The organism is Bradyrhizobium agreste, assembly GCF_016031625.1.
Lineage (GTDB): Bacteria > Pseudomonadota > Alphaproteobacteria > Rhizobiales > Xanthobacteraceae > Bradyrhizobium > Bradyrhizobium agreste.
The window spans coordinates 1-56,511 of sequence record NZ_JACCHP010000007.1 but is presented as its reverse complement, the minus strand read 5'-3'; the positions used below and the strand labels follow the sequence as shown (position 1 = coordinate 56,511).

General features: G+C 63.8%; 47 protein-coding genes, 2 tRNA genes and 4 pseudogenes (1 of these 53 only partly in view). 27 read left to right on the top strand and 26 right to left on the bottom strand.

Annotated features, from left to right (window positions below; translation table 11 throughout):
- Both carB and HZZ13_RS11785 read right to left on the bottom strand, forming a co-directional pair.
- Positions 1–2,715, bottom strand: partial view of a carbamoyl-phosphate synthase large subunit gene (gene carB, locus HZZ13_RS11790; protein ID WP_197959775.1) — the 5' portion only. The gene continues 750 nt to the left of window position 1, outside the view; 2,715 of the gene's 3,465 nt are visible here — the first part of the coding sequence; it begins with the start codon at positions 2,713–2,715; its stop codon lies off the left edge, out of view.
- 142 nt (positions 2,716–2,857) lie between these two features.
- Complete coding sequence (locus tag HZZ13_RS11785) at positions 2,858–4,027, bottom strand: MFS transporter (protein ID WP_197959774.1); 1,170 nt, start codon at positions 4,025–4,027, stop codon at positions 2,858–2,860.
- 113 nt (positions 4,028–4,140) lie between these two features.
- Between HZZ13_RS11785 and HZZ13_RS11780 the strand changes: the two genes are divergently transcribed.
- The gene (locus HZZ13_RS11780) at positions 4,141–4,518 is read left to right on the top strand and encodes an ArsR/SmtB family transcription factor (RefSeq protein ID WP_197959773.1); all 378 of its coding nucleotides are present in this window, start codon (positions 4,141–4,143) and stop codon (positions 4,516–4,518) included.
- A 216-nt stretch (positions 4,519–4,734) separates the two neighbouring features.
- Here HZZ13_RS11780 and HZZ13_RS11775 read toward each other — a convergent pair.
- A tRNA-OTHER gene (locus HZZ13_RS11775) sits at positions 4,735–4,810 on the bottom strand.
- A 54-nt stretch (positions 4,811–4,864) separates the two neighbouring features.
- Positions 4,865–5,566: a class I SAM-dependent methyltransferase gene (locus HZZ13_RS11770; RefSeq protein WP_197959772.1), complete on the bottom strand. Its 702-nt coding sequence runs from the start codon at positions 5,564–5,566 to the stop codon at positions 4,865–4,867.
- Positions 5,567–5,679: 113 nt separating this feature from the next.
- Here HZZ13_RS11770 and HZZ13_RS11765 point away from each other — a divergent pair, with 113 nt between their 5' ends.
- The gene (locus tag HZZ13_RS11765; protein WP_197959771.1) at positions 5,680–6,204 is read left to right on the top strand and encodes a Dps family protein; all 525 of its coding nucleotides are present in this window, start codon (positions 5,680–5,682) and stop codon (positions 6,202–6,204) included.
- A 139-nt stretch (positions 6,205–6,343) separates the two neighbouring features.
- Here the strand turns inward: HZZ13_RS11765 and HZZ13_RS11760 are convergent.
- Positions 6,344–6,701: pseudogene (locus HZZ13_RS11760) on the bottom strand (hypothetical protein).
- Between the two features lie 201 nt (positions 6,702–6,902).
- On the bottom strand, positions 6,903–8,093 hold the full coding sequence (gene carA / locus HZZ13_RS11755) for a glutamine-hydrolyzing carbamoyl-phosphate synthase small subunit (protein ID WP_197959770.1): 1,191 nt from the start codon (positions 8,091–8,093) through the stop codon (positions 6,903–6,905).
- Between the two features lie 146 nt (positions 8,094–8,239).
- Here carA and HZZ13_RS11750 point away from each other — a divergent pair, with 146 nt between their 5' ends.
- From HZZ13_RS11750 to HZZ13_RS11720, 6 genes and pseudogenes are all read left to right on the top strand, one after another.
- On the top strand, positions 8,240–8,941 hold the full coding sequence (locus HZZ13_RS11750) for an alpha/beta fold hydrolase (protein WP_197959769.1): 702 nt from the start codon (positions 8,240–8,242) through the stop codon (positions 8,939–8,941).
- Between the two features lie 58 nt (positions 8,942–8,999).
- The gene (locus HZZ13_RS11745) at positions 9,000–9,455 is read left to right on the top strand and encodes a GatB/YqeY domain-containing protein (RefSeq protein WP_197959768.1); all 456 of its coding nucleotides are present in this window, start codon (positions 9,000–9,002) and stop codon (positions 9,453–9,455) included.
- 98 nt (positions 9,456–9,553) lie between these two features.
- A pseudogene (locus HZZ13_RS11740) lies at positions 9,554–9,826 on the top strand (alpha/beta fold hydrolase); the annotation flags it as partial.
- A 189-nt stretch (positions 9,827–10,015) separates the two neighbouring features.
- Positions 10,016–11,626, top strand: a complete 1,611-nt coding sequence (locus HZZ13_RS11735) for an acyl-CoA synthetase (protein ID WP_197959767.1) — start codon at positions 10,016–10,018, stop codon at positions 11,624–11,626.
- Between the two features lie 26 nt (positions 11,627–11,652).
- On the top strand, positions 11,653–12,120 hold the full coding sequence (locus tag HZZ13_RS11730; RefSeq protein WP_197959766.1) for a MarR family winged helix-turn-helix transcriptional regulator: 468 nt from the start codon (positions 11,653–11,655) through the stop codon (positions 12,118–12,120).
- A gap of 453 nt (positions 12,121–12,573) precedes the next feature.
- Complete coding sequence (locus HZZ13_RS11720) at positions 12,574–13,017, top strand: hypothetical protein (RefSeq protein WP_197959765.1); 444 nt, start codon at positions 12,574–12,576, stop codon at positions 13,015–13,017.
- Between the two features lies 1 nt (position 13,018).
- On the opposite strand, the pseudogene HZZ13_RS11715 reads toward HZZ13_RS11720, so the two are convergent.
- Positions 13,019–13,672, bottom strand: a pseudogene (locus HZZ13_RS11715) (ATP-binding protein); the annotation flags it as partial.
- Positions 13,673–14,150: 478 nt separating this feature from the next.
- Between HZZ13_RS11715 and HZZ13_RS11710 the strand changes: the two are divergent.
- Positions 14,151–14,927, top strand: coding sequence for a DUF2189 domain-containing protein (locus HZZ13_RS11710; protein WP_197959763.1), 777 nt, complete (start codon positions 14,151–14,153; stop codon positions 14,925–14,927).
- Between the two features lie 110 nt (positions 14,928–15,037).
- On the opposite strand, the gene HZZ13_RS11705 is transcribed toward HZZ13_RS11710, so the two are convergent.
- The 3 genes from HZZ13_RS11705 to HZZ13_RS11695 are packed head-to-tail and all read right to left on the bottom strand — an operon-like array spanning position 15,038 to position 16,324.
- On the bottom strand, positions 15,038–15,550 hold the full coding sequence (locus HZZ13_RS11705) for an SRPBCC family protein (protein ID WP_197959762.1): 513 nt from the start codon (positions 15,548–15,550) through the stop codon (positions 15,038–15,040).
- A complete protein-coding gene (locus tag HZZ13_RS11700; RefSeq protein ID WP_197959761.1) occupies positions 15,547–16,017 on the bottom strand; it encodes an SRPBCC family protein in 471 nt (156 codons plus the stop codon). The genes HZZ13_RS11705 and HZZ13_RS11700 overlap by 4 nt, the downstream gene beginning before the upstream one ends.
- Positions 16,010–16,324, bottom strand: a complete 315-nt coding sequence (locus HZZ13_RS11695; RefSeq protein WP_124160593.1) for an ArsR/SmtB family transcription factor — start codon at positions 16,322–16,324, stop codon at positions 16,010–16,012. The genes HZZ13_RS11700 and HZZ13_RS11695 overlap by 8 nt, the downstream gene beginning before the upstream one ends.
- 126 nt (positions 16,325–16,450) lie before the next feature.
- On the opposite strand from HZZ13_RS11695, the gene HZZ13_RS11690 reads away from it, so the two are divergent.
- Complete coding sequence (locus tag HZZ13_RS11690; RefSeq protein ID WP_197959760.1) at positions 16,451–17,071, top strand: LysE family translocator; 621 nt, start codon at positions 16,451–16,453, stop codon at positions 17,069–17,071.
- A gap of 4 nt (positions 17,072–17,075) precedes the next feature.
- Here the strand turns inward: HZZ13_RS11690 and HZZ13_RS11685 are convergent, their stop codons facing one another.
- Positions 17,076–17,879 carry an N-formylglutamate amidohydrolase gene (locus HZZ13_RS11685; protein ID WP_197959759.1) on the bottom strand — a complete coding sequence of 268 codons (804 nt, stop codon included), beginning with the start codon at positions 17,877–17,879 and terminating at the stop codon, positions 17,076–17,078.
- A gap of 76 nt (positions 17,880–17,955) precedes the next feature.
- Between HZZ13_RS11685 and HZZ13_RS11680 the strand changes: the two genes are divergently transcribed.
- Positions 17,956–18,354, top strand: coding sequence for a gamma-glutamylcyclotransferase family protein (locus tag HZZ13_RS11680; protein WP_197959758.1), 399 nt, complete (start codon positions 17,956–17,958; stop codon positions 18,352–18,354).
- Between the two features lie 56 nt (positions 18,355–18,410).
- On the opposite strand, the gene HZZ13_RS11675 is transcribed toward HZZ13_RS11680, so the two are convergent.
- Positions 18,411–18,974 (bottom strand): chlorite dismutase family protein, encoded by a 564-nt coding sequence (locus HZZ13_RS11675; protein ID WP_197959757.1) that lies wholly within the window; start codon positions 18,972–18,974, stop codon positions 18,411–18,413.
- A 265-nt stretch (positions 18,975–19,239) separates the two neighbouring features.
- Here HZZ13_RS11675 and dnaG point away from each other — a divergent pair, with 265 nt between their 5' ends.
- The 5 genes from dnaG (at position 19,240) to HZZ13_RS11650 (ending at position 26,652) form a co-directional block, all read left to right on the top strand.
- Positions 19,240–21,246: a DNA primase gene (dnaG, locus tag HZZ13_RS11670; RefSeq protein ID WP_197959756.1), complete on the top strand. Its 2,007-nt coding sequence runs from the start codon at positions 19,240–19,242 to the stop codon at positions 21,244–21,246.
- A 376-nt stretch (positions 21,247–21,622) separates the two neighbouring features.
- Positions 21,623–23,755 (top strand): RNA polymerase sigma factor RpoD, encoded by a 2,133-nt coding sequence (rpoD, locus tag HZZ13_RS11665; RefSeq protein ID WP_197959755.1) that lies wholly within the window; start codon positions 21,623–21,625, stop codon positions 23,753–23,755.
- A gap of 2 nt (positions 23,756–23,757) precedes the next feature.
- On the top strand, positions 23,758–24,921 hold the full coding sequence (locus tag HZZ13_RS11660) for a DNA methyltransferase (RefSeq protein WP_197959754.1): 1,164 nt from the start codon (positions 23,758–23,760) through the stop codon (positions 24,919–24,921).
- Positions 24,922–24,940: 19 nt separating this feature from the next.
- A complete protein-coding gene (locus HZZ13_RS11655) occupies positions 24,941–25,990 on the top strand; it encodes a DUF262 domain-containing protein (protein WP_197959753.1) in 1,050 nt (349 codons plus the stop codon).
- A gap of 47 nt (positions 25,991–26,037) precedes the next feature.
- Complete coding sequence (locus HZZ13_RS11650; RefSeq protein WP_197959752.1) at positions 26,038–26,652, top strand: hypothetical protein; 615 nt, start codon at positions 26,038–26,040, stop codon at positions 26,650–26,652.
- A 138-nt stretch (positions 26,653–26,790) separates the two neighbouring features.
- Here HZZ13_RS11650 and HZZ13_RS11645 read toward each other — a convergent pair whose 3' ends face one another.
- From HZZ13_RS11645 to HZZ13_RS11630, 4 genes and pseudogenes are all read right to left on the bottom strand, one after another.
- The gene (locus HZZ13_RS11645) at positions 26,791–27,027 is read right to left on the bottom strand and encodes a hypothetical protein (protein WP_197959751.1); all 237 of its coding nucleotides are present in this window, start codon (positions 27,025–27,027) and stop codon (positions 26,791–26,793) included.
- A 435-nt stretch (positions 27,028–27,462) separates the two neighbouring features.
- Positions 27,463–27,783: pseudogene (locus HZZ13_RS11640) on the bottom strand (hypothetical protein); the annotation flags it as partial.
- Positions 27,784–27,799: 16 nt separating this feature from the next.
- Entirely contained in the window at positions 27,800–28,306 is a 507-nt protein-coding gene (locus HZZ13_RS11635; RefSeq protein WP_197959750.1) for a hypothetical protein, read from the bottom strand.
- 228 nt (positions 28,307–28,534) lie between these two features.
- Complete coding sequence (locus HZZ13_RS11630) at positions 28,535–31,762, bottom strand: KAP family P-loop NTPase fold protein (protein ID WP_197959749.1); 3,228 nt, start codon at positions 31,760–31,762, stop codon at positions 28,535–28,537.
- A 210-nt stretch (positions 31,763–31,972) separates the two neighbouring features.
- On the opposite strand from HZZ13_RS11630, the gene HZZ13_RS11625 reads away from it, so the two are divergent.
- Entirely contained in the window at positions 31,973–32,779 is an 807-nt protein-coding gene (locus HZZ13_RS11625; RefSeq protein ID WP_197959748.1) for a lytic murein transglycosylase, read from the top strand.
- Positions 32,780–32,956: 177 nt separating this feature from the next.
- Here HZZ13_RS11625 and HZZ13_RS11620 read toward each other — a convergent pair whose 3' ends face one another.
- A complete protein-coding gene (locus HZZ13_RS11620) occupies positions 32,957–33,787 on the bottom strand; it encodes an SDR family NAD(P)-dependent oxidoreductase (protein ID WP_197959747.1) in 831 nt (276 codons plus the stop codon).
- Between the two features lie 120 nt (positions 33,788–33,907).
- Here HZZ13_RS11620 and HZZ13_RS11615 point away from each other — a divergent pair, with 120 nt between their 5' ends.
- From HZZ13_RS11615 to HZZ13_RS11600, 4 genes are all read left to right on the top strand, one after another.
- Positions 33,908–34,282 (top strand): response regulator, encoded by a 375-nt coding sequence (locus tag HZZ13_RS11615; RefSeq protein ID WP_036044151.1) that lies wholly within the window; start codon positions 33,908–33,910, stop codon positions 34,280–34,282.
- Positions 34,283–34,326: 44 nt separating this feature from the next.
- A complete protein-coding gene (locus tag HZZ13_RS11610) occupies positions 34,327–34,938 on the top strand; it encodes a LysE family translocator (RefSeq protein WP_197959746.1) in 612 nt (203 codons plus the stop codon).
- A gap of 614 nt (positions 34,939–35,552) precedes the next feature.
- A complete protein-coding gene (locus HZZ13_RS11605) occupies positions 35,553–36,755 on the top strand; it encodes a GGDEF domain-containing protein (protein WP_197959745.1) in 1,203 nt (400 codons plus the stop codon).
- Between the two features lie 34 nt (positions 36,756–36,789).
- Positions 36,790–37,416 (top strand): peptidoglycan recognition protein family protein, encoded by a 627-nt coding sequence (locus HZZ13_RS11600; RefSeq protein ID WP_197959744.1) that lies wholly within the window; start codon positions 36,790–36,792, stop codon positions 37,414–37,416.
- Between the two features lie 234 nt (positions 37,417–37,650).
- Here HZZ13_RS11600 and rpoH read toward each other — a convergent pair whose 3' ends face one another.
- Positions 37,651–38,550 carry an RNA polymerase sigma factor RpoH gene (gene rpoH, locus HZZ13_RS11595; protein WP_157285013.1) on the bottom strand — a complete coding sequence of 300 codons (900 nt, stop codon included), beginning with the start codon at positions 38,548–38,550 and terminating at the stop codon, positions 37,651–37,653.
- Positions 38,551–38,766: 216 nt separating this feature from the next.
- A complete protein-coding gene (locus HZZ13_RS11590) occupies positions 38,767–39,774 on the bottom strand; it encodes an RluA family pseudouridine synthase (RefSeq protein WP_197959743.1) in 1,008 nt (335 codons plus the stop codon).
- On the opposite strand from HZZ13_RS11590, the gene HZZ13_RS11585 reads away from it, so the two are divergent.
- Positions 39,773–40,117: a hypothetical protein gene (locus tag HZZ13_RS11585; RefSeq protein WP_197959742.1), complete on the top strand. Its 345-nt coding sequence runs from the start codon at positions 39,773–39,775 to the stop codon at positions 40,115–40,117. The two genes, HZZ13_RS11590 and HZZ13_RS11585, sit on opposite strands and share 2 nt — an antisense overlap.
- 57 nt (positions 40,118–40,174) lie before the next feature.
- Positions 40,175–40,249, top strand: a tRNA-Glu gene (locus tag HZZ13_RS11580).
- A 469-nt stretch (positions 40,250–40,718) separates the two neighbouring features.
- On the opposite strand, the gene HZZ13_RS11575 is transcribed toward HZZ13_RS11580, so the two are convergent.
- Positions 40,719–41,081, bottom strand: a complete 363-nt coding sequence (locus tag HZZ13_RS11575) for a hypothetical protein (RefSeq protein ID WP_246504393.1) — start codon at positions 41,079–41,081, stop codon at positions 40,719–40,721.
- Between the two features lie 240 nt (positions 41,082–41,321).
- Between HZZ13_RS11575 and HZZ13_RS11570 the strand changes: the two genes are divergently transcribed.
- Positions 41,322–41,561 carry a hypothetical protein gene (locus tag HZZ13_RS11570; protein ID WP_197959741.1) on the top strand — a complete coding sequence of 80 codons (240 nt, stop codon included), beginning with the start codon at positions 41,322–41,324 and terminating at the stop codon, positions 41,559–41,561.
- A gap of 117 nt (positions 41,562–41,678) precedes the next feature.
- Here HZZ13_RS11570 and HZZ13_RS11565 read toward each other — a convergent pair whose 3' ends face one another.
- From HZZ13_RS11565 to HZZ13_RS11555, 3 genes are all read right to left on the bottom strand, one after another.
- Positions 41,679–46,493: an NAD-glutamate dehydrogenase gene (locus tag HZZ13_RS11565; protein WP_197959740.1), complete on the bottom strand. Its 4,815-nt coding sequence runs from the start codon at positions 46,491–46,493 to the stop codon at positions 41,679–41,681.
- A 332-nt stretch (positions 46,494–46,825) separates the two neighbouring features.
- Complete coding sequence (locus HZZ13_RS37620; RefSeq protein WP_376707032.1) at positions 46,826–47,404, bottom strand: SEC-C metal-binding domain-containing protein; 579 nt, start codon at positions 47,402–47,404, stop codon at positions 46,826–46,828.
- Between the two features lie 120 nt (positions 47,405–47,524).
- On the bottom strand, positions 47,525–48,952 hold the full coding sequence (locus HZZ13_RS11555) for a DUF7986 domain-containing protein (RefSeq protein WP_197959739.1): 1,428 nt from the start codon (positions 48,950–48,952) through the stop codon (positions 47,525–47,527).
- Between the two features lie 340 nt (positions 48,953–49,292).
- Here HZZ13_RS11555 and HZZ13_RS11550 point away from each other — a divergent pair, with 340 nt between their 5' ends.
- Positions 49,293–51,110 carry a DEAD/DEAH box helicase gene (locus HZZ13_RS11550; RefSeq protein ID WP_197959738.1) on the top strand — a complete coding sequence of 606 codons (1,818 nt, stop codon included), beginning with the start codon at positions 49,293–49,295 and terminating at the stop codon, positions 51,108–51,110.
- Between the two features lie 18 nt (positions 51,111–51,128).
- Here the strand turns inward: HZZ13_RS11550 and HZZ13_RS11545 are convergent, their stop codons facing one another.
- From HZZ13_RS11545 to HZZ13_RS36755, 3 genes are all read right to left on the bottom strand, one after another.
- Positions 51,129–52,154 carry an alpha/beta hydrolase gene (locus HZZ13_RS11545; protein WP_197959737.1) on the bottom strand — a complete coding sequence of 342 codons (1,026 nt, stop codon included), beginning with the start codon at positions 52,152–52,154 and terminating at the stop codon, positions 51,129–51,131.
- A 324-nt stretch (positions 52,155–52,478) separates the two neighbouring features.
- The gene (locus HZZ13_RS36760) at positions 52,479–53,111 is read right to left on the bottom strand and encodes a PcfJ domain-containing protein (protein ID WP_246504392.1); all 633 of its coding nucleotides are present in this window, start codon (positions 53,109–53,111) and stop codon (positions 52,479–52,481) included.
- 64 nt (positions 53,112–53,175) lie between these two features.
- Complete coding sequence (locus HZZ13_RS36755) at positions 53,176–53,610, bottom strand: hypothetical protein (protein ID WP_246504391.1); 435 nt, start codon at positions 53,608–53,610, stop codon at positions 53,176–53,178.
- Positions 53,611–53,993: 383 nt separating this feature from the next.
- Between HZZ13_RS36755 and HZZ13_RS11535 the strand changes: the two genes are divergently transcribed.
- Together HZZ13_RS11535 and HZZ13_RS11530 are read left to right on the top strand one after the other, a co-directional pair.
- Positions 53,994–55,484 (top strand): amidohydrolase family protein, encoded by a 1,491-nt coding sequence (locus HZZ13_RS11535; protein WP_197959736.1) that lies wholly within the window; start codon positions 53,994–53,996, stop codon positions 55,482–55,484.
- Positions 55,485–55,487: 3 nt separating this feature from the next.
- A complete protein-coding gene (locus tag HZZ13_RS11530; RefSeq protein ID WP_197959735.1) occupies positions 55,488–56,417 on the top strand; it encodes a CobW family GTP-binding protein in 930 nt (309 codons plus the stop codon).
- The last annotated feature ends 94 nt before the right edge of the window (positions 56,418–56,511 follow it).

The window sequence follows — 56,511 nt, the reverse complement described above, 5'->3', positions numbered from 1 at the left end:
GCCGATGACGTCGAGGCCGAGCGCGAGCTCGCGGGTCTGCCGCTCCAGCTCCTCGATCATTTTCGCATCGAGCGAGTGCGGCGGCAACGAGCAGGCGCTGTCGCCGGAATGGATGCCGGCTTCCTCGATGTGCTCCATGATGCCGACGATGAAGGTGTCCTTGCCGTCGCAGAGGCAGTCGACGTCGATCTCGGTGGCGTCAGACAGATAGCGGTCGAACAGCAGCGGGTTCTTGCCGAGCACGGTGTTGATCTGCCCGGTCTTGTCGTTCGGATAGCGCGCCTTGACGTCGGCCGGCACCAGCTCCGGCAGCGTGCCGAGCAGATAATCGTTGAGCTGGTTCTCTTCGCGGATGATCTGCATCGCGCGGCCGCCGAGCACGTAGGACGGGCGCACCACCAGCGGCAGGCCGAGATCGGCGGAGACGAGGCGGGCCTGCTCGACCGAATAGGCGATGCCGTTCTTCGGCTGCTTGAGGCGCAGCTTGTCGAGCACGCGCTTGAAGCGGTCGCGGTCCTCGGCGAGGTCGATGGCGTCTGGCGAGGTGCCGAGGATCGGCACTTCGGCGGCTTCCAGCGCCCGCGCGAGCTTCAGCGGCGTCTGGCCGCCGAACTGCACGATCACGCCGTGCAGCGTGCCATTGCTGCGTTCCTTGGCGATGATCTCCAGCACGTCCTCGGCGGTGAGCGGCTCGAAATAGAGCCGGTCGGCGGTGTCGTAGTCGGTCGACACCGTCTCCGGATTGCAGTTGACCATGATGGATTCGTAGCCGGCGTCGTGCAGCGCGAAGCAGGCGTGACAGCAGCAATAGTCGAACTCGATGCCCTGGCCGATGCGATTGGGACCGCCGCCGAGAATGATGACCTTCTTCTTGTCGGACGGCGTGCTCTCGTCCGCGGGCAGGCCGGCAAACGGCGCCTCATAGGTCGAATACATGTAGGCGGTGGGCGAGGCGAATTCGGCCGCGCAGGTGTCGATGCGCTTGTACACCGGGTGAACGCCGAGCGCGTGGCGCTTCGCCTTGACCTCGGCCTCCGTCGTCCCGGCGAGCACGGCGAGCCGCGCGTCGGAGAAGCCCATGGCTTTCAGCGTGCGCATGCCGAAGGCGTTGCCAGGCAGGCGGTTCTTCCTGACCTTCTCCTCCATCTCGACGATGCCGCGCATCTCGGCGAGGAACCACGGATCGATCTTGCAGGAGTTGAAGATGTCTTCGTTCGACCAGCCGAGGCGCATGGCCTGGGCGACCTGGAGAATGCGGCTCGGCGTCGGCGTGCCAAGCGCGGCGCGGATCGCGTTCTTGTCGTCGTCGCGGCCGAGGCCCTCGATCTCGATCTCGTCGAGGCCTGTCAATCCGGTCTCGAGACCGCGCAGGGCCTTTTGCAGGCTTTCCTGGAAGGTGCGGCCGATCGCCATGACCTCGCCGACCGACTTCATCGAGGTGGTCAGCGTGGCCGAGGCGCCCGGGAATTTCTCGAAGGCAAACCGCGGCACCTTGGTGACCACGTAGTCGATGGTCGGCTCGAACGAGGCCGGCGTCGCACCGCCCGTGATGTCGTTGGCAATCTCGTCCAGCGTGTAGCCGACCGCGAGCTTGGCGGCGACTTTGGCGATCGGAAAGCCGGTGGCTTTCGAGGCCAGCGCGGAGGAGCGCGACACGCGCGGATTCATCTCGATCACGACCATGCGGCCGTCCTCGGGATTGACGCCGAACTGCACGTTGGAGCCGCCGGTCTCGACCCCGATCTCACGCAGCACCGCCAGCGAGGCGTCGCGCATGATCTGGTATTCCTTGTCCGTCAGCGTCAGCGCCGGCGCCACCGTGATGGAATCGCCGGTGTGCACGCCCATCGGATCGAGGTTCTCGATCGAGCAGACGATGATGCAATTGTCGTTCTTGTCGCGCACCACCTCCATCTCGTACTCCTTCCAGCCGAGTACGGATTCTTCGATCAGCACTTCGTTGGTCGGAGACGCGTCGAGGCCGCGCTCGATGATGTCGAGGAACTCTTCCTTGTTGTAGGCGATGCCACCGCCGGTGCCGCCCATGGTGAAGGAGGGACGGATGATCGCGGGCAGGCCGATCTCGGACAGCGCCATCATCGCCTGTCCCAGCGCATATTCCTGATAGCGCTTGCGGCGGTCGCCTTCGCCGAGGGTCCATTGCCGGTCGAGCTCTTCGAGCGCTGCGCCCGACAGCTTCTCGCGTTCGGCGAGATATTTGTCGCGGAACGACTTCTTCAGCTCGGAGGCGTTGGCAAGCCGCGACTTCGGGGTCTGCAGCCCGATCTTCTGCATGGCGTTGCGGAATAGCTGGCGGTCTTCGGCCTTGTCGATGGCATCGGCGGTGGCGCCGATCATCTCGACGTCGAATTTCTCCAGCGTGCCCTGCCGGCGCAGCGACAGCGCGCAGTTCAGCGCGGTCTGGCCGCCCATGGTCGGCAGCAGCGCGAAGCCGCCGGGAACGACGTGACGTTCCTTCTCGATGATCTTGGCAACGATCTCGGGCGTGATCGGCTCGATATAGGTCGCATCGGCCAATTCCGGGTCGGTCATGATGGTGGCCGGGTTGGAATTGACGAGGACGATGCGGTAGCCCTCTTCCTTCAGCGTCTTGACCGCCTGCGTGCCCGAATAGTCGAACTCGCAGGCCTGGCCGATCACGATGGGGCCGGCGCCGATGATCAGGATGGTGGTGATGTCTGTACGTTTGGGCATCAACTCTCGCCGAAGTGGAATTTGGGCACAAAAAAAGGGCGCGCCTGCCGCGCGTCCCTTTTGCGAGAGCGCGGGGTCTTCCCTCGCGCGCGGGTGGGTCTTAGACCAGTTTTCGGAGCGGCGAAACCCCGAAAAACGCCCATCAACCGGCAATTTTGACGGGTTTTGGCCGCCCCTGCCAGCCGCGGGCAAGGTGCACCAGAAGCGAGGCCGCAACGCTCGTTCCGCCGATCCAGCCGAGGTCGTTCGGCGACACGGTGGCCAGCACCGCGCCTCCGAGCGCGCCACCGATGGCGAAGCCGAGATACATCGACGAGGCGTTGAGCGAGAGCGCGATCATCGACGCCTGCGGCTCGATCCGGATGATGCTGGCGATCTGGGCCGGATAGAACGCCCAGCCCGAGAGGCCCCAGAGGAAGATGGCGCCGAGCACTGCGTAATGCGCCTGTGCGGGCATCAGCTTCAGGACCAGCGAATGCAGGATCAGGGCGCCCGCCATGCCGGCGAGCCCGAGGCCTGCGGTCGCGAGCGTGCCGAGCCGGTCGGCCAGCACGCCGCCCAGCATGTTCCCGATTGCCGCCGCGCCGCCAAACACCAGCAGAGCAAGGCTGATCTGCGAGGCGTCGAAGCCGAGGCCGCGCAGCGGGACTGCGAAATAGGTGAAGACCGTGAAGCCGCCCAGTGCCCACAACATCGTGATCAGCAGTGCGACCACGACGTTGCGATGGCGCGCCACCGCCAGCCTTTCGCCGAGCGAGGCCGTATTGCGCGGCAGGCCGCGTGGCAGGCCGAGCAGCAGGCCGGCGAGCGCGACAGCGCCGATCAGGGCGACCATGGCAAAGGTTGCACGCCAACCGAACAGGCTGCCGACGAGATTGCCGAAGGGAACGCCGATTACGGTCGCAACCGTGAGGCCCGCGGTCACGAGTGCCACCGCGCGGCCGCGCCGCTCCGGCGCGGCGACCGCCACGGACACGGCAAGCGCCGTCGGCATGCACAGCCCCGAGCCCAGGGCCATCAGCATCCGCGAGGCCAGCAGCAGGGCATAGTTGGATGCGACCATCGCGGCGAGGTTGCCGGCGATGAAGGTCGATAGCGCCAGGGCCAGCACGGTGCGGCGGTCGATATTGTTCAGCGCCACTGCGAGGATGGGCGAGCCCACCGCATAGGTGAGGGCGTAGGCCGTAACCAATTGGCCCGCGGCCGAGATGGAAATCGAAAGGTCGGTGGCGATCGCCGGCAAAAGCCCTGCGATGACAAAGCCTTCGGTGCCGATCGCGAAGGCCGCCAGGGCTAGCCAGAACACGCTCATTGGAAAGGACCCCTATGTTCAAGATTCATTGAACTATCGAACGAAGCGATTTCGCTGTCAATCGGTTCAAGAACTATTGAACATCGCCGTCGCATCGCTATGATTCCCGGAGCATGAGCCGCACGCCGCACCATCCCACCCGCGAGCAGATCGAGCTGCCGATGGTCCTGGATTGCCTGAGCGATCCGATCCGTCTGGCGATCGTCTATCAGCTCGCCCAGCAGGAACGTGTCAGCAGCGAACTCCGCTGCAGCGACTTCAGCGCGCTGAGCGGCAAGTCCAACCTCGCCTATCACTTCGCCAAGCTGCGGGAATGCGGCTTGATGCAGACGCGCGTCGCCGGCACCAACCGTTTCATGCGGCTGCGCCGCGAGGATCTGGAGGCGCGCTTCCCGGGCTTGCTCGATGCGGTGCTCAGCTCCGCAGCCAAGGATGCGGAGCGGCTTCCGCTCGTCTCCGGCTGCGACTTGATCGAAGTTGACCGAAAATAAGACGGTTGCGCATGGGTCGCTGATTTGCCCGGCGCATCAATGTCTTCGCAAGGTTCAGCGAGCATCCAAGTGCCCATCCCGTCTACTGTGCATGGGGTTGTTTTCGATGTTTTTGTTTGGGGCCGCCGAAGCGTGCCCGTCTTCGCCCTTCGGACTTCGCCGAGGCAGCCTTCAGAAAGGGCTTGCCGAGCCGAAGCTGGCGGAGCCAGCGAAGGCTGGAGACCCGGCCTGGATTTGAACCAGGATGTAGAGCGTTGCACCGCCCTCGCGTAGACGCTTCCGCCACCGGGCCGCGGCGATCATTACCGATTGCAGTGCGACAAGCCACAACGGCTAATTGTTATGCTTAACGGACCAGAGGCGGCCGCGCGATGAAGGTCATGCGCCAGCTGTTGTGGCCGATATTGCTGTGGGCGCGCTGGACGGCGAAACCCGCCGCCTTCAGCTTGGCCGTGATCTCGTCCTCGCTGTAGCGCTGCAGCCCGATGCGCGAGCGCAACTGGCGATAATCCGACAGCGCGGTGCTGATCAGCCCGATCAGCGCGTCCTTCAGGAAGCCGTGGCGCAGGCCGAAGCCGAGCAGCGCCATCACATCCCTGACCATGCCGACATTGGGCTGTAGAATATCGCCCAGCACCAGCTTGCCGGAGGGTTTCAGGATGCGGCGGATGTTGAGCAGCGCGGCATCGAGCTCGTCAGGCGTCATGTATTGCGCGACCGAGTTCATGACGACGAGATCGATCGTCTGATCCTGCATCTTGCGGACGTCCTCGAGCGAGCGGACGCGGATCTTGGTGTTTGGGGCAAACCGCGCGATCAGCCGGCCGCGCACGCCCGGCGCGGGCTCGGCCAGGATCAGCTTGCCGCAGGCGGCTGCCACCTGGCTCGCCGACAGCGCCTCGCCGCAGGCATAGTCCAGCACCGTCGCGTCGGGCGAGGGGATGTAGGCGATGATGTCCCGCGCAATGATCTGGAAGTGCAAGTCGCGATGCAGCTTGCTGACATAGATCGTATGCGTCGAGTCGTAATAATCGATCCAATCGTCCATGGTATTCGAAGGTCCCGGCCAGCGGTTCCCAAAGAGGAGCCGGCGCTGCCCGCCTTGCGTTAGGGGTGCGACGGCGCGCCGTCAATGTCCGCGTCCTAACAGGAAGGTCTCCCGTGAGCAAAACCAACAACAAGGTCTCGCCCGAACTCGACACCCCCACCGATCTGTCGCCCGATGGGGTCAAGAAAGTCTCTGAGGCGCTCAACGTGCTTCTGGCCGACGCGTTCGCGCTTTATCTCAAGACCAAGAATTTCCACTGGCACATCAGCGGGCGCCATTTCCGGGATTACCACCTGCTGCTCGACGAGCAGTCCGACCAGATCTTCGCCACCACCGATCAGCTCGCCGAGCGCGTCCGCAAGATCGGCGGCACCACGCTGAAGTCGATCGGCCAGGTCGCAAAGCTCCAGACCATCAAGGACAATAACGAGGACTTCGTCCCGCCGCGCGAAATGCTGCGCGAGCTGATGCAGGACAACAAGCACGTCGCAGCCGCGATGCGCAAGGCCCACGACGTCTGCGACGAGGCCGGCGACGTCGCCAGCGCCAGCATTCTGGAAAATTTCATCGACGAGACCGAGCGGCGGACCTGGTTCCTGTTCGAAGCAACCCGGCAGGAAGGCGCCAACGAGGCGTAACGGGATGCGCAGGGTGGGTTAGCCTTGCAGAAGCGCGAAGCGCATCTGCCAGGCGTAACCCACCACTGTCTCTGTCCGCGGAAACAGAAGAGGTGGGTTACGCCTTCGGCTAACTCACCCTCCTGCACCATGCTTGTGGCTACCGCCACAACCGCATCAGCGCCCCGTCCTTCCCCGTTACGGGATCAGCCGGCGGCAGCGCCACTTGCGGAATCGTCTTCAGCGCTTTCGCAGAAGCGAACCCGCGCGCTGCCGCGCGCGACGCCGAGCACTTCATGCACCGTCGCATGATAGTGCAGATAGTCGTAAATGCCGTTGCGCCACGTCCCGCCCCAGTCGTTCGCTTCGAATAGATTCTCGATGGTCTCTTCCGGGCGCCTGGGATCGAGCTTCACCACGCCCTGGTAGACCAGGAACGGAAGGATGTTGTTCGGCACGAGCCCGTCATCCTCGAACACGATGGCGAGCGGCTCGGCCTTGTCGCGGACGACGGACATGGCTGTGCTCCTGCAAGAGGGTGCAGGGATCAACTGGCATTGCCTGCAGTGCGTTCCTGGCGTGTCCCGGACGCGATGCAGCGTGCAACGCTGCGTCGCAGAGCCGGGACCCAGAGTGCCGAGGTGTGGGCCCCGGTTCAGCAGCGCATCACGCCGCGAAGAGCGGCGTGCTGCGCTGCGCCCGGGGCACGAGACCGTGGCTTACGCGCTCTTCCTCTGCCGCATCAGGTCGGCGAAGCGCTGGAACAGATAATGCGAGTCGCGCGGGCCGGGTGAGGCCTCGGGATGATATTGCACGGAGAACACCGGCTTGCCGTCGAGCTGGATGCCGCAATTGGAGCCGTCGAACAGCGAGATGTGAGTCTGCGTCGCGCCCTTCGGCAGGGTCGTCTCGTCCACGGCAAAGCCATGGTTCATCGAGGTGATCTCGACCTTGCCGGTGGTCTCGTCCTTCACCGGGTGATTGGCGCCGTGATGGCCCTGATGCATCTTCTTGGTTCTGGCGCCGACGGCGAGCCCGAGCATCTGGTGGCCCAGACAAATCCCGAAGGTCGGCGTGCCCGACTTGATCACGTCGCGGATCACGGGCACCGCATATTTGCCGGTCGCGGCCGGATCGCCCGGACCGTTCGACAGGAACACGCCGTCCGGCTTCATCGCGAGGATGTCTTCGGACGAGGTCGTTGCCGGCACCACCGTCACCTTGCAGCCGACGCCGGCGAGCAGGCGCAGGATGTTGCGCTTGATGCCGTAGTCGATGGCGACGACATTGAACTCCGGCTTGTCCTGCCGGCCAAAGCCCTTGTCCCAGGCCCAAGGCGTCTCGTCCCAGGTGAAGCGCTGACCGCTCGTGACCATCGGCACGAGGTCCATGCCTTCGAGGCCCGGCCATTCGCGCGCTTCTTCCTTCAGGCCATGCAGGTCGAACTCGCCGGTCCTGGAATGCGCGATCACGGCGTTGGGCATGCCCTTGCTGCGGATCAGCGCGGTCAGCGCGCGGGTATCGATGCCGGAGAGGCCGATGATGCCGCGGGCCCTGAGCCATTGGTCGAGATGCTTGGTGGCGCGATAATTCGAGGGATCGGTGATCGCGGTGCGCAGGATCACGCCGCGAGCGCCGGGCGTTGCCGCCATGTTCACCGTCTCGATGTCTTCGTCGTTGGTACCGACATTGCCGATATGCGGGAAGGTGAAGGTGATGAGCTGGCCGGCATAGGAGGGATCGGTCAGGATCTCCTCATAGCCGGTCATCGCGGTGTTGAAGCAGACCTCGCCGACGGCGTGGCCCTCGGCGCCGAGACCAAAGCCCTCGAGCACCGTGCCGTCGGCAAGCACGAGGAGCGCGGTCGGTTTGTGGTCCGGCCAGGCGGGATCATTGTCATGTTGTGTCATGAGCGCGTTTCATAGTCTCCCCGCGCACGCCCGTCAAAGCGGGAGAGGCCGGATTCACATGCGTTTTTGCATATTTGACAGGCCTTCTCCCGCCCTTAAGCTCGGCCGCACAATTTCCGGCAATTTCCTGGGCTTGCGAGGCAATAATGGACCAGACCACCCCCATTGTGCTGGTTCCGGGGCTGGCGTCCTCGGCCCGGATCTATGCGCCCGTGATCCCTGCGCTCTGGCGTTTCGGGCCGGTGACGGTCGCCAACCACATCCGCGACGACAGCATGGCTGCGATCGCAGGCCGCATCCTCGCCGAGGCGCCGCCGCGCTTCGCCCTCGCCGGCCATTCCATGGGTGGCTACATCGCCTTCGAGATCATGCGCCAGGCGAGCCAGCGCGTGACAAAGCTCGCGCTGATCAACACGCAGGCGCGGCCCGACACGCCGGAGGCAACCGGACGCCGTCTTGGCCAGATGGAGCGCGCCAGACGCGGCGAGCTGCGCGCCCTGCGCGAGGAGAGTTTTCCGGAGCTCGTGCATCCGTCGCGGCGCGTTGACGCTGAGATTCTCAAGCTCGTGCATGCGCAGGACGAGGACGTCGGCGTCGAAGGCTATCTGCGGCAGCAGACCGCAATCATCGCACGGGTGGATTCGCGGCCGACCCTGGCGACGATCACATGCCCGACGCTGGTGCTGACGGGCGATGCCGACAACACCATCCCAAACGCCTTCTCGAAGGAAATGGCCGAGGGGATCGCCGGCGCCAGGCTCGTGATCCTCGATCGCTGCGGGCACCTGCCGCAAGCCGAACAGCCGCAGGCGACGGTGCAGGCGCTCACCGAATGGCTCGCGAGCTAGGTTGTGCGACGGCCGCAAAGGGCCTAGATCAGGCGTCCATATCGAAGGGATCACGATCATGCTGCGCGACGATATCAACAATGCGGTCAAGGAGGCCATGAAGGCCAAGGACGAGCGCAAGCTGTCTACGCTGCGCATGGTCAACTCGACCATCAAGAACGCCGACATCGACGCGCGGGGCAGTGGCAAGCCGCCGCTGTCGGACGCCGACATCCTCGCGGTGCTGCAGAAGATGATCAAGCAGCGCCAGGAGGCGGTCGAGCTCTACGACAAGGGGGGCCGCGCCGAGCTTGCCGCGCAGGAGCGCGAGGAGATCGCGGTGATCTCGGCGTATCTGCCGAAGCAGATGTCCGAGGACGACGTGAGGAAGGCGATCGCGGATGCGATCGCCGAGACGGGCGCGGGCGGCATGAAGGACATGGGCAAGGTGATTGCCGTGCTGCGCGCGAAATACGCGGGGCAGATGGATTTCGGCAAGGCGTCTGGTCTCGTGAAGGCTGCGCTGTCCAGTTGAGCTGTCATTCCGCGGCGACGCGAAGCGTCGAGCCCGGAATCCATCGCTCTGCTGAGTCCGTTGCCTAAATGGATTCCGGGTTCGCGCTTCGCGCGCCCATGCTCTATTGGGCGACGCAGACGGCGACCTCGTCGGCGCGGCTCTATTGGGAGAGCTTTGGCAAGCGCCGCACCACGCCGGTGGTGAAGGTGCCGACGGGCGTCGCGGTGTTTCCGAAGGAGATCATCACGCCGGTGCGGCGCTGGATGGAGCCGAACTTCCATGCCATCACGCATTGGAGCGAGATGGAGAAAGGCGGTCACTTCGCCGCCTTCGAGCAGCCGGAGCCGTTCGTGCAGGATGTCAGAAAGTTTTTTGCGACTGTGCGATGAACCCCGCTGTCATTCCGGGGCGCCCGTAGGGCGAACCCGGAATCCATCGGGCCGCAGCGAACGTTGCTCAATGGATTCCGGGCTCGACGCTGACGCGTCGCCCCGGAATGACGTCGCGGGCTCTTGTTCCGAGCATTCACAGCTCTAGACTGGGCCATAACAACGAGACACCGGGAAACGACCAAGCCCATGCTGACCGAAGCCGCAACCTACGACGAGCTCGTCCGCAATTTCCGTTGGGATATCCCCGCGCGCTTCAACATCGCGGAGGTGTGCTGCGATCGCCATGCCGACGGCACCGGCCGGCTCGCGCTGATCTATGTCGACGAGACCGGCGCCACCAGCCGCACCACCTTCGATGAGGTCGCCGAGATGTCGCGCCGCTTCGCCAATGTGCTGAAGGCGGACGGGCTTGTCCGCGGCGACCGCGTCGCGGTGTTCCTGTCGCAGTCGCTGGAATTGCCGATCGTGCATATGGCGGCGTTTCGCTCCGGCATGATCTCGGTCCCGCTGTTCGCCCTGTTCGGCGAGGACGCGCTGGAATTCCGCCTGTCGAATTCGCAAGCAAGAGCCATCATCACCGATGAGGCTGGCTGGGAGAAGCTGACGAATATCCGCGATCGGCTGCCCTATCTGCAGGATATCTATGTCACAAGCGGCGCCGTCCACGCCGGCGCAAAGCCATTCTGGCCAGCGATCGAAACTGCGTCCGAGGATTTTGCAAACGTCGACACCTCGGCCGACGATCCCGCGCTGATCATCTACACCTCGGGCACGACGGGCAATCCCAAGGGCGCGCTGCATGCGCATCGTGTCGTGCTCGGCCATCTGCCGAATGTGGAGATGTGCCACAACTTCTTGCCCAGGCCCGGCGATCTCATGTGGACGCCGGCCGATTGGGCCTGGATCGGCGGGCTCATCAACGGCCTGCTCGCGTTCTGGTACCACGGCATTCCCCTGGTCGGCCATCGCGCGCGAAAATTCGAGCCGCAGGCGGCGATGCAGATGATGGCCGATCTTTCCGTCCGCAACGTCTTCCTGCCGCCGACGGCGCTCAAGCTGATGCGGCAGGCCGGCGTCAAGCATTCCGGCGTGAAGCTGCGCAGCATCTTCACCGGAGGCGAATCGCTCGGCGGTGAATTGCTCGGCTGGGTGCGCGAGACCTTTGGCATCGACGCACACGAGGTGTTCGGCCAGACCGAATGCAACCTCGTGATCGGCAGCAACTCCAACCTGTTTCCGATCCGTCCCGGTGCGATGGGCAAGGCGACGCCGGGCTTCGATGTCCGCATCGTCAACGACAAGGGCGAGGAATTGCCGCGTGGTCAGCGCGGCATCATCGGCGTGCGCCAGCCATGCCCCGTCACCATGCTCGAATATTGGCGCAATCCGGAAGCGACGGCGAAGAAATATGCCGGCGACTTCCTGCTCACCGGCGATCTCGGCGTGCAGGACGAGGACGGCTATTTCTGGTACGTCAGTCGCGAGGACGACGTCATCACCACGGCCGGCTACCGCGTCGGCCCCTCCGAGATCGAGCACACGCTGATGAAACATCCGTCGGTGGCAATGGCTGCGGTGGTCGGCATTCCCGATCCGATCCGCACCGAATCGATCAAGGCCTGGATCGTGCTGCGTCCAGGCTTTACCGGCAGTGATGCGCTCGCGCGCGAGATTCAGGAGTTCGTCAAGGTGCAGCTCGCCGCGCACGAATATCCGCGCTTCGTCGAATTCGCCGAGACGCTGCCGATGACGGCGACCGGCAAGGTGCTGCGCCGCGAGCTGCGGGCCAAAGGCTGACTTCCTACAAGGGCTAGCTTCCGACGATGGCAAAACCGTCTCAAGCCGCGGGGCTTCACCGCGCCTCGCTTGCAAAGCTGCACGAGCTCGATGCGGCGCTGGAGCTCATGTACTACGGCTGGCGCGGCATGACATTGGAGGCCGATGCATATCTTGCCAAGCAGGGCCTGTCGCGTCCGCACCATCGCATCCTCTACGTGGTGGCGCGCCGGCCCGACATCGCCATCGGCGCGCTGATCGAGATCCTCGGCATTTCCAAGCAGGCCCTCAACCGGCCGCTCAATCTGCTCGTGGAGCGCAAGCTGCTGACCTCGAAGCGCTCGCCGGAGCAGCACCGCTCGAAATTGCTGCGCCTGACGGAAGCGGGGCGGCGCATCGAGCAACGGGCCTCGGACCACGAGCGCCAGGTCCTACGCGAGGCGTTCGCGCGCGTCGGAGCGAGCGGTGCGGCGGGATGGATGGGCGTGATGGAGGCGATCGCCGACAACAATTGATGGAAATCTCAAGTCAACATAGTTGACATGAGGGGCGCGCTTTGCCACCTTCCCGGCCACAAGCCAAGGGGAGGATCCGTGTCGTGAGCGGACTGGCAATGGACCGCGCGGCCGCCGCAAGCTTTGTCGCGGCATGGTGCGCAAATTGGTGCAGGGTGGATATCGACGCGGTCATCGCCCATTTCGCCGACGATGCGCAGATGCGCAGCCCTCTCGCTCTCACCCTGACGGGGTCTCCGACCGTTACCGGCGCCGAGAACATCCGCGCCTACTGGCGGAAAGCCTATGGCCACATCAGAAGTGCCGATCTGAAGATCCTGGCCTGGAGCTGGGACGAGGCGATCGCGCGCCTGACGGTGTGGTGGCAATTGGACGACACGCGCGCCAGCGAATTCATGGACTTCGACGATGCGGGCCGCGTGGTGCGCAGTGAAGCCTTTTACGGGAATAGCCATGCGATTTTCGGATATCGTCCTGCTCCTCAACACGCTCTGGTTCGTCGGGGCGTTCATCCAGTTCAGCATAGCGCAGACCAACACGTTGAAGATCCTGCTGCCGCGAGAGGAGCGCAGCAATCCGATCGCGCCGACCCTTGCGGCGAGCGTCGCGTTCCTTGGCGGGATGAATCTGCCGATCGGGCTCCTGTCGCTCTATCTTCTGGCCGTCCGTCCTTCCTTCTTCCAACCGGTCGAAGCGCAGCTCGCGCTGTTCCTGTTCTTCGCCGCCTGCCATTTCAGCCAGTTCGCCTATAACGTCCCGGTGCTGATGCGGGGCGGCCGCGTCGGGGTCGCCTATTGGCCGGTGTTGAAGGGCCCGATGCTCCGGATCTTTGTCATCGATGCGGCTCTGTTCGCGGCCAATCTCGCAGTGGCGCTGCAGCTCGCGATCGCCTCCTGATCTACCGCGGCTCCGAGAGGGCCGCGCGCAGCATCGCGGCGAGATCCTTGCGCCGGAACGGCTTGGTCAGAATGCGGGCGTCGATCCCATCGGGCGTCTTGACCGGATCCTGGCTGTAGCCGGACGTGAAGAGCACCTTGAGACCAGGCCGTAGCTGAATGGCCTGCCGCGCCAGCTCCGGTCCGAACATGCCGCCGGGCATCACGACGTCGGTGAACAGAAGCTGGATGTCCCCGGACCGGCGCAGCACGTCCAGCGCCGCGGGTCCGTTCGATGTCGTGATGACGCGGTAGCCGAGCGCCTTCAGCTCGTTCTCGACGTAGGCGCGCACCATGTCATCGTCCTCGACGACGAGAATCGTCTCGCGTCCCTCCGGTGCGGCGACCCGCTCTGCCGCCGCCGGCTCTTCGTTCGGCGACGTCGCGAGGCGAGGAAAGAACAGCCTGACAACGCTGCCTTGACCCGGTTCGGACTGCGTCTGCACAAGTCCGCCGGATTGTTGCGCAAACCCGTAGACCATGCTGAGGCCAAGACCGGTGCCCTTGCCGACCTCCTTGGTGGTGAAGAACGGCTCGAATGCGCGCGCCAGCACCTCGCGGCTCATGCCGGACCCGGTATCCTTCACAGCCAGCATGACGTAATCGCCGGGCCGCGGCGCCGCCTTGTCGCGCGTGTCGAGGTCGCGGGCACGGGCGAGCCCGTAATGAAGCTGGGCAGTGCCCTGGATCTTCTCGCCGAGGTCGTTCGCGATGTCGTTGGCCGATGCGGCGAGATTAGCCAGCGCCGCGTCGATCTCGTTGGCCCGGTTTTGCAGGAAGCGCAGCCCGACCAGAATGGCCGGCACGAGCATGGCCGCAATGACGAGGATCAGTAACCTGGTACGCAGGCTCATCGGTGGGTGATCCGCTCTCGGGCGAGGATGCTCGGAGGTATAATTTGCGGCACGATCATCTGCCCCGTCCATAGCCGTCGGTGCGAAAATTGCGCGAAAGGCTTAAAGCTTTCGAAGTGCGCGCGGTGTTGCGTCGCTCCTCCCGATCGCGCCGGCCGGCCTCGAGTTGCGCCGCCACGGAGCGGCGCTAATATCGCGGCATGTGCGCGACGAAGATCGCGCCGATGTACGGAGGAAGCTGATGTCCATCTCGGGCAAGGTCGATCCGGTGGTGCGTCCGGTGGCGGCGGCCGACATCGCCGAGGCGCTGGTCGAGGGCCTGCGCGATTTCCAGGCGCTGCCTCTCTATGGTCTCTGCTTCGGCGCGCTCTACGCCGCCGGCGGCATCCTCATCATGCTCTGTCTCACCGCCTTCGGCATGGTCTATCTGGTCTATCCGCTCGCTGCCGGCTTTGCGCTGATCGGACCGTTCGTTGCGATCGGCCTCTACGAAGTCAGTCGGCGCCGCGAGCGCGGCGAGCCGGTCTCGTTCGGTGCGATCTGGTCCACGATCCGCTCGCGCAGCGAGATCGGCTGGATGGCCTTTGTGACGTTGTTCGTGTTCGTGGTTTGGATGTACCAGGTGCGGCTCCTGATCGCGCTGCTGCTCGGCCTCAAGGCTTCGTTCTCGAGCTTGCAGGAATTCATGACGGTGGTGCTGACGACCAGCGAGGGCTTGCTGTTCCTGGCCATCGGCAATGCGGTCGGTGCCGTGCTGTCGCTGATCCTGTTCTCGCTGACCGTGGTGTCGTTCCCGCTGCTGCTCGAGCGCGAGGTTGATTTCGTCACGGCCATGGTGACGAGCGTGCGCGCGGTGGTGACGAGCCCGCTGCCGATGATCGGTTGGGCCGCCGTGATCGTGATGCTGCTGATCGTCTCGGCGCTGCCGTACTTTCTCGGCTTGATCGTCACGCTGCCGGTGCTAGGGCATGCGACGTGGCATCTCTATCGGCGATTGGTGGCGCCGGTGCCCGCCTAGTCGTCATTCCGGGGCGCCCGAAGGGCGAGCCCGGAATCCATTGATCCATCAACTCTGCCGCTTGATGGATTCCGGGCTCGCGCTCTGCGCGCCCCGGAATGACACTGCACTTACGGCGTCTTGATCCCCATCGCCTTCAGCGCTTCCAACATCTTCGCTGGCGGAGACATCTTGATCTGCGGCGCCTTGCCCGTTTCCAGCAGACTCTTCAATCCGGAGAGGATCACGGGCCAGCCGGTGCGGCCGCCTTCAAGGATATCATCGCTGAGCGGCCGATCGTGGCCTTCGCTCATGGTGAGGCGGACCGCATCGCCGACCTGTTCGATCTCGTAGGTCACGAGTGTCGGCCCTAACTTCTCGATCAGCTCGGGCCAGTTCACATTGAACGTCACCGAGAGCTTGCGCGGCGGATCGTAGGCGAGAACCTCGCCGCTGATGTGCAGCCCACCGTCAGGCGTGCGCACGGTGAAGGCGCCGCCGAGTCGCGGCTCGACCTCCACGGTGTTGCCGAAGAAATACTGCTTGCTGAACTCGGCCGAGGTCAGCGCCTCCCAAACCTTTTCCGGCGTGGAAGCGATGTAGATGGTGTAGACCGTGAGCGGCTTGAATTGATCGATGTTCATTTTGCGTCGAATCCCTTGTTCAGGGCTGCGCGCGGAATGCCGAGCAGCTTGCCGGTCTCCAGCAGGCTCTTGAGCTGGGACAGGATCGCCGGCCAGCCGTTGGAGACGGCGCCAAGATATTTGCCACCCTCGACGAAACCATCGTGCAGCACGGTCAAACGCACGAGCGGTCCAAAGGGTTCGAGCGTGAAGACGACCCGCGAGGCCGGCTCGCCGCGCAGCTCTTCGAACTTATGGTGCTTGAAACTGTAGGACAGACGCTTCGGCGGATCGGATTCCAGGATCTCGCCGGAATCGGTGACCTCGCCGTCGAGCGTGAGCGCGAAGGGAGAGCCGACCTTCCAGTCGGACCTGACCTCGGCGCCGAACCAATATTGCCTGGTGAACTCGCTCGACGTCAGCGCCTGCCACAGCTTCTCGGGCGTGGTCTCGATGTAGGTCACGTAGACGAACTCCGGCTTACTCATCGCGTTTCTCCAACTGACGTTTCAACTCGCTGAGCGCAGCTAACTTGCTGCGCTCGAACTTCTTGATCCAGCGTTCGCCGATCTGATGGATCGGCACCGGGTTGAGATAGTGCAGCTTCTCGCGGCCCTGCCTGATGGTCGTCACCAGGTTGGCCTCTTCGAGAATGACGAGGTGTTTTGTGACGGCCTGCCGCGTCATGGCGAGGCCCTCGCAAAGTTCGTTCAACGTCTGGCCGTTCCTGGCGTGAAGCCTGTCGAGCAGCGACCGTCGTGACGCATCGGCGAGCGCTTTGAAGACTTCATCCATAGTCGAGATATTATGCAACCAAATGGTTGCATGTCAAGTCGCGAAGGCGGGGAGAGAGGGAACGTCTTCCGTTCCAGCCCTCGCCGTGCATTAATGCGGCAAAACCGCTGTCAGCGAGTCCCTCCCATGATGTCCATGCAAGCCTACCTCGCCTTCGTCGCCGCCTGCATTGCGCTGGCGCTGCTGCCGGGGCCGATCGTCACCCTCGTCATCGCCAATGGCTTGCGCCACGGCACGCGTGCGGCGCTCGTCAACGTGGCCGGCGCGCAGGCCGGGCTTGCCATCGTCATCGGTATCGTCGCGATCGGCCTGACCTCGTTGATGGCGACCATGGGCTATTGGTTCGACTGGGTGCGCTTTGCCGGCGCCGCATATCTCGTCTGGCTCGGCATCAGGCTGATCTGGATGCCGGTCGAAGGCGTCGATATCGATGCGCCGCCACCGCCGCCGCGCGGCGGCTTTTTCCTGCAGGGATTCCTGGTGCTGCTGTCGAACCCCAAGGTGCTGGTGTTCTTCGGCGCTTTCATCCCGCAGTTCATGGACATGAACCAGCCGCATTTCCCGCAGGTCGCGCTGCTGGGCGCCACCTTCATGGTGACGGCGGTGATGACCGATGCGCTCTACGCGATTGCCGCCGGTCGGGCGCGAAAATTCTTCTCGGCGCGGCGCACGCGAATGATGTCGCGCATCTCGGGCGGCTTCATGATCGGCGGTGGCATTTGGCTGGCGCTGACCCGGGCGAAGTGACCGCTTACGCCATTCCCTGCTCGCGCAGCGTGATCTCGATCTCGCGCAGGATCCGCGCCAGCCGCTCGGCCCATTGCTGCTGGCCGCTCTCGTTGGCGATCAGGTCTTGGCGGATTTCAATGCCGGTGTTGACCAGCCCGCGCGCCTCGCCGTGGACGGGGATGGTGTAGTCGGTGATGTCGCTCACCGCATAAGGCTGATTGTCGCCGACCACGAGTTCGCTCTCGGCCCGCAAATGCTGCAGCATCAGCCGCGGCAGCACGGTATCGCGGTGATAGAGCGTGCCGATGTGCCAGGGCCGCGGATCGCCGTAATAGACCGGCGTGAAGCTATGCAACGCCACCAGCACCGTCGGCTTGCGCGCCTTGACACGCGCATCGATCGCGGCGCCAATCCGGCCGTGATAGGGATTGAAGATCTCGCGCCGGCGCATCTCCTTGGCCGCGGCCGATAGATCCTCGTTGCCGGGTATGGCGGTCGCCTCGGAGATCACGGGGATCGAGCTTGCGACGCCGGGCGGGCGGTTGCAGTCGATCACGAGCCGCGAATAGCGCTGCGCGATCAGATGCGCATCGAGCATCTCGGCGAGCCGCTCGGCGACGCCGGCGATGCCGATGTCCCAGGCGATGTGCCTGACGAGATCGCTGTCGGCGACGCCGAGATCGCCGAGCGCGCGCGGCAGCACCCGTCCGTAATGATCCGCGGTGAGCAGGAACGGCGATGTCCCCGCCGCATTCACCTCATGCACCGGCGGAATGTCGCCCTTTCCGAGCAATTGATCTGATACGTCGGCTATTTCCAAATCCATCCTGATTTGCCTATGGAATGACAAACTGTGTAAACGGAGTAGCGGTATCGCAGCGACGCCGCAACGTTGGAACAGCATGAGCTCGGATCGACTTTTCGTTTACGGCACCCTGATGCGCGGGTTCGACCACCCGATGGCGCGGCTGCTCGCGGGACATGCCGAATTCCTCGGCGAAGCCACCTGCCGCGGCCGGCTCGTTCTGGTGAAGCACTATCCGGGATTGCTGCTCTCCGAGGCGCCGACGGACATCGTCCACGGCGAGCTCTTTCGCCTGCGCGTGCCGGACGAGCTGTTGCGCGAGCTCGACATGTACGAGGCCTGCGGCGAGGGCTTTCCGGAGCCGACCGAATATCTGCGGCAGATGATCGAGGTGACGCGCTCCGACGGCAGTGTCGAGAAGGCCTGGACCTACGTTTACAACTGGCCGGTCACCGATCTGCCGCGCATCGAATCCGGGCGATTCCTGGAGCATTGATCGTTCTTGAGCATGATCTTCTCGGAAAACTGCCGCGCACTTTTCCGGATCATGCTCTAAGCCGACAGCACTTCCTTCACCACGCGCACGTCGACCTCGCGCTCGACATAGGCCCACTCCTCGGTCCGCCGCAGCATCGCCACCAGCTCCTCGAACAGCGAGGCGTGGGCGGGGGCGAATTCGAACCAGGTCAGGAAGTCGAAGGGGCCGCCGAGGTCGCGGCAATGATAGAGCTGGCGCGCGATCGCGGGCAGAAAACGAAGACTGCTGGCAATGTGGTGCGACTTGTCCTCAAAAATCTTGCGGCGCTCTTCCTGGGTCAGCTCCCACCAGGCCTGCGACTTGCGGATCGGGATCAGCGCCGCGCTGGTCGCCTCGAGCCGGCCGAGGCCGGCCTGCACGGCGACGAGCTGCTGCTTCTCGGGCCGCTCGGTATAGCGCAGGCTGCTGGCCACGCCGACGAGGCGCCAGGCATTGCGCGAGGGCACCAGCGGCAACGAAACGGCCTCGCTGTCGGTCACCGACAGCGCCGGCACGAAGGGCAGGGGCTCGCCCGTCACAGGCGAAATCGAGGTCACCCGCCAGCCCCCGCTCTGGCCGCCTCGAAAGGTCCTGAACATGGCGGTATGGAAGCGTGGAACCGGGCGCGGTTCAAGCTTTCTGTCATTCCGGGGCGCGCGAAGCGCGAGCCCGGAATCCATTTCTCCCAGCATTCTGGCGGCTCAATGGATTCCGGGCTCGCCCCTTTGGGGGCGCCCCGGAATGACGGGCCTGTGCATAGGTCGAATAACCCGGATAACCCTCCCAAACCTGACTTTTGGCCGCGCCGCACCTATATCCCTCATCCTTCGCCCGACTCACCCCGGTTCGCGCTACACAGAGCCCATGCGCTTCACACCCCAGTTCCTCGACGAGCTTCGTGCCCGGCTTTCGGTCTCCGAAGTCGTGGGCAAGCGCGTCAAGCTGAAGAAGGCAGGAAGGGAGTGGAGAGGGCTGTCGCCGTTCCAGCAGGAGAAGACGCCGTCCTTTTACGTCAACGACCAGAAGGGTTTTTACCACGACTTCTCCTCCGGCAAGCACGGCGACATCATCAGCTTCGTGATGGAGACCGACGGCCTGCCGTTCGCCGAGGCGGTGGAGCGGCTTGCCAACATGGCGGGCCTGCCGCTGCCGGCGGTGACGCCCAACGCGGCGCGCGAGGAGCAGCGGCGGCGCTCGCTGCATGACGTGATGGAGCTTGCGGCGAAATTCTTCGCCGAGACGCTGGCCTCGCGCGTGGGCGCGAAAGCGCGCGGCTATCTCGCCGACCGTGCCATCTCGCCGGCGACGCAATTGCAGTTCCGCCTCGGCTATGCGCCGCCGCCGCCCGATCGGTTCGCGCTGAAGGAGCATCTCGGCAAGCTCGGTGTCTCCATCGAGGACATGATCGAGACCGGGCTGCTGGTGGCCGGCAACGACATTCCCGTGCCTTACGACCGCTTCCGCGATCGCGTGATGTTTCCGATCACCGATCTGCGCGGCCGCGTCATCGCCTTCGGCGGGCGCGCGCTGGAGAAGGACGTTCCGGCCAAGTATCTGAATTCGCCGGAGACGCCGCTCTTCCACAAGGGCGACAATCTCTACAACCACCAGACCGCGCGCAAAGCCACCCATGACGGCAGCCCGCTGATCGTGGTTGAAGGCTATGTCGACGTCATCGCCATGGTCACCGCGGGCTTTGCCGGCAGCGTCGCGCCGCTCGGCACCGCGCTCACCGAGAGCCAGCTCGCGCTGCTCTGGAAGATGGCGGACGAGCCGATCCTCTGCTTCGACGGCGACCGCGCCGGACAGAAGGCGGCCTATCGCGCCGCGGATCTCGCGCTGCCATTCCTAGCACCCGGCAAGAGTCTTCGCTTTGCGCTGCTGCCGGAAGGGCAGGATCCCGATGATCTCGTGCGCTCGGGCGGGCGCGGCGCGATCGAGGAGGTGATCGGCGCCGCCCGTCCGCTCGCCGACATGATCTGGTCGCGCGAGTTAGAGGCCGGCAATTTCGCCACGCCCGAGCGGCGCGCCGCGCTGGAGGCCCGCATCAGGGAGCTCACGAACGGCATCCGCGACGAGGTGGTGCGGCGCTATTATCGCGACGACTTCGTCGAGCGGCTGCAGCGCACCTTCGCGCCCGAAGGCGGCCGCGGCTTTGGCGGCCGGGGCAATTTCCGCCCAGGTGGCGGCCGGCCGTTCCAGCCGTGGGGCGGGGCGAATCGATTCGGCGGACAGGGGTTCGGCGGCGCCCGCCGCGGGCCCCCGGGTCCGACCCTGCTGCCCTCCGGCCCCTACCAGGCGGCGAGCCCGCAGCTGGCGGCAAGCCCGATCCTGCGGGGCCAGCGCAGCGCCATCTCCCGCCGGGAGGCGCTGATCCTGCAATGCCTGATCAACCACCCCTGGCTGCTGCACGAGCATTTGGAGGAGGTCGCCGCCCTGGAGCTGGCCCATCCCGAGGCCCACAAGCTCAGGGCGGGCATCATCGCCGCCTTCGCCAACGACCATCACCACTCGCCGGACCCTGGCGAACTGGCCGAAAAGATGCGCGGCGACCTCGAAAAAGGCGGATTTTCTCAAACTCTTCAAAGGGTTGAGAATGTCATCACGACCCAGGCGGTGTGGGCCGCCCGCGAGGGCGCGGCCCGGGACGACGTTCTTGCCACCTGGCACCAGCTGGTTGCCTTGCATCGGCAATGGCATTCACTACTTAGAGAGCTGAAAGATGCCGAGCTGGCCTTGGGGAGGGATCCCAGCGAGGCCAATTTGGCATGGCTGCGTGACGTCAAGGCTCGGATAGGGGAAGTCGACGGTACCGAGGCCCTGATCGAGGGTTTTGGCGAGCTGTCGGGCCGGCTCCAGAAGAGCATGTGATGAAAGAATCATGCGGACGGCCGCAGCTGGTACCGCTAAAAGACTCGCCAAATCCTGGGTTTGGCGGCAAAAACAGGGTTAATCGAGGCTTAACGGTCTTGTAGCACTTTGGCCCGGAGGCGGCCGCAGGCATAACAGACGCGTCAGGAATGAATCCGCGCAATCGCTGTTGGCACTACACCTGCATCCGCCGCGACAAAGAGGCTGACGAAGCGTTAGGCAATTCCGGCGAGAGAAAGTTGGGGGTGGCGAGAGGTTTGTGCGCCGCCCTTTCCGTGTCGAGAGCTGCCGAAGCGAGAGCGTCGAGCAACAGGTTCATGTGAATTCACGCAAGGCGCGGCGGGCGCCTCGCATGAAGCGCGTTTAGGAGCAATGGATGGCCACCAAGGCAAAGACGCTGCAGGCGAAGGACAAGGAAAAAGACGACAAGGCAGCGGATGCGCCGGAGAAGGATTCCCAGGACGCGCCCTCGCCCTTGCTCGACCTGTCCGACGCCGCCGTGAAGAAGATGATCAAGCAGGCCAAGAAGCGCGGCTTCGTGACCTTCGATCAGCTCAACGAAGTCTTGCCATCCGACCAGACCTCGCCCGAACAGATCGAGGATATCATGTCGATGCTCTCGGACATGGGCATCAACGTCACCGAAGCCGACGACACCGAAGGCGAGGAGGAGAAGGACGAGGGCGACGACGAGACCGATAACGAGCTCGTCGAGGTCACCCAGAAGGCCGTCACCGAGGTCAAGAAGAGCGAGCCGGGCGAACGCACCGACGATCCCGTGCGCATGTATCTGCGCGAGATGGGCACGGTCGAGCTGCTCTCCCGCGAAGGCGAAATTGCCATCGCCAAGCGCATCGAGGCCGGCCGCGAGGCGATGATCGCGGGCCTGTGCGAAAGCCCGCTGACCTTCCAGGCCATCATCATCTGGCGCGACGAGCTCAACGAGGGCAAGATCTTCCTCCGCGACATCATCGATCTCGAAGCGACCTATGCCGGCCCGGACGCCAAGGGCGGCATGAACGCTGCGATGATCGCAGGTCCCAGTGGCGAGAACGGCGAAGCGTCCGCCGAGGGCGGCGAAGCCGCGGCCGCCGCTGCGCCCGCGCATGTCGCGCCGCCCGCCGCGCCGCCTGCGCCGACCCCGTTCCGCGCCGCGCCTGCGGCCGCCCCCGAGGGCGAGGAGAAGGATCCGGGCGAGGCTGCGGCCGAAGCCGACATGGACGACGACGAGTTCGAGAACCAGATGTCGCTCGCGGCGATCGAGGCCGAGCTCAAGCCGAAGGTGGTCGAGATCTTCGATCGCATCGCCGACAGCTACAAGAAGCTGCGCAAGCTTCAGGAGCAGGACATCCAGAACCAGCTCCAGAACGAGTCGCTCTCGCCGCACCAGGAGCGCAAGTACAAGAAGCTGAAGGACGAGATCATCGTCGAGGTGAAGTCGCTGCGCCTCAACCAGGCCCGCATCGACAGCCTCGTCGAGCAGCTCTACGACATCAACAAGCGCCTCGTCTCGCATGAGGGCCGTCTGATGCGGCTTGCCGACAGCCACGGCGTCGCGCGCGAGGACTTCCTGCGCAACTACACCGGCTCGGAGCTCGATCCGCGCTGGCTCAACCGCGTCTCGAAGCTCTCGGCCAAGGGCTGGAAGAACTTCGTCCACCACGAGAAGGACCGCATCAAGGACCTCCGCCACGAGGTGCATCAGCTCGCCGCGCTGACCGGCCTCGAGATCGTCGAGTTCCGCAAGATCGTGCACTCCGTGCAGAAGGGCGAGCGCGAGGCCCGCCAGGCCAAGAAGGAGATGGTGGAAGCCAACCTCCGTCTCGTGATCTCGATCGCCAAGAAGTACACCAACCGCGGCCTCCAGTTCCTCGACCTGATCCAGGAAGGCAACATCGGCCTGATGAAGGCGGTCGACAAGTTCGAGTACCGCCGCGGCTACAAGTTCTCGACCTACGCCACCTGGTGGATCCGGCAGGCGATCACCCGCAGCATTGCGGACCAGGCCCGCACCATCCGCATCCCCGTGCACATGATCGAGACGATCAACAAGATCGTGCGCACGTCGCGCCAGATGCTCAACGAGATCGGCCGCGAGCCGACCCCGGAAGAGCTGGCCGAAAAGCTCGGCATGCCGCTGGAGAAGGTGCGCAAGGTCCTCAAGATCGCCAAGGAGCCGCTGTCGCTGGAGACGCCCGTCGGTGACGAAGAGGATTCACATCTCGGCGATTTCATCGAGGACAAGAACGCGATCCTGCCGATCGATGCCGCGATCCAGTCCAACCTGCGCGAGACCACCACGCGCGTCCTGGCCTCGCTCACCCCACGCGAAGAGCGCGTCCTGCGCATGCGCTTCGGCATCGGCATGAACACCGATCACACGCTGGAAGAAGTCGGCCAGCAGTTCTCGGTGACGCGCGAGCGTATTCGTCAGATCGAGGCGAAGGCGCTAAGGAAGCTGAAGCATCCGTCGCGGAGCCGGAAGTTGCGGTCGTTCTTGGATAACTGACGATGCTGGCGCTCGGGGGGGCGCCGCTTTCGTCTCCAAAGCAGACGACGACTGAGCGGCAATCTTCGCTTTTCCCCTATTACGCAGGCTTCTCAGAAGCCTTCGTAAGGGATGTTTTGGATGCGTTGCAAGCGTCTTCCGACCAGGTGGTGCTGGACCCGTGGAACGGCTCGGGGACGACGACCAGCATTGCTGGACAGAGCGGACTTCAGTCAATCGGCATAGACATAAATCCCGCTATGGCCGTTGTCGCAATGGCGCGCCTCGCATCTCAAAAGCACTTGACGGAAGCACGTGGAATCCTAACGAACTCCGGGCGCACGCTTTCACAGAGATTCTTGATCGAGAATTGTAGTTCGCCCTACGACTGCTCTACGCGTTCGTTGCTGCTTCTGGCCGTGTTTCGAATTGCACGGAGGAAGCTGAGAGATCGAGATCGACTAGCCACGAATCCGACTTGGTGGCAGGTCGATCAAGCCGAGGTGCGCAGGGCCCTCGCATCGATCACCAAAATACAGATCGATCGTGAATTGAATGAACTCGGATCGAAACTCTCGGGGGGCAGAACGTCAGCCCCGGTTTCCTTGGTTCGAGGCAATCTGCTTGGTCCGGCTTTGCCGCAAATCGCGGCTGATATCATTATTACTTCGCCACCGTATCTGACGCGAATTGATTATGTGAAGGCAACGTTGCCAGAGTTACTAGTTCTTTCATTGGTCGAAGATTTTTCCATCGAAGAACTGCGCCGATCGATGATCGGCACTCCAGTGATCGGTCGAGGGCCTGATTCAATGCCCGTACATATCGGCGATTATGGGAAGTCTCTTTTAGCAAAGATCGCTGCGCATACTTCGAAAGCGTCGGCAACTTATTACCTTGCTTTCTTTAGTTCCTATATCTCTAGGATGGTTGCTTCTTTTGAGAAGCTTAGGGGTCTCGCTCGACCAGGAGCGCAGATGGTCATTGTTGTGCAGGGCTCCCACTACAAGGAGATCTTTGTCGACTTGGCTAGACTATCGACCGATTTCGCAGGCGCAGCGGGATTCAAGTTGGTGAGCCGCGCAGATTTCAACTTTAAGCAGAGTTTTGCACAACTAAATCCGAAAGCCAACGGCTATGGTATGGATACTGCCCAGGAGACTGCATTACTTTTCAAGCTGGTCTAATCTGATCGAGTAATAATCAATGCTTGCTAACGCCTCACCAATGTCGGTCGGAGATTTTTGCAACGACCTCAAGGCCAATAAGATCACGATCAACGATGACTATCAGCGCAATTCGGGGCTTTGGTCCTCTCTGGCGAAGTCATACTTTATCGAGTCTATTCTTCTCGAATTTCCGATTCCGAAGCTTTTTGTTTATGCTCGAATTGATCTAAAGACGAAGGGGACCATCAAGGAGATTGTTGACGGGCAGCAGCGTAGCGGCGCGCTCCGAGATTTCTTCAATAATAAGCTTCGATTGTCGCAGAAGATCGATACGGATCGCTTTCGGGGAAAACGTTACTCAGATCTAGAAGACGACGACAAGTCAAAATTTCTTGGCTATTCCCTTCCTATCGATCAGTTCTCAGGTGTTCAAGAGGCGGAAGTCCGAGAGGCGTTCACCCGGATGAATGCCAACAACGTGCCTTTGAACGAAGAGGAGCAACGCAATGCTCGGTTCCAAGGCCCCTTTAAGTGGTTCGTGAATAGCTTGTGTAAGGAAAAAAGAGAGAGATTTCTGAAGATTGGATTGTTCTCGAAGCGAGATTTGATCCGAATGGGTGACTTTAAGCTGGTCGCTGATCTTGCATACTTAGTCGACAATGGCATCCACACGACGAAGAGTGCGCAACTGGATGCGATCTATAAGAAGTACAACACCTCCTTCGATCGTGAAGGAGAGTTTCAAGAGCGACTTGGCTGGGGCATAGACACTTACCTCAGCATGGATGCATTTCATGATCCCCGCCTGGCCAAGCCTTATATGGCTTATTCGATCATATCTGCACTCATTGATAGAAAATATCAGCTCGCTATTCTGGAGCAGGCTCGCAACTTGGTGCCTGAGATTGCTGCCAAAGTTGATGCGGCGCCCGTAAGCCTCGATGACTTGATCGTGGCATTAGGTAGTCCGGAGGATTCTCCGCAACTTGCGGATTTCGTGCAGACCACGACAAAGACCAACGTGGACACTTCTCGCGCCGCGCGGATGTTATATTTCGATTCAGCGCTCCAAAATCTAGATGCTTGATTGATATGCGCGCATCTCGTCGATTTGACACGACGCAGAATATCCTCATGCGACGGATTTCCTTTTTTCGATCGTGTCAAAATTATTTCGTTGCCGGGAATGATCGTGCCGCCGCGACTTGGGGAGCGCACGTAATTATTGAACTCGACAACCTCATCATTTCAACATTCAGAGAGTTTCTGGTCTCATCGAATTTCGGCGTAAAGGGCCTATCGGGACGGTGGGCGCGAACGCAGGTCCCACCATTTCCTACTGATGCTCACTTAGGCGCACAGGCTTTATCGATCGTGAATTCAGTCAAATATCAGCGGATGGGCTCTCCTCAGACGATCGATCGTCGCGACGAGCACAAGTTTCGCAACCCAAGAGAGGTCCGTAACGTCTTGGCTTCCCTTGGTGGGAATAACTTAGCGGAGTTCGATGCTGCGCTTGCGTTAAACACCACGCTCTTCTCGGACATTGCAGTAGTCAGGAATTTCTACGCACATCGAAATCGCGATACGTGGCGCAAAGTTAGCAATCATTTCGCTAGCCAACGTGGCTTTCCCCAGTTCCGAAAGGCTGCCGATCTGCTTACCTATCAACGGGCAGGGGTCGCAGGCACCCTGCTGGACGAATGGTTGGCGGATGCGGAATTGTTCTTTGATTTTGCTTTGCAATAATTGTCCGTTTGTCGCCGCCACGCCATCAAATCCGGTCTAGAAACAATGGACGTTTCGCAAGCGGAGTGAAGTTGGCGGAAAATGATTGATTTTCGCAGTATTTGCGTCGCTTTGGGCCTCTAAGTATCTCTGCGGCACTTACTTCTTCTTCGCCCCCACCCGTTCGATCCGCTTGATCTCCAGCGGTGGTCTCCCGCTCTTCTCCGCGATCTCGCGGTCCTGTTCCATAATGAAGGCGCGCGCGGGTTCGTCGCCGTCGAGGCCGCCGAGCAGTTCGGCCGGCACGCGGCGGTTGGAGCGTTGGGAATCGTCGGCATAGACGACGTTGAAGAAGGCGAATTCGCCTTTGGGGTTGGTTCCGGGTTTTTTGGCCATGGCGGCTTGTCCTCGATCAGGACGCCGCAGTCAAATGACTTTCGGGATCGTCGCCACGCCCTTCAAGAAACGGCGGGCCGGAGCCCGCCGTTTATCTCTTCAGCGTCGCCCGGGGCTGGCAGGGCGACAACCTAAAATAGAACGCTATAGAAGTCGCGCCGCGATGGCAAGGCAAATCGTGGTGGCGTCGATGTCGCAGCCAGCGGACCATAAGCGCTGGTGCGATGTGTGATGCAGCTTCCGCATCGAAACAATTGTTTGGATTGCCAAATCAATTTGTTCATCTCACTTGCTCTCGCAACGCAGCGATGCGTGAGACGTTTTGTCCGAAAGTGCGTTCGTCTGCACCTCTTCCCGCGGACGTGCAAACGGTGGCATCCCAGATTGAGGCGCAGGGTCGGATCGTCCGTTGTTCAACCGTGCGCGCGGGCGTTGCGTCACCTCCTGTACGGCGAGGTGAGACCCGTGTCCGCCGCCTTTGTCGCCAGGCTCCTTGCGTCCCTGCGCCATGATCGCGCTGCCCATCGCGGCCGAGCCGAAGGTGATGAGGAATGAAGCAAGCAACAGCACAAGCGCAGTGCCGGGTGCGCGGTCGGCGAAGATCAGCTCGCGCAGATGCCCGGGGTTGAGCCAGAGCAGGCCGCCGACCAATAGCACGGCGGCGCAGGCGCCGATCGCGAGGTTGATGGCGAGCAGGCGGAATAGCGGGATGCGCAGGAGGGAGCGGGTTGATTGCGGCTGCTGGCGGTTGGGCATGGCGACACGATTCACCTCACGCCGCCGGCGCAGCGCGCGCGGCCTGCTGTCGTTCCATCATGGTCTGCCACAGCGTCGCAATGCTCTGTTGCGTCTGCGGCGCGATCAGGCAATGGCCCTCATTGTCGAAGCCGCAGAACCGCACGGAAGCGTCCTTCTTCACCTCGGTCAGCGCCTGGTTGATCATGTCGAGACACGTCATGACCTCGCCGATGTCCTGCAGGCGCGTGTGATGCAGGATGTCCATCAGCCGGAACGTCATCACCGCAGGGCGGCCGAAGCTGATGCCGGGGCGGCCGAGCTCGAACAGCACGTTCACGGCAGGAAGCTCGCCGCGGATGTGCTCAAGCACGCCGGCCATGTCCTCCACACTGCAGGCGACGAGATGGGCGACCTGCGGCGGCGCGGCCGTCGGCGTCCGCGGCGCAAGGCCGAGCGCGGCGATCACCTCCTGCTCGATCCATTGCCGCACCAAGGCGGGCGCATTGCGAATCTGCTCGGCGGTCAAGGTAATTCCGGTCATGTGCGGTTCTCCTGCTCGGCCCAGTCTAGAAAGCACGGCCTGAGACGGTTTGATGCGGATCAAGCCTTGTGCTTCGAGCCTTGTCCTTCGAGCTGTGCGCTAAACCAGGATGGCGAGAACGGGCGGTCCGAACACGCTTCGCGGGGGTATCGGCAATCTCTGTCGGTTTGGGGAAGACGGCCTCGCCGTTGCTCGCACGCCGGCCGCCGCGGGTTCTGAATCGGTTGCCTAAAGCGAGCGCCGGAGAGCCCTGAAGGCCGCAATGGCCTCCGGGGTCGGCGGCCAATCTGACGGGAACTTCGCCTCGAAGGCGCCGGCACATTGCGCGATGGTGGTTTGATTGGGCGAGGGGTGCCCAATGGTGATCACGGAAGAGGGCTGCACCGACCAATCCGGGATGTCGTCGCACAGTGCGACGATGCCGCCCAGTGCAACCAGCGTCGGCTCGCTGATGTCGGCGCCGCTGGATCTCGCCGGTTTGACGCCGAACCATCGGTCGAGGATATCGGGTGTCTCGTGCGCCGGCCGCAGCCGCATTGCCTGGAGACGCAGCCGGTTCTGATGACGTTTGACGCCGCGCGGCGTCGGATCGGCCTCGAACACGGCGGGGTGCCAGATCGCCAGGGCTGTGCGGAAATGCTGGGAGTCTTCTACCTTGTCCTCACGCACCATGGTGATGCGCCGGGCGGCCAGCATCACGATGAGCAGCATCGCAACGGCGAGGCCGAGATAGGGCGGCACGCGCCGGGACAGAATGAGCTGATCGGCGGAGGCCACCGGCATTGCTTTCGTGATGACATCATTGCGCTCCGGCGCCTGGCTCGGCGCGGCCGGTGCGGCGTTCCCGGTGGCGGCGGCCGTGGACGTTGCCGCGGTTTGCGGCGGCTTCGCCGGGGGTGGTGACACCACGATCTGCAAATTGTTCACCCATGAGGCCAGCAACCAGATCATCAGGAGCAGGGTTATGGCCGGGATCCCGACATCCGGCACATAGCGCAGCGTCCTTCGAATGCGGTCCGGCCATGGCGAAATGCCCTCGGGCCGCTCATCGTGGCCGAACGACAGCCCGACGCTGTTGCGGACGTCCACGTCGGGGACGGGAATGGTGAGGTTGAGCAGCTTCTTCAGATATTGCCGGGCGCGCCCCTGATCGTTGCCATACTGCTTGGCGATGATCTCGACCACCTTGGGCTCGTCCATGCCGAGGAAGATGAAGCACGGCCCCGCGGTGGTCAGGAAGTTGATGGATTCCAGCACCGCCATGAGGTTTTCCGGCGTGCAGCGATCGAGATCGTCGATGAAGATGACGAGGCCCGGGCTGGTCGAGGTCCGCAAGGCCCGGCCGGCGGCCTCGAACTCCTTGGCGAATTTGTAGCGGAAGCCGAGCTGCGCGCTGAAATCGGCGAGCTTGGAGTTGCTGCGCAAGGTTGCCATCAGCTCGGACGGCTTCAGGTCCATCGTGGCATAGATCTTGACGATCACGAGCAGCAACGTGCCGGCCCCGACGAAGAGAGCGTGATCGAGCCAGCTGCTCGCGGACTCCGTCAATTGCGCGAGCTTCGGCCACTCGGCGTCGGGCTTGAGCCAGACGGCGGCCAGCGAGTTGCCGATGGCTGCCCATTTGAACGCGAAGGCCATGCTGAGGATCACGGCAAGTATCAGCAGCAGCGGGACGATGTCTCGTCCGGCGCGCACGTACAGAAGCCGCGCCCTGAACCACAGGCCCGACAGCCGCCAGACCGACGGAATGGCCTGGCCGCGGATGTTCTCGAGCAGGGCCGCGAGGATGTTCTCTTCCTTCTGGTGATGCCAGGCGTTGAACCAGACCGGGCTCGACCCGCGCTGGCGCAAATCTTCCGCCACGAGGTTCATCAGCGAGCTCTTGCCCGTGCCCCACGGACCGGTGATCGCGATCGTCAGGGGCGGCGAGGTGCTGGTGTTGCGCACGAACCGCGACAGTGCGAGCGCCAGCGGCTTCATGCCGAGCACGTCGAAATCGTTCCACCCGATCGGCGTATCGGATGTGCCGGTCTCCGAGATGCCCTGGTCGACCTTGCTGCCGGGCAGGTCGTGCCACGCCAGTCCGGTGAAGAAGAACGCCAGCGCCAATCCCGGAATCGCGCCGAACAGCACCCACGGCGCGAATTGCCATCGATACGATAGGCGCTCCCACGTCTTGCCGCCGTCCGAAGTCTGGAAGACCGCCGGAAGCGGGCCTTCCTCGTTGCCGTCCTCCCATCCCGACGAGATCCAGCCGAAGCGCCGGTCGGGCTGGAAGTGAAGCGAGCGGAGATTGGCTTTGGTCGGAAGGCTGATGAATTGCGTGTCGTGCTCGACTTGGCCTTCCGGCGTGAACAGCTTGAACGTCGTGGAGGCGAGGCGGCCTTGCGCGAACAGCGTGAACATCTTGGTGGTGCGCTGGGGCAGATCCACGTTTTCGTCAGGAGGCAGGAGACCGAAGAAGTTCATGCGCGATGACGTCGCGCGCAGAAATTGTGCCACACCCTGTTCCAGCTTCGCCGACACGCTAGGCTTGTAATATCCCCGAATCTGGTCATCGACGGCGTATCCCGACAACGCAAAAGGAACTGGCGTATCGATGACCGCCAGCAGCATTGGATCGACCGATCCTGCGCTATCCAGCGCATTGTGGGCCGGGACCAGCGATGGTCGCTCGCCACCGATCGCGACGAATGGCGCGGGGTTGAGGTCGGTCGGAAACCCTTTCCAGATTTGTCCGCCATCCTGGCTGGCGGAGCCGTCTATTCCTGCCAGCCGCAGGCACCATTTGCCGTCCATGTCGCACCCGGCCCAATACGCCCCTTCCGATAGTGGCTTGCGCGCAGGCAGGCTCGCAAAATTCGGATCGTCGTTCGGGTCGGGCACCAGCCTGATTGCCGTCGGCCGAGCCGCCCGTTTTGAAACTTCCGGATCGAGCAATGGCTGCTGCTGGATGGGCGGTATCGGCGGCCGAGACTGCTGGGCCTGGTTGGGGATTTTCGACAGCTCGGCGAGATCGAGCGGAGCCTGCTTTGGCGTCGGTGCAATCTTCAGATCGGGGGCGTCGAAGGCATGGGCGGCGTCGAGTCCCAGCCAATGAAACGCCGCGCGCTGCGGTGCTGCCTCCGGCAGCCCCACAGGCCGTTCGGTGAGCCAGGCGGTCGATGATTTCGGCCGCCATGACAGTACGCCCGCTGCGCCCATTGGCACCACCGGCATGGCGGCCAGACGTGGATCGGGTTGCGGCTTGAAGAGATATTGAATCCAGGTCGGATCGGGCGTGAACGGATCGGTGCGGATCGAGCGATCGTTGAGGCCGACGACGCAGAGGATGAGCAAGGCGAATGTGATGGTCGCCTTCAGGTACAGACGGCGCAGCATCATGCGCCGGTCGGTCCGGGACCTCCCCGCGAACAGATCGCCGGTGGAAATTGGCGTCGGCGCTGAAGCATCCATGACGCGCCCTCCGGAACGAAACGGCAACTCAACCCGCGCGCGCATCTGTGCGCTGCACTTCCTGGGCTTGATCATTGGTCGGGGCGAAAAGCTTCAGGTTCATCTGCTTCGCAAGGCGTGAGGCGCACGCCTTGCGCGCTTTGACCCGACCGGTGTTCCCGGGCATGATCCCGCGCCGCTTTCCGCGCTCATTTTTCAGAGGAATTTTCGATGCTGAGATACGCCCTGGCCGCCACCTTCACCGTTTGTCTGGCCGGCGGATCGGCGCAGGCCGCCCGCTGCGGTGGCGACTTCAACGGCTTCGTCGGCAGCATGGCGCAGGAGGCGCAGGCCGCCGGCGTCTCGGCGAGCGTGACCTATGCGGCGCTCAACGGCGTGACGCCCGATGGCGCCGTCCTCGCCTTCGACCGGCGGCAGCGTTACACCTTCAACAAGAGCTTCGAGCAGTACGTCTCGACCCGCGTCGGCCCCGGCCGCATCAATGGTGGGCGCGCGCTGCTGCAGCGCCATGCCGCGCTGTTGTCGCGCATCGAGCAGCAATTCGGCGTGCCGCGCACTATCCTGGTCGCGATCTGGGGGCTGGAGAGCGATTTCGGCAAGGGAGACACCGGCAAGCTGCCGGTGATCCGCACGCTCGCAACGCTCGCGCATGATTGCCGCCGCACCGATCTGTTCCAGGGCGAGCTGCTAGCCGCGCTCAAGATCGTGCAGCGCGGCGACCTGCCGCTGCGCGACCTCATCGGCGCCTATGCCGGCGAGATCGGCCAGACCCAGTTCCTGCCGTCGTCCTACATCAAGTACGGCGTCGATTTCGACGGCGACAGCCATGTCGACCTCCGCCACAGCATCCCCGACGTGCTCGCCTCGACTGCGAACCTCTTGAAAACGAGCGGCTTCAAGATGGGCCAGCCCTATGGCGAGGGAACGCCGAACTTCGAGGCGATGCGCGAATGGAACAGGGCGGTGGTCTATCGCAAGACCATCGGCTATTTCGCCGATCGGCTGATGGGGCAGTGACACCCTCCCCTGGAGGGGAAGGGTCGATCGCGCGTAGCGCGAGCGGGGTGGGGTGATCTCTCCATACGGGCAGTGTTGGATGTGGAGAGACCGTCACCCCACCCCGTCTCACATTTCGCTGCGCTCCATGTGAGCCGACCTCCCCCTCCAGGGGAGGGTGAAAAGAGCGGGGAACAATCACGTCCCCTTCGCCATCTTTTCCAGCTTTCGCTGCAACGGCGCCCAATAGGTCCCCGGGCGGAAGCGCTGCAACAGGTCCATGAAGCGGGCGTCGTTGCCGATCAGGATGCGCGGCTCGTTGCGCTCGATGCCCCTGATGATGCGCAGTGCCGCGTCCTTGGGCGAGGTCTTCGCCGCGTTCTCGAACCGCTCGATCGATTGCGCGCGGCGGGCATTGTCGGTGACGCCGGCGCCGGTGCGGGCGTTGCGCGCGATCGCGGTGGCGACGCCGCCGGGATGCACGACCGACAGTCTGACCGGGCTGCCCGCGACGCCGAGCTCGTGCCGCACGCTCTCCGAGAAGCCGCGCACCGCGAACTTCGCCGCGGCATAAGCCGATTGGCCCGGCGGGGCGATGATGCCGAAGATCGAGGAGAGGTTGACGATGTGCGCCTCGTCCATCGTCTTCAGGTGCGGCAGGAAGGCGCGCGTGCCGTGCACCACGCCCCAGAAATTGATGTCGAACAACCAGTCCATCTGCACCTGGTCGATCTCCTCGAAGGTGCCCATCAGCGCAACGCCGGCATTGTTGACGACGATGCCGAGGGCCGGATGCGCGGCGATGGCCTCACTTGCGAACTGCGCGATATCGCCGGCCTCGCCGACATCGACGCGATGCAGGCTGACCTTGCGCGTCGTTCCGATCTCCGTCGCGAGCGCCTTCAATCCGCCCTCGTCGCGATCGGCCAGCGCGAGATCGCAGCCGCGCTGCGCGAGCTCGATCGCCAGCGCCCGGCCGATCCCGCTCGCAGCTCCCGTGATGGCCGCGGCGCCCCGAATCGTCGTCATGAGTTCCCCCGTAAGTCCCCGATGATGGAACTATGGATTACATTTTTTTGAAATGAAACCGAACCCACGTCCGCCTGGGTTTTTAACATGCGTTATGAGGGCATGCATTGGGAGCCGCCGATGGGACAAGCGACGCCATTACGCGCGACAGCGCTGATCGTTGAAGACGACGCCATGCAGCGGGAGATGCTTTGTGTCCTGCTGGAGGAGAGCGGCTACCAGGTCATCCAGTGCGAAAGCGCGGAGGCAGCCGAGCGCGTCCTCGACAAGAACGCCGGCGCGCTCTGCCTGATGCTGACGGATGTCCAGCTTGCCGGCCGCATGAATGGTGTCGAACTCGCGCATGTCGCCAAGCACCGCAATCCCAAGCTCGACGTCGTCGTCACTTCGGGGCGCCCTTTGAAGCAGGCCCTGCCCGACGGCGCCAAGTTCTGGGCCAAGCCCTGGGCGCCGCTCGACGTGCTGCGCGAGGCCGAGATCGCTCAGCTGTCCTGACCCGCTCGCTTTCTCGAAGCGCGCTGCGGTGATAGGGTCGGCCCATGACCTGGTCCTTCCTGCTCACCTCGCTCATCGTCGTCGCTTCCCCCGGCACCGGCGTGCTCTACACGCTGGCCGCGGCGCTGACCCGCGGTTCGCGCGCCAGCGTGGCGGCCGCCTTCGGCTGCACGCTCGGCATCGTGCCGCACATGGCGGCGGCGATGCTCGGCCTTGCCGCCGTGCTCCACACCAGCGCGCTCGCCTTCACCGCGCTGAAATGGTGCGGCGTCGCCTATCTGCTCTACATGTCCTGGCAGGCGCTGCGTGAGACGGGGGCACTGGCGGTTGGCGGCGCCATCCGCGAAGGGTCGAGCAGCCGCGTCATCGTCACCGGCTTCCTGATCAACATTCTCAATCCGAAGCTGTCGATCTTCTTCCTCGCCTTCCTGCCGCAATTCATCGCGGCGGACGACGCCCATGTGCTGGCGCGCATGCTGGAATTGAGCGGCGCCTTCATGGCGATGACCTTCGCGGTGTTCGTCCTCTACGGCTTCTGCGCTGCCGCGGTGCGCGAGCGCGTCATCTCCCGCCCGGCCGTCATGGCCTGGCTGCGCCGCAGCTTTGCCGCCGGCTTCGCCGCACTCGGCGCCAAGCTGGCTTTGTCGGAGCGGTAGGCCTTCTTCAGCTCTCCCCGCGAGGAGCGGGGAGGAGGAATTCCACGCAATAAAAAAAGCGGGCCTTGCGCCCGCCTGCGATTGACCCGACGCCCGGGCGGAGCTTAAGTCCACCCGGGCAAAGAAACAGAAGCCTCGTTACTTCTTCTTCGCCTTCTTGGCCTTTTTCGCCTTCTTCTTCGCCGCCTTCTTCGCTTTCTTAGCCATAGTATCCTCTCAAGGGTTAATGGTGGAACGCGACACGAGGGATGCTCGGCGGAGGGCCAGCCTCGCAACATCCTCGACCACAAACTCAGCAGATTCGGAGCCGGCTGCCCCGCGTCGTCACATCCGTGTCATCCTGTTATCCACAGCTCAGATGCATTTTCGGATGATTTTAGGTCGCGAATTCGCGTCACGCGTCAGCACGGCGCCATCGGCGGCAACAGGCTTAACGATCCGACAATTGCCGCGTGCCGTTCATGAATCCAAAACCAAGGATGCGTTTTCGCGTGTCGCAGTGAGACTCCATTAAGCGCAACCGCCGCATTGTCTTCCGCAAGAAAGCGGGGATGGGTCATGGACGGACGGCTGCCGGGAACGGGGGGCGGGACGCAGCGCGTGCGGTGCGCGCCATGCTGAACGTACCGACATTGTGGACGGTCTTCGTCGTCAACTTCCTGGCGCTCGGCGTGATCTGGGCCTACGTGACGCGCTCCTATCCGAATTTCGCGGCTGCGCGGTTCTGGATGGCATCGGCCTTCGTCGGTGCAGGCGGGGCGGTGCTAGCCCTGATTGGCCTTTCGGCCATGTCGCCTGTGCCGCTTCTGATCGCCGGCGCCGGCATCATCGCGGCGAGCTGCTTTGCCGCAATGGGCATCGAACGCTTCTACGATCGGCCAGTGTCCTGGCGGTTCATGGTCGCGGCGGGGGTCTTAAGCCTCAGCGGAGTCGCTTTGTTCAAGTTCGGCTTCGACCACATGCCCCTGCGGATGCTCTGCTACACGCTCGGGCAGTCCTTGCCGCTGTTGCGCTCGCTGGACTTGTTGCTGTCTCCGCCGGAAGGGCGAGCCAGCCCGGGCGCCCGGCTGTCCGGCATCGTCATCATCGCCATGGTCGCGACGTTCTGCACGCGCGTCGTTGGCAACCTGCTCGACTACGATTTCTCGGCTGTGGCCGGCGGTCAGAACCATGCCATCATGGTGCTCGGCCTGCTGTTCCTGTCGATGACGCTCAATTTCGGTTTCCTGCTGATGGCGATGGACCGGCTGCGGGGCGAGGTTGCCGACCTCGCGCTGCTCGACGATCTCACCGGCGTCGCCAACCGGCGGCATCTCTTGCAGCGCCTGTCCGAGGAATGCGCTCGTTCGATGCGTAGCGGCGAGGCGTTCTCGCTGCTGGTGATCGACCTCGACGGCTTCAAGACCATCAACGACACCCATGGCCATGCGGCCGGCGATGCCTGCCTCAGGCACTTCACCCTGATGGCGCAGACGCGTCTGCGGCCCGGCGACATGCTCGCCCGCACCGGCGGCGACGAGTTCTGCATCGTGCTGCCGTCCTCGTCCCTGCGTGAGGCTGCCGCGATCGCCCGCCGCGTGCTCGAAGTCTGCCGTCAGGATGCCGCCAGCTGCAGCGGCCGCGACATTCCGATCGCGATCTCGATCGGGGTCGCGGAGTGGGATCGCGGTATCGGGGAATTCCCCGACAGGCTGATGGCCAATGCCGACCACGCCCTCTATGCAGCCAAGAAGAACGGCAAGAACGATTTTGCGGTCTATGACCCTGCCCCGCCGCTGTCGCCCGAGTCTGTCGGGACGGTGAGGACATTCGCGTAAAGCCTGTTAGGCTCGACGTCGCATCGGACCTTGCATGATGATCTTTCGCCTGCTCGCGGCCGTCCTGGCCGCTCTCCTTCCGATCGTCCCCGCCGCTGCTGCGGATGCCGAGCTCGCCAGGCTCGCGCGCGCCTCCGGCACGCCGGACATCCCCGGCCTGAAGATCGTCTGGCTGGCGCCGTGGGGCGACGTCGCTAGCGCAAGACCCTGGCGCAACATCATCGTGCACCAGACCGAGGGACCTGCGGGCTCGGCCCGCGGCGGCGCCCAGGCCCAGGCGAAGAACCCGACGCGGCGCGGCGTCACGGTCTGGGTCGAGACCGACGGCACGGTGTATTGGGCGGTCGCCGAGAACCTCGTGCCGACCCACGGCGACGGCGCCAACCGCAACGACAACAAGTACATCGACAACCGGCCGACCTACCGTCAGGTGGTGCGCGACAATTCGATCGGAGTCGAGTTCGCCGGCAATTATCCCGACGTGACGACGGGGCCGACGGAGGCACAGGTCGCGGCGTGGAAGATCCTCGTGAAGGTGCTGCGCGCGCGCTACGACATCCCGCTCGACCGCGTCTACGCGCACAACTGGATCGACTACAAGGACGCGCGCTATTGCGAAGGCTGCATCCTCGCGACGATGGCAAGGGAATGGGGGGAGTAGTCTCCTCCGTCATTCCGGGGCGCGCCTGTTGGCGCGAACCCGGAAATCCATTCGTCCACCAACTCTGCGACCCCTTGGATTCCGGGCTCGCGCTCCGCGCGCCCCGGAATGACCGGAACCGGCTGAACCGCCCGCGCCATCCAGCCGAACTACCGCACCACGCCAAAAAAAGCCGGCGTTGCCGCCGGCTTTTCGTCTCTTTCGATCCGCCAATCTCTGGCGCTGAACCCGCGCTTAGTGCGCGGCTTCCAGCGCGGCCTGTTCGGCCTTTGCGATCGTGCCCTTGACCGCGGACTGCACCTTCTCGAAGGCGCGGACCTCGATCTGGCGGACGCGCTCGCGCGACACGCCGAACTCGGCAGCAAGGTCTTCCAGCGTCATCGGCTCATCGGCGAGGCGGCGGGCCTCGAAGATGCGGCGTTCGCGGGGGTTGAGCACACCCATGGCGCCGTTCAGCGCGTCACGGCGGTGATCATATTCCTCGTGCTCTGCCATCATGGCTTCCTGGTTGGGCGTGTTGTCGACCAGCCAGTCCTGCCATTCGCCGGCTTCGCCGTCGTCGCGGATCGGTGCGTTGAGCGACGCGTCGCCGCCGAGGCGGCGGTTCATGTCGATCACGTCCTGATCGGTGACGCCGAGGCGCTTTGCGATCATCTTGACCTGGTCGGGGCGGAGATCGCCTTCGTCCAGCGCGTTGATCTTGCTCTTCGCCTTGCGCAGGTTGAAGAACAGCTTCTTCTGGTTCGCGGTGGTGCCCATCTTCACGAGCGACCACGAACGCAGGATGTACTCTTGAATCGACGCCTTGATCCACCACATGGCGTAGGTGGCGAGACGGAATCCCTTCTCGGGTTCGAATCGCTTCACCGCCTGCATCAGGCCGACATTGCCTTCCGAGACGACCTCGGAGATCGGCAGGCCGTAGCCGCGATAGCCCATGGCGATCTTGGCCACGAGGCGGAGATGGCTGGTAACGAGTTGGTGCGCCGCGTCGCGATCGTCATGCTCGCGCCAACGCTTGGCGAGCATGTACTCCTCCTGCGGTTCCAGCATCGGGAACTTGCGGATCTCGGCGAGGTAGCGAGAAAGGCCGGATTCTCCGTTAAGAACCGGCAAAGCAGCGGTACGGGCCATAGTGCGCCCTCCAAAGGTTCAGGCCCCCGATAGCGGCGGGCCAGGCAGACGACCGCTGTGTCAAAGCCGGCCGGGCTGCGATGTTCCGCGTTGGTCATTTCAACGCAGGCGCAATATACCCTATCGGGGCGCAAAAAGGGAAGGATTGCTGACGTCACGTCCCCGTGTGGCAGCTATAACTTTTTGTAATGTAAAGGTTTTCTGAAGCGGCCTGCGTCATAGCGCCGCTTTGAGCGCTTGTTCCAGGAGAAGCAAATCCTCCGGCAAAGGCGCCTCCCAGTGGAGTAATTCTCCCGTCCGCGGGTGCTCCAATGCCAGCAGGTAAGCATGTAAGGCCTGCCGCCCCAGCGCTGCTAAAGCTGCCTGCGACTCGGGGCCGAGCTGGTTGGCCTTGGTCTTGAAATGCGGGCCATAGACAGCATCGCCCATCAGTGGGTGGCCGATATGGGCGAGATGGACGCGGATCTGATGGGTGCGGCCGGTCTCGAGCTCGCAGGCGAGCAGGGCGGCCACCGGCTTGCCGTCGCGCCCCGCAAAACTCTCCAGGATCTCCCAATGCGTCACCGCCTCGCGGCCGCCCTGGCGCACCGCCATTTTCTCGCGTGCATGCGGATGCCGGTCGATCGGCGCATCGACGGTGCCGCGATGCCGGTTCGGCACGCCCCAGGCAAACGCCATGTAGCCGCGCCGCATCGCACCGGTGCGGCCATGGTCGGCGAATTGGGCGGTCAGCGAGGCGTGGGCGAGGTCGTTCTTGGCCACCACCATCAGCCCCGTCGTGTCCTTGTCCAGCCGGTGCACGATACCGGGCCGGCGCACCCCGCCGATGCCGGAGAGCGAGCTGCCGCAATGGGCGATCAGCGCATTCACCAAGGTGCCGGACTCGTGGCCGGCGGCGGGATGCACCACCAGTCCCTTCGGCTTGTTGAGCACGACGATGTCGTCGTCCTCGAACACGATGTCGAGGGCGATCTCCTCCCCCTTGGGCTCGGCGGGCGCCGCCTCCGGCACGTGGATAATGATCGTATCGCCGGATGCGACGTGATAAGCGGGGTCGCGGACCGCGGCGGCTTTCAGCTGCACTGCGCCCGCCAGGATCAGGGCTTTCAGCCTCGATCGCGACAGCTCGGGCAGGCGCGCCGCCAGCACGCGGTCGAGCCGGGCCGAGCCCTCGTCACCGGCGACGACAACCTCCAACCTTTGCGCTGACCCAGAGCTATTCATGACGACGTCTGACACCGCTGTTCCCGAACCGACCCCCGAGCAGGCCGCGCTGTTCGCGCGGGTGCGGCGGATGATGCTGATCGCGGGGTTGACCACGGCGCTGGCGATCTGCGCCGTGCTGATCGCGGTGGGCTACCGCCTTTTCAAGTCGGAGGGAAGGGCGGGCGAGCCGGCAGGCGATGTCACCGCCACCCTGCCCAAGGGCGCCAAGATCGTCTCGACCGGGGTCGCCGGCGACCGCCTGTTGGTTACGCTGGATCTCGGCGGGGTCATCGAGATCCGCACCTTCGATGCCCACACCCTGAGGCCGGCCGGACGGCTGAAATTCGCCACTGAGCCGTAAAAGGCCCGTCGGGGTCCTTGCGGCGGACAAATTTCGAGGCTATTGGCTAGCCCTCACGCTCCCTTCGTCTAGCGGTTAGGACGCGGCCCTCTCAAGGCTGAAACAGGGGTTCGATTCCCCTAGGGAGCGCCAAATTGCCACCATTCAGAACAAGACTGCGAACTCTGTGTCTTCCGCTGGAAGACTGACGATCTTCCGACCTCCAGCAATCTTTGGCGGTGAAGGGAAGTCCGGGTATCGTTCGCCCGCCCAATCATCGAAATCGTTCCGGTTTGATTACCGCCATGGACTCCGCCATGGCTCGTCCCGCGGGCTACGGGGACACGATAGTACCCGCACGCTTCGAAAGCTGCGTGACGAATGGAGCAGCTAGATTTTAGGGATCTGCCCGAGGATGCGCTGGTTCTCGTCGATTTCGCTGCCCATCATCTATGTCCTCGAGGGGCACCCGAAATTCGGACCCGCGCTTCAAGCCGCTCTTCGAAGCCCATGGATCTGGCCACCTGCGCTTCGCCGTGACGACTATCACCGTCGCCGAGGTGCTGACCGGGCCTCTGCAGGCGGCTGATGACGCGCTCGCTGCCGCGCGAGCCAGCGTCGATCAATGAGCAACGGCTGCACGGGCGGAGGCCCAGTGGCTTCTGACGAAATCCTGGATGTGCTCCGGCACCGGCATGGCGTCGATGTCGCAACGTGTCTGGATTTCCTCCGCGAGCTCTCTCGAGACATCCTTCGACCAATGCGCCGTCGGGTCGAATGCAACGATGCGGACCGGATCGTTGAAATGACCGCCGACGAGATTGGCGATGATGGTTTCGAGATCGGCGCGTTCGACCTCGAGCTTCCGGCGCGCACGGCCGGGCCGTCCCACGACGTTGTCGACGATCAGATAGAGGATTCTGCGAGCCGCACTCCGATCAGCCGCATGTCGGTCGGCCATCGGCACCAAGCCATTTCCAACCATACGCGCCTCCAATGCAGATAGAGCCGGTACTCTGTCCGGGGTCGGACCAGCCTGAATTGATCAACCGCAACGATGTGTAGTCCGCCGACTGCGGATGCGCATCAGGACCAAAGTAGGATCAAGACCAAAGTAGGATGACGCGTCGCTAGCCCTCAGTAAGATCGACCCCGCCATTGAAGGGCGAGGACGCGGCGATCGTGCACGCGGGCCGACCCGGCGAAAACCGGAAGGGAGCGATGCATGTTCGTGACCGTCGTTGCAGTTCTCTGCCACCTTGGCGGCGCCGCCGCGGGCAGTTGCGTCGAGGAGATCGTGACCGACAGCAGCGTGACGCCCGACATCACGTTTCATGAATGCATGAAAGGGGCGCAGGCGCCGCTTGCGAAGTGGATGGGTGAGCATCCGCTTTATCATTCAAATTGGCGGATCGAATGCTACAAGTGCGTGCCGGGTCACTATGAGATCAAGGGCCGGGCATAGGGGCGGCCGATCGATAGTGGCCTTTGCTGCGCTTCCCGAGGGCTTACGGGATCCTTGCCACAACGCCGGCTACAATCGGCGCCGGCATGCACCTCTTGCATCGCGCCTCGCACGGCCTCAGGCCTTGACCAAGTCCCCCAGCAGGTTCGCCGCCACCGTCAGCTTGGCGAGCGTCAAGCCGCTGGCAGCAATTTCCTCGACCGAGCGGCGGATACGCGTCGCTTCGGGGTGCGCCACGAGCCATGTCTCGACGGCCGCATGCCCGGACTGGCCGGTTGCCAGCATATCCGCGGCCAGCCTTCTTGCGGCGCCGGCGATCTGCTCAACGGCGCGATCGATGGCCATACGTTCGAAATAATCGTTTGCCGGAACGCTGCGCGCGGCAGCAACGATGCGGTCGAGACGGAAATTCGCCTCGGCGTTGAAGAAGGTCGCGGCGGCATCGCCGATGGGGCGCGCGCTGCGCTCGGCCACCGTCACGATATCGGGTGCCGAGACCAGAGCGTCGAGATCGGCGAGCTCGCCGGCGAGGCCGGCCGGGACGCCGGCGTCAGCGAGTTCCTGCCGCCGCTTGCCGCGCGCGGCCTGCAAGTCCGGCGGCAGGCTGGTGTCGAGCCCGGCGACGATCTGGCCGATTGCCGGGCCAAAGCGCGCGACAACGGCCTCCAGTCCGTCCTTGAAGTCGACATTGCGCACGTACCAGACCATGCGGGAGAGCAGGAGGTCCTGCACAGAAGCATAGAGGGACAGCTGAACCTGCCCGTCGATGCAGGTGTCCAGTGCATCGATCGCGTCATTGAGCGATTTCAGTCCGTAGCATTCATCGACCGCTACATAGGCCATGACGATGGTCGGGATATCGGCGTCCGTCTCGTCGATCAAGCGCACGACACAGGCCGGGCCGCCGCGGTTGATCACCGCATTGGCGAGACCGGTCGCGATGATCTCCCGCCGCAGGCGATGCAATTCGGCCGCTGTCGGGAATTTGTCCTGAATCTCGCGCGGAAAATATTGAGAGAGTTCGCGGGCAAGATAGGGATCGTCGGGCACGCCGGTGACGAGCAGGTCGCCGTAGAGGGTCAGCTTGGCGTAGGCGAGCAACACGGCAAGCTCGGGCCGCGTGAGGAACTGGCCGCGCCGTGTGCGCTCGGTGAGCGCTGCGTCGTCGGGCAAGTACTCCACCGCGCGGCTGAGCAAACCGCGCTGCTCGAGCGACTGCATCAGGCGGGTGAGGAAGCCGGTCCCGGCCACGCCCTGGCGCTCGGCGAGCGAGAGCGCCAGCGTCTGCAGATAGTTGTTGCGCAGCACCAGCGCGCCGACCTCGTCGGTCATTGCGGCGAGCAGGCTGTTGCGGTCAGTGGGGCTGAGGCGCCCCTCGCGCTCGGGGCGCGCCAGCGCGATCTTGATATTGACCTCGACGTCGGACGTGTTCACGCCGGCCGAATTGTCGATGGCGTCGGTGTTGAGCTTGACCCCCTTCTGCGCCGCTTCAATGCGGCCGCGCTGGGTGACGCCGAGATTGGCGCCTTCGCCGATCGCCCGGGCGCGGACGTCGGCGCCGGTGATGCGAATCGGATCATTGGCGCGGTCCCCGACCTGATCGTCGCTTTCCGCCGACGCGCGAATATAGGTGCCGATGCCGCCAAACCACAGCAAGTCCGCGCGCGCTTTCAGGATCGCCGTCATCACCTCGAACGGTGTCGCCTGCGGCTTGTCGAGATCGAGCAGGGCGCGCGCCTCGGGGGCGAGCGGGATCGCCTTGAGCTGGCGCGAGAACACGCCGCCGCCTTGCGAGATCAGCGACTTGTTGTAGTCCTGCCAGCTCGACCGCGGCAGGTCGAACAGACGCTTGCGCTCGGCGAAGCTGATCGCCGGATCGGGCGAGGGGTCGATGAAGATGTCGCGGTGATCGAAAGCCGCGACCAGCTTCGTCGCCGGCGAGAGCAGCATGCCATTGCCGAAGACGTCGCCGGACATGTCGCCGACGCCGACAACAGTGAACGGCATGGTCTGAATGTCGGTGCCGAGCTCGCGGAAGTGGCGCTTGACCGCCTCCCAGGCGCCGCGCGCCGTGATCCCCATCTTCTTGTGGTCGTAGCCCTGGCTGCCGCCGGATGCGAAGGCATCGCCGAGCCAATGGTTCTTCTCGGCCGAGATCGCGTTGGCGACGTCGGAGAAGGTGGCGGTGCCCTTGTCGGCGGCCACGACGAGGTAGGGGTCGTCGCCGTCATGGCGCACGGTCAGGTCGGGTGGCACGATGATGTCGCCGCCGAGATTGTCGGTGAGTTCGAGCAGCGAGCGAACGAAGATGCGATAGGCTTCGGTGCCCTCCGCGAGCCACGCCTCGCGATCGGAGGACGGCGGCAGGCGCTTGGGCACGAAGCCGCCCTTGGCGCCGACCGGCACGATCACGGCGTTCTTGACCTGCTGCGCTTTCACCAGGCCAAGGATCTCGGTGCGGAAATCCTGCGGCCGATCGGACCAGCGCAAGCCACCGCGCGCAACCTTGCCGAAGCGCAGGTGAATACCTTCGACACGAGGTGAATAGACGAAAATCTCGTAGAGAGGTCGAGGAGGGGGCAGGTCCTCGATCTTGCGCGCGTCGAACTTGAAGGAGATCACCGGACGCGGATGTCCGTCCTGGCCGACCTGCCACAAATTGGTGCGGATGGTCGCCTGCACCAGATTGGTGAAACGGCGCAGGATGCGGTCTTCATCCAGCGAGGCGACGGATTTGAGCTGCTCCTCGATTTCGGCAAGGAGAGTCGTCTCGCGCGCCGAACGCTCGCGATCGGTCAGGACGAGGCGCGGATCGAAACGCGTCTGGAACAGCGCGACGAGGTTGGCTGTGATCGCGGCGTTCTTGCGCAAGGTCTCCCACATGTAGTCCTGGGTGAACGGAGCGCGGATCTGGTGCAAGTAGCGCGATAGCGCCCGGATGGTCGAGACTTCCCGCCAGCCCAGGGCCGTGCGCAGGATCAAGGCATTGTACCCGTCGGATTCGGCGCGATCGGTGACCACTGCCATGATCGAGGCTTCCAGGCGATGGCTGAAGTCCGGGCTGATCTCGATCGGCTGGCCGTCGCTGGTCTCGATCGTCATATCGTGCAGCCAGATCGGCTCGGGCCTGTTACCGGGCACGATCTGATAGGTGCGTTCGTTGACCACGCGCAGGCCGTGATTTTCGATCACCGGCACGCGGTAGGACAGCGACAGCGGTGCCGCGTCCGAGAAAACCTTGAGGCCGAAGCGCCTGGGATTGTCCTCGCGCTCGAAGCGGTGAACCGAAATCGTTACCGGACGGGCAGGCGTGAGCTTCTCGATGGCCGCGATATCGGCGATCGCCTGTTCTGCCGTGAATACCTCGGCATAGCCGCCGCTAAAGGCCTGGGCATAGCGATTGGCGAGCATTCGTGCCCGCATGCCGTCGGTCGACGCAGCCAGCGCGGCCTTCAGCTTGTCGGCCCAGGTCGCGGCAATGGCGCTGATCCCGGCTTCCAGCGTGGCCTGCTCGACGAGGGGCGTCTTACCTTCGTAGCGCCCGATGATGTAGTGGACGCGCGCCAATGCTCCTTCGGGGAAGGACACATAGGAGGCCGACAGCGTCCCCCGGTAGACCTGCGCCAGGAAGTTGGCGACGCGTGTGCGCACGTCGGTGTCGTATTTGTCGCGCGGAATAAAGACGAGGATGGAGACAAAGCGATCGAACTTGTCGACCCGCGCCAGTGCCCGGATGCGCGGGCGCTCATAGAGGATCAGGATTTCTATGACGAAATTGTAGAGCGTGTCGACGTCGATCTGGAACAGTTCGTCACGCGGATATTCTTCGAGAATATGCTGGAGTGCCTTGCCGGAATGGCCGCTCGGGTCGAAGCCGGCGCGCTGGAGCAACCGCGAAACCTTGTGGCGGACATAAGGGATCTGTCGTACCGAGCGGGTATAGGCGCCTGAGGTGAACAGGCCGACGACGCGCAACTCGCCCTCGAGCCGGCCGTCGGGCGTATAGAGCTTGATGCCGACATAGTCCATCCGGATGCGGCGATGGACGCGGCTACTGACATTGGCCTTGATGACGATCAGCAGGGTAGGCTCGCGCATGAACTCGCGGATTTCCGTCGTCATCACCACCATTTCGCTGCCGCGGCGCAGCACCTTCACGTCGGGATCGCGCAAGATGCCGAGGCCTTCGCCGGTTGTAATGTCGTCCGACGCCTCGCTGTCGGGCGAGAAGCGATATTCGCGCACGCCGAGGAAGGTGAAATTGTCTGCGCAGAGCCATTGCAGGAACTGATTGGCTTCGGCGACCTCGTCGATCGGAAGCGGCGGAGGATTGGAAGAGAACGTCTTGATCGCTTCCTCGACGCGGTCGCGCATGGCGCGCCAGTCGGCGACGCAGGCGCGGACGTCGTTCAACGTGCTGGTGAGGCCGTCGATCAGCTTCTGACGATCCGCATCGGCGTCCAGGCGGGTGATGTGGAGATGAATCAGGCTTTCGCGTGCGCCCTTCGCTCCCTCCGGCAGTGCTTCGCCGTAGAAGCGCAGCAGCTTGCCCCTATCATCGCGCTCCACGGCGATGACCGGGTGAGCAACAAGGGTGACTTCGATGCCCTGCTCGGCGAGCTCCGCCATGGTGGAATCGAATAGGAAAGGCATGTTGTCGTTGAGGATTTCGAGCACGGAAATCTCGCGCCCGTTCGGCAACGTCGGATTGACGACGCGGATATCGGCGCTGCCGGCCGTGCGGCGCTGCACGTGTTCCCAGGCTTGCTCCGCCAGGAGGGCAAGCGAAGCGGCATCGTAATTGGCGAGATCCTCGATATTGGTGTAGCCGAACAAGGGCTCGGCAAAGGCCCGGGGGCTCTTGCCCGCTGGCACGCTGCCAGCTGCATCGCGGATCAGGGTTGCCCGGGCCTTGTCGTCACGCCATGCCATAATGTCCCTCCATTTGCCGTGCCGTCCGACCGCAGGTGCGATCATCAGCTTGATTCTGGAGTGCACCTCTTCGAGCGCCGCGATCGAGTGCTGCGCGAAATCCTCGGTCCTCGAAAGCTTCGATGGCTTGCAACGACAATACTACGATCCCGGAGCGAAAGGCGCACGCTGTCGTGAGGCGTGCTGAAATCCCTACGACAGTGGAGGCCGAAGTCGGGCCGACGGCAATCGAATCATTCGGGCAGAAAAATCACAAGCAATTTCAATTGTGTATGGGTTCGGGGCTTTGTTCTGAATGGCGCGCCATTTCGGCTCGAACGTTCGCGCGCCGATCAGCTGGAACGGCGCCATTCTTCCGCGGTCAAGGTTTCCAGCTCGGCGAAATAGGCCTCGTTCGGATCCCGGTCCGAATTCGCCTCAACGCCATGGCCCGGCTTGGCCTTGCTCACCAGATCGTGCATCTGGGCGGCGAGCACCGAGCCGATCGCATGAATGGCCTCGTGACGATCCAGCCCTTCATACATCAAGCGCTGCGCGATGCGTCGCACCGGCAGTTCGGCATCGGCAATCTGGCTCTCCACGATAGCGTGAAAGACAGCATGTGCTTCCGCGCGCGGGACGCGGATCCGCGCACGGCGATGGTACTCCATGACGAGATCGATCCGCTCCTGTTCGTCCAGCGCAAGCCATTGTTCGGGGTCAGGCTCCGCGAACGGATCGTATTCCCGAAACGCTCCTTGCGCCTGCTCATGGACCGGAAGGGCGATTTCCCGCTCCTGCGGACCGCGTCGGTGCAATCCGGATGGGAGTTCGGCTGCGCTTTGTGAGTTGAGACAGCACTTCTTGAACTTCTTGCCGCTGCCACAGGGGCAGGGGTCGTTTCGTCCCACTTTCTTGTCTGAACTCACCATCGGAACGCCATCTCTTGAATGACAAACTCCCTTCCAGGCGATGGACCACCTGGAACAACGACGAGCCGAGCAACTTTTCCGCGCCGGCCATGGCCAGAGCGGCGGCATTGTCCGGATCGTTTACTCCCTCAGTTCGCTCAGGCCCAATTCCGTCCATAGCCACGTGAAATCGTAACTTTCCATCGGGTTGTTCGGATCGGAAGGGTTCGCCGACCGGTTCTCCATGAGCTTGAGCCACTCGATGACCTTGATCCGTCCGCCTGCCGTCTTGACCGCGGCACGCGGTGTTTGTCCGCCAAGCGCGGGAACTGGTTGATCGAGCACGTCGCGGTAGTGCCGGTCCATGTAATCATGGACGACGGCGCGCTGCTCGTCCTCGGGAATATCGAGCTGCGGCGGCGCGCCGGAATTGCGCGATGCCATGATTTGCTCGATCGATTCGGTCCTGACCAGGGGTTTCCGCAGACGTCTGCCGAAGACATCGGACAGCAGCGCGCATCCGCGGTCGCAACGCTGCTTGGAGTTGGTGCTGAGCACCAGCGTCCTGTCGTCCAGCCTTATGTCTGCGAGCACGAGCGCGTCCTCGTCCGACCACGTCTCGAAGGTGAGCGTTCCCGGCGACGGCCGATCGTGCTCTGATGCCGTGGCGGCCGGTTTGGCAACGTCCCCTGCTTCGGCGACCCAGCTCCAGGACGTCGCGCTTGTGGCACGAAACTCCGGGCGCGATTCCAAGAGGGCTCTGATGTCATGCTCGGCGGTGCGGGCGGAGAGCGGGAAGCGCGCCTCGCACAGCATCACTTCGTCTCCTTCGGCGTTCCGCAAATCGGGAATCCTCGGTGACTGAATTCTGTCAATCGCGTCGATGAGCCAGAATGTCGTGAAGATGGGAGCGGAGACACGCAGCCTTTCGGTCGGGGAAAGCTCCATGAATGCTTCTTCATCGAAGTCGTATCCGTTCGCCTCGGCAAGCTCCCGCTTCTCCTCGCTGCTGAGCGAGTCGAGCTTTTCGAAGGACTCGAGGAGACCTTCCGACGTCTCGTGGTCGAATACCAGCAAGCCGCCGCCGATCTCCGTTCGCGACCCAACCTGAATCACGCGGGCGGCAATTCGGTCCCAGGGTTTCAGGCTTTGAGTCGCGCTGCGCTCGCTGATCAGAACCGGCTCGCCGCCGCGGATGAGATCCCGCGCCAGAAACGAGGTCCCGCGGACGATGTCGCTGACCTCATAGAGGCTCATCACCGAATGTCGCAGCCCGGCCAGGTAGGTGCGCACCGATGCGGATTCCTTCCAGCCCCGCCGTTTCAGATAATCGTCAAGTGCGCTGCCGCCGTCCTCGAACTCACGAGTCAGGAAGTCTTCGAAAGCGCAGGCCCACACCGTGCTCATGAACAGGTCTTCGCCGAGGGTCGAGACGATTTCATCCACCTCAAGCCCGGTTTCGTCGCAAGCCTCCATGAGATGATCTTCAAGGGTCGCCTCAAACTGGTCGGCCCAGCGATCGCGCATGGACCATTTGATCAGCCCGTCGAGGATATGCTTGGTGGCCATGTTGCTGCTCGCATGTTCGAGAGCCTGATCGCGGCTTCGGATGTGACTGTACCGCAGGTTAGCAAGCGTACGCCAACGGCGCGATCCGGAACCGGATCGTTCCGGATGACATCAACTGTCTTTTACGTCGCGCTCGGACGCGCGTATGCCGTGTCGGAGCATTGGGACGGCGAAATATACAGCCATCTCAATTGGATAAGGTTCGCGATCGTGTTCGGAACGGAGCGCCATCTGATCCTAACCCATTGAAAACCTGCTCACTCCAGGCAACGATGTGAGCCTGGAGAGACCGCCCTGCTGAGCTCACAAGGTGGTCCGCAATGGTGCTCGCGGTCGTCACATGGCAATCCTGATCCCGAGTCTCGGCTTCGCGCGCTTCGACAGCCGTGGGGAGCTACGGCTGGCGGAACGACTGAAGGACTTCCTCGAAGAGAACGCCGTCGTTTGGCATAACCTGCCTGTCGGCCCTCGCAACCGGCATCCGGATTTCATCATCATTCATCCCGCGAACGGCCTGCTCGTGCTCGAGGTGAAGGACTGGCGCCTGGAGACGATCGTGTCGGCGGACAAGACGAAGGTCGAGCTGCTGACAAGTCGTGGTGTGGTGCGGGAAACCAATCCGCTGGAGCAGGCTCGCAACTATGCGTTCGAGGTCGTGCGCACGCTGGAGCGCGACGGGCAATTGTTGTTTCCGCCGGGGCATCGCCTCGCCGGCCGGCCCATCGTTCCGTTCGGCTTTGGGGCCGTGTTCACCAACATCACGCGCAAGCAGTTCGACCAGGCCGATCTCAAGGAGGTGTTTTCCGAGCATCTCTGCCTGTTCAAGGACGAGATGACGGAGGGCGCGGACCCCGAGGAATTCCGGTCGAGATTATGGCGCATGGTCCATCCGCGTCTCGAAGAGCCGCTGTCCCTGCCGCAATTCGACCGGTTGCGGGCGCTGCTGTTTCCGGAGATTCGCATAAGGCAGATTGCGCTGCCCTTGGACGATGCCACTGGCGCCGATTCCTCGGACCGGACGCTCGCGGTCATGGACCTGCATCAGGAGCAGTTCGCGCGCAGTCTGGGCGAGGGGCATCGCATCATTCGCGGCGTCGCCGGGTCGGGCAAGACCCTGATCCTCGCCTTTCGCGCCGAGTATTTGGCACGTGCGGCGGCAAAGCCGGTGCTGATCCTGTGCTACGCCAACGGCATCGCCGGCCGGCTCGAGGATGCCGTGCAGAGCAGGGGCGTCGAGGACCGCGTTCAGGTCCACACCTTTCACTCGTGGTGCTACCGCATGCTGCGGACGTATGGGATTCCCGTCCCATCTGATCGAGAGTATCCGGACTATGCAGAGCGCCTTGCTGCCAGCGTTTCAGAGGTCGTGAAGGCGGTCGATCGAGGCCATATCCCAGCGGAGCAGTACGACGCCGTCCTGATCGACGAGGCGCACGACTTCGAACCGCAATGGCTCGCGCTCGCGGCCAAGATGGTGAACCCGCGCACCAAGGCACTGATGGTCGTCTACGACGATATTCAGGCCATCTATAAGGGGCGTGAACGCCCGGTGTGGAAACAGGTCGGAATTGAAGCGAGCGGCAGAACGACCGTGTTGAAGGTCAATTATCGCAACACCGCCCAAATCGTTGCCTTCGCAAGACGCTTCGCCGCGGACGTCATCGGCGCTCCCGGCATCACGGCCGACGACGAGCAGGCCATTCTGCTGCCGGAAGATGCGGGCCGGCAGGGCCTGGAGCCGGACGTGCGGCGGTGCGTGAGCATCGACGCAGAAGCTCACTGCGTCGCCGAGTGGTTTCTCGACCGGAAGAAAGCCGGCTACGAGTGGTCGCAGATGGCGTGTCTCTACCCGGAGCACTGGATCGGCGGGCGCGTCGCGCAGATCCTCGCCGGGCATGGCGTGCCGATCGACATCGCCAAGGACAATCGCAACAGGGTTTCAGTCAAACGGGTGGCCGTGCGATTCTTGAGTATGCACAGCGCGAAGGGGCTGGAGTTTCCCTGCGTCGCCATCGCCGGCTTGGGCCTGCTCGGCCGCCACGGCGAGGCCGTCGAGGAATGTGTCCGGCTGACCTATGTCGGGGTGACCCGGGCAACTCACGAGGCGCTCCTGACGTATTCGAGCGAGTCGGCATTGGTGCAACGTTTGATCGCCTGACGCCGTACAGCCGCTCCCTCACGCCGTCGTGCCGTCGATCGACCGCCGGATCACCCGCTGCACTTCCGCGTTCGACAGAAACAGATCGTGGTTGATGATGCCCCAGCCTTCTGCCGACGCATCGACCACGCGCACACCGAGCCCCGCGATGGCGGCCTTCTCGGCCGCACCGACCCGGGTCATGCCGCCTGCGAGCTGCCCCGACAGCGCCAGTGCACGATCGTTGGTCGAGGCGATCACGGTGATCTTGCCGGCGAGCGGACCGATGCGCTGGATCGCCGACGAGAACACGTCCATGTCGATGTCGGGGGCGGCAAACACCACCGCACCGATCTTGCTCGTCACTGTGTCGCCGTATCGCCCGTAGAGCTGACGCAGGCTTTCGAGCGTCAGCATGGTTCCCATGCTGTGCGCGACGATGTGCACGCGCCCCGCCCCCGGCGCCGACACCAGCGCCGAGAGCACGCGCTCGAAATTGTCGCGCGACCACATCGCGCTGTCGCGGTCATAGGCGTAGTCGAACAGTCCCGCCTTGGAAGGCCAGGAGAATGCCATGGTCCGGCCGCGGAACCTGATGCCATCGGAAAGGTGGGCCGCATCGAGCACCGCCGTCTCGAATGTCTGCTTGAAGCCGTGCACGTAGATCAGCACGTCCCCTCCGCCGGCCTCCGCAGCGAGATCGCCGGCATCGGCCGGTACCGGCTCGATCCGGTCAAGACGCCAATCCTCGAGTCCCACCGAGGCGAGCGAAAGTCGGCTCTCGTCCGGCGCCGTCAGCTTCGCCCGCGCGACCGTCATGCGCGCGGCCCGCTCCGGCCCGAACCAGGGTTTCGCGCGGGCGCCGTTCACGGGCTTGCGCGTGGTGACGACGAGCAATGTCGGGTCGACGGAGAGCGATGAGGCGTCGAAGCGCGCGCCGGTCGCACCGAGGCCAGCACATCCGCCGAGCGCGAGCGCGCTGCCTGCCGACAGGAGCCCGCCAAGGAGGGCGCGGCGCGAAACGGAACGACGGGAGTTGTCTTGCAGAAGACGACGGACGATCACACGGAACCTCAGGGAACTTTGCCCACCGTAACGCCGCCCCGCCCAGCTCCCTGAAGGAGAATGGGGGCGAGAAGACGGCAGAGCTGTGTCACGGCCGGTTCAGTAGTCCATGATCTCGACGTGTCCCGGGCGCCCTGTGTCTCCCCTGTGCACTGCGTGTGCATTCGTTCAGCGCAGGGGTCTTATGGGTGCCAGCTGGCGCCCGGTCTTCCCTGCGCCCTTTCCTTGGAGGGGGTGTGAAGCGGAGGATAGCTCGGGCGGATCATGCCGCGAGAACGAGACCGCGTGCGGGCTGCAACGGACTTCCGTTGGCACCATTTCAACTCACAGCGCTTCGAGCGCCTTGCGCGACGGCGCCATCGGCAGCCAGTCCGGAATACGGCGCTTGGCGAGCCAGTATGGCCGCCACGGCGACACCCAGCTTTCGCGATCCAACGGCGCGGTTTGCCAAGCATGTTGTCTCATGTCGATCTGCGACAAGTCGTGCTTGTGCAGCCATTGACGTGCCGCCCACCACAGCTCCTGCGATGCCGTCGCATTACCGGGACCTTCGAGCTCGACGATGTTCGGCAGCGGATCGCGGTAGCGGCGCGCGATTCGCAACGTCGCGACCCGTTCTCCGTCCTTCCGAATGCTCCAGAGCCGCGACCGATTGTGTGCGAGATCGCCGCCATACGAGTTGAGGCAATTCCGCATCGCCTTTGCCTCTTCGGTGATGGCGGCAATGCCATCCAGCGGCACGAATTCGTAACCTGCCATCCGGCCGGGCCGCAGCCACATATCGGCGATCGGCAGGCGGCCGAGATTGGTGTGCAAGGCAAAGACCGTTCGCCAATTCTCCGCGGCCGAACGTGCGGCATCGATCCGCAGGTCCGGCGTCCACGGCCTCTCGATCAGATCGTGCCCCAATGTCGTGGGCTGAGAGGAAAACCACGCCCAGAGACAGATGAGCCGCAACCGCGCACTCCTCACACGCTGCGGCTCGCGGACGAACTCACGCGCGATCCACGCAGCCATCGGCTCATGCGCGAGCTCGGCGGTGTCGGCGACGAGCTGAAGCCAGCACGGCGCGAGCTTGAGCGAGCGCGGAAGGTGGTTCGCGATCTGTCGGCGAAAACAGCTCGCCGTCAGGCAGGCGCGGGACCGGGCGCACGAATGCCTCCGGCGGCAGCTTGCGCAGCCACAGGGGCAGATCGGCAGGTGTGGCGGCTTGCGCGAGGGAAGCGCCGTCGACCACGCATGCTATCGCGCGCGCGGGATCGAGCCGTGCCCGCGGAACAGCCAGCGCGAAGAGAAGCGCGGGAAAGCTCGCGGCGAGATCGGCCAGGCGCGGGTGCCGCGCGGCCAGCGCACGTACGGCGTCCTGGAAGCGCGGATGATATCGCCGAAGCCTGCGTTCGAGCAGGTCGGAATAACCGGCCACCCGACAAGGGGACGGCAGGAGATTGGATGTCATGACGACAGGTTCGCGATCGCGGCCCAACAGGCACCGCGGCAGATTCGATTTGATATGGACAGTTGTGATCTGACCCGGGTCTCAATCCCGGGAGGGGCGCGTCAAATATCGCCCGTCGAACCCGGGAAGCGTGCAGTCGTAGACATGGTCGCCTCCAAGAAGAATGATTGCGTGCATCCAATAGCGTGGCCTTTCCCGGGATGCAACCCGAGACTGCATCCGCCGGCGCGATCCGGGCAATGGCTGTGCGGCGATATGCATGCTGCGTCGGCTTCAGTGGAGGTGGTCGTTGCCCTCAAAATCTGCACTATGCGCGCCGATGCGCCTCCGGAGCTGCTGCCGGGCCTTTGGAGGTCTTTGCAATAACTTGTCGGGGAGACGATATGAGCGGTTTGGTGATCTCTGGCGGCCGGGTGGTGGATCCCGCGAGCGGGATGGACGCCGTCGGTGATGTGGCGGTGGTGGACGGCAAGATCGCCGCCGTCGGCACGGGTCTCGGCGGCGCGGAGCGAGTCATCGACGCCACCGGCCTCGTGGTGGCGCCCGGCTTCATCGATCTGCACGCCCATGGCCAGTCGCTTCCGGCCGACCGCATGCAGGCGTTCGACGGCGTCACCACGACGCTCGATCTCGAGGCCGGCGTGCTGCCGGTCGGGTCCTGGTATGAGCGTCAGGCGCGGAAAGGCCGCGTGCTGAACTATGGCGCGGCCACCAATTGGGCCTTCGCCCGCATCGGCGCGATGACGGGCTCCAACGCGGAGAGCTCGCTGGAAGCCTTCGGCAACGCCATGCGCGACCGCCGTTGGATGGACAACGTCGCAACCGATGCAGAGGTCTCAGGCATCCTCGAGCGCCTCACTCGCGGCCTTAACGAGGGCGGCATCGGCATCGGCATCCTCAATGCCTATGCGCCCGGCGCCGGCGTGCAGGAGCTGACTGCGGTGTGCCAGCTGGCCGCGAAGCAGGACGTGCCCACCTTCACCCATGTCGCCTTCATGTCGCGCATCGATCCCGAGAGCGCGGTTGAAGCCTATATCCGCCTGATCGGCTATGCCGGCGCCACCGGCGCGCACATGCACATCTGCCATTTCAACTCGTCGAGCAAGACCGACGTCGAGCGCTGCCGCGTGCTGATCGAGGAAGCGCAAGGACAGGGCCTGCCGATCACGGTCGAGGCCTATCCTTACGGCACCGGCTCGACCGTGCTGGCCGCGGCCTTCTTCAGCGATCCCAAGTTCGTCGAGCGCAACGGCACCGGTTACGATTCCGTGCAGCGCGTCACCGACGGCTATCGCTTTCACGACCGCGAGGAGCTCTTGAAGGCGCAGGCCGAGGAGCCGTCCTCGCTGGTGCTCTGGCACATCCTCGACACCGAGAACAATGCGCACCACCGCGACCTGCTCGACATGTCGGTGCTGTATCCCGGCGGCGCAATCGCGTCCGACGCGATGCCCTGGACGCTGTCGGACGGCTCAACCTATACCGGCGATGCCTGGCCGCTGCCGGATGATGCCACCTCGCATCCGCGCTCGGCCGGCTGCTTCACGAAGTTCATCCGCGAATGGGTGCGCGAGCGCAAGGCCGTGTCGCTGCTGGAAGGCGTACGCAAATGCGCGCTGATCCCGGCGGAGATCCTGTCGCAGAGCACGCCGGCGATACGGGCCAAGGGCCGGCTCGCCAAGGACGCCGATGCCGACATCGTCGTGTTCGACTACGAAAGACTTTCCGACCGAGCCACCTTCACGGCGATGAACCGTCCGTCGGAAGGCGTGCGGCACCTGATCGTCAGCGGTCAGGTGCTGATCAGCGATGGCATTCTCGATGTGACGGCGCGGCCGGGAAAGCCCGTGCGGCGCCCAATCGTGGAGGGCTGAGCCATGCCGGTCCCGGTTCTCCTGGTGACGGGTTTCCTCGGGGCCGGCAAGACCACAATCGTCAACCATCTGCTGGCGCATGCGCAAGGACGGCGCATTGCCGCCGTCGTCAACGATTTCGGCGCCATCAACATCGATGCGGAGCTGATCGCGGGCGCGAGCGACGGCGTGGTCAGCCTTGCCAATGGCTGCATCTGTTGTTCGCTCGAGGGCGATCTGCTCCGCACGCTTTCGACGCTGCTGCGGCGCAATCCCAAGCCCGACTACATCGTCATCGAAACCAGCGGCGTCGCCGATCCCGCCGACATCGTGCGCAATCTGATGGACCCGGTGATCCTGCGCGAGGCTCCGCTGGAGACGGTGCTTTGCGTGTTGGACGCGACGGCGCCGCCCGCTGCCCTCGACGACGCGCTGCAGCGCTCGCAGCTCCGCGTCGCAGATATCGTGGCATTGAGCAAGCTGGACCTGGCAGAGGAGGGGGCGGGTGCGCGGATGCGCCAAGCCATCCGCGCGCAGCGCGTGCCCGCGGGGGTGGTCGACGCACACCATGGCGAGATTCCGCCCGCGCTGCTGTTTCCCGCCGGCGCCGACCGCGCCCCGGCGCCGCGCGAGGTGGGACCGAAACGCCCGGCGGAGGAGCGCTTCGAAACGCTGAGCTGGACCTCGGACAAGCCAGTCTCGCTGCCGCGCCTGCAGCGGGCCATCAACCGCCTTGCGCCGAAGCTGGCGCGCGCCAAAGGCCTGTTCGAAACGCTCGAGCAGCCCGGCCGCCAGATGGTGTTTCAATTTGCCGCCGGACGCGCCACGCTCGCGCCTGGCGATGCGCCGGCACCCGGCGCGGCGCGGTCGCGGATCGTCTTCATCGCCGAGCTTGGCATGCTCTCCCGTGCCGAGCTCGACGAGATTATGAAGACGTGCGTTGCCGGCGGCTGAGGTGAGGCGGTAGGGTCAACCGCTTCCGCCGTCAGCCACCGTCTCTCCTCTTGCCGAGCGATCCGAGACCGAACATGCCCCCAAATATCCCACC

Excerpts from the sequence above, each read along its gene's own strand:
- HZZ13_RS11785 (WP_197959774.1), bottom strand. The coding sequence starts at position 4,027 with ATGAGCGTGTTCTGGCTAGCCCTGGCGGCCTTCGCGATCGGCACCGAA.
- HZZ13_RS11780 (WP_197959773.1), top strand. The coding sequence starts at position 4,141 with ATGAGCCGCACGCCGCACCATCCCACCCGCGAGCAGATCGAGCTGCCG.
- HZZ13_RS11770 (WP_197959772.1), bottom strand. The coding sequence starts at position 5,566 with ATGGACGATTGGATCGATTATTACGACTCGACGCATACGATCTATGTC.
- carA (WP_197959770.1), bottom strand. The coding sequence starts at position 8,093 with ATGACACAACATGACAATGATCCCGCCTGGCCGGACCACAAACCGACC.
- HZZ13_RS11750 (WP_197959769.1), top strand. The coding sequence starts at position 8,240 with ATGGACCAGACCACCCCCATTGTGCTGGTTCCGGGGCTGGCGTCCTCG.
- HZZ13_RS11745 (WP_197959768.1), top strand. The coding sequence starts at position 9,000 with ATGCTGCGCGACGATATCAACAATGCGGTCAAGGAGGCCATGAAGGCC.
- HZZ13_RS11735 (WP_197959767.1), top strand. The coding sequence starts at position 10,016 with ATGCTGACCGAAGCCGCAACCTACGACGAGCTCGTCCGCAATTTCCGT.
- HZZ13_RS11730 (WP_197959766.1), top strand. The coding sequence starts at position 11,653 with ATGGCAAAACCGTCTCAAGCCGCGGGGCTTCACCGCGCCTCGCTTGCA.
- HZZ13_RS11720 (WP_197959765.1), top strand. The coding sequence starts at position 12,574 with ATGCGATTTTCGGATATCGTCCTGCTCCTCAACACGCTCTGGTTCGTC.
- HZZ13_RS11710 (WP_197959763.1), top strand. The coding sequence starts at position 14,151 with ATGTCCATCTCGGGCAAGGTCGATCCGGTGGTGCGTCCGGTGGCGGCG.
- HZZ13_RS11705 (WP_197959762.1), bottom strand. The coding sequence starts at position 15,550 with ATGAACATCGATCAATTCAAGCCGCTCACGGTCTACACCATCTACATC.
- HZZ13_RS11700 (WP_197959761.1), bottom strand. The coding sequence starts at position 16,017 with ATGAGTAAGCCGGAGTTCGTCTACGTGACCTACATCGAGACCACGCCC.
- HZZ13_RS11695 (WP_124160593.1), bottom strand. The coding sequence starts at position 16,324 with ATGGATGAAGTCTTCAAAGCGCTCGCCGATGCGTCACGACGGTCGCTG.
- HZZ13_RS11690 (WP_197959760.1), top strand. The coding sequence starts at position 16,451 with ATGATGTCCATGCAAGCCTACCTCGCCTTCGTCGCCGCCTGCATTGCG.
- HZZ13_RS11685 (WP_197959759.1), bottom strand. The coding sequence starts at position 17,879 with ATGGATTTGGAAATAGCCGACGTATCAGATCAATTGCTCGGAAAGGGC.
- HZZ13_RS11680 (WP_197959758.1), top strand. The coding sequence starts at position 17,956 with ATGAGCTCGGATCGACTTTTCGTTTACGGCACCCTGATGCGCGGGTTC.
- HZZ13_RS11675 (WP_197959757.1), bottom strand. The coding sequence starts at position 18,974 with ATGTTCAGGACCTTTCGAGGCGGCCAGAGCGGGGGCTGGCGGGTGACC.
- dnaG (WP_197959756.1), top strand. The coding sequence starts at position 19,240 with ATGCGCTTCACACCCCAGTTCCTCGACGAGCTTCGTGCCCGGCTTTCG.
- rpoD (WP_197959755.1), top strand. The coding sequence starts at position 21,623 with ATGGCCACCAAGGCAAAGACGCTGCAGGCGAAGGACAAGGAAAAAGAC.
- HZZ13_RS11660 (WP_197959754.1), top strand. The coding sequence starts at position 23,758 with ATGCTGGCGCTCGGGGGGGCGCCGCTTTCGTCTCCAAAGCAGACGACG.
- HZZ13_RS11655 (WP_197959753.1), top strand. The coding sequence starts at position 24,941 with ATGCTTGCTAACGCCTCACCAATGTCGGTCGGAGATTTTTGCAACGAC.
- HZZ13_RS11650 (WP_197959752.1), top strand. The coding sequence starts at position 26,038 with ATGCGACGGATTTCCTTTTTTCGATCGTGTCAAAATTATTTCGTTGCC.
- HZZ13_RS11645 (WP_197959751.1), bottom strand. The coding sequence starts at position 27,027 with ATGGCCAAAAAACCCGGAACCAACCCCAAAGGCGAATTCGCCTTCTTC.
- HZZ13_RS11635 (WP_197959750.1), bottom strand. The coding sequence starts at position 28,306 with ATGACCGGAATTACCTTGACCGCCGAGCAGATTCGCAATGCGCCCGCC.
- HZZ13_RS11630 (WP_197959749.1), bottom strand. The coding sequence starts at position 31,762 with ATGGATGCTTCAGCGCCGACGCCAATTTCCACCGGCGATCTGTTCGCG.
- HZZ13_RS11625 (WP_197959748.1), top strand. The coding sequence starts at position 31,973 with ATGCTGAGATACGCCCTGGCCGCCACCTTCACCGTTTGTCTGGCCGGC.
- HZZ13_RS11620 (WP_197959747.1), bottom strand. The coding sequence starts at position 33,787 with ATGACGACGATTCGGGGCGCCGCGGCCATCACGGGAGCTGCGAGCGGG.
- HZZ13_RS11615 (WP_036044151.1), top strand. The coding sequence starts at position 33,908 with ATGGGACAAGCGACGCCATTACGCGCGACAGCGCTGATCGTTGAAGAC.
- HZZ13_RS11610 (WP_197959746.1), top strand. The coding sequence starts at position 34,327 with ATGACCTGGTCCTTCCTGCTCACCTCGCTCATCGTCGTCGCTTCCCCC.
- HZZ13_RS11605 (WP_197959745.1), top strand. The coding sequence starts at position 35,553 with ATGCTGAACGTACCGACATTGTGGACGGTCTTCGTCGTCAACTTCCTG.
- HZZ13_RS11600 (WP_197959744.1), top strand. The coding sequence starts at position 36,790 with ATGATGATCTTTCGCCTGCTCGCGGCCGTCCTGGCCGCTCTCCTTCCG.
- rpoH (WP_157285013.1), bottom strand. The coding sequence starts at position 38,550 with ATGGCCCGTACCGCTGCTTTGCCGGTTCTTAACGGAGAATCCGGCCTT.
- HZZ13_RS11585 (WP_197959742.1), top strand. The coding sequence starts at position 39,773 with ATGACGACGTCTGACACCGCTGTTCCCGAACCGACCCCCGAGCAGGCC.
- HZZ13_RS11590 (WP_197959743.1), bottom strand. The coding sequence starts at position 39,774 with ATGAATAGCTCTGGGTCAGCGCAAAGGTTGGAGGTTGTCGTCGCCGGT.
- HZZ13_RS11575 (WP_246504393.1), bottom strand. The coding sequence starts at position 41,081 with ATGGTTGGAAATGGCTTGGTGCCGATGGCCGACCGACATGCGGCTGAT.
- HZZ13_RS11570 (WP_197959741.1), top strand. The coding sequence starts at position 41,322 with ATGTTCGTGACCGTCGTTGCAGTTCTCTGCCACCTTGGCGGCGCCGCC.
- HZZ13_RS11565 (WP_197959740.1), bottom strand. The coding sequence starts at position 46,493 with ATGGCATGGCGTGACGACAAGGCCCGGGCAACCCTGATCCGCGATGCA.
- HZZ13_RS37620 (WP_376707032.1), bottom strand. The coding sequence starts at position 47,404 with ATGGTGAGTTCAGACAAGAAAGTGGGACGAAACGACCCCTGCCCCTGT.
- HZZ13_RS11555 (WP_197959739.1), bottom strand. The coding sequence starts at position 48,952 with ATGGCCACCAAGCATATCCTCGACGGGCTGATCAAATGGTCCATGCGC.
- HZZ13_RS11550 (WP_197959738.1), top strand. The coding sequence starts at position 49,293 with ATGGCAATCCTGATCCCGAGTCTCGGCTTCGCGCGCTTCGACAGCCGT.
- HZZ13_RS36755 (WP_246504391.1), bottom strand. The coding sequence starts at position 53,610 with ATGACATCCAATCTCCTGCCGTCCCCTTGTCGGGTGGCCGGTTATTCC.
- HZZ13_RS11535 (WP_197959736.1), top strand. The coding sequence starts at position 53,994 with ATGAGCGGTTTGGTGATCTCTGGCGGCCGGGTGGTGGATCCCGCGAGC.
- HZZ13_RS11530 (WP_197959735.1), top strand. The coding sequence starts at position 55,488 with ATGCCGGTCCCGGTTCTCCTGGTGACGGGTTTCCTCGGGGCCGGCAAG.